The organism is Streptomyces sp. yr375 (genome assembly GCF_900110755.1).
GTDB lineage: Bacteria > Actinomycetota > Actinomycetes > Streptomycetales > Streptomycetaceae > Streptomyces.
Genome location: NZ_FOFF01000050.1, coordinates 1 through 57,671, shown reverse-complemented (window position 1 = coordinate 57,671; position 57,671 = coordinate 1). Strand labels below are relative to the sequence as shown.

At 71.1% G+C, this 57,671-nt stretch carries 34 protein-coding genes and 1 pseudogene (1 of these 35 running past the window's edge); 16 read left to right on the top strand and 19 right to left on the bottom strand.

All coding sequences use genetic code 11. The annotated features are described in order from the left end of the window. On the bottom strand, positions 1–230 hold the 5' portion of the coding sequence (locus tag BMZ82_RS32965; protein ID WP_093781073.1) for a hydroxyacid dehydrogenase. Its footprint begins 784 nt before the window's first position; 230 of the gene's 1,014 nt are visible here — the first part of the coding sequence; its start codon is at positions 228–230; the stop codon falls past the left edge of the window. Positions 231–404: 174 nt separating this feature from the next. Here BMZ82_RS32965 and BMZ82_RS32960 point away from each other — a divergent pair, with 174 nt between their 5' ends. Next, complete coding sequence (locus BMZ82_RS32960) at positions 405–2,108, top strand: carboxylesterase/lipase family protein (RefSeq protein ID WP_256252251.1); 1,704 nt, start codon at positions 405–407, stop codon at positions 2,106–2,108. Between the two features lie 55 nt (positions 2,109–2,163). Here the strand turns inward: BMZ82_RS32960 and mmuM are convergent, their stop codons facing one another. Beyond that, the gene (gene mmuM / locus BMZ82_RS32955) at positions 2,164–3,120 is read right to left on the bottom strand and encodes a homocysteine S-methyltransferase (protein ID WP_093781071.1); all 957 of its coding nucleotides are present in this window, start codon (positions 3,118–3,120) and stop codon (positions 2,164–2,166) included. Between the two features lie 59 nt (positions 3,121–3,179). Further along, the gene (locus tag BMZ82_RS32950; protein WP_093781070.1) at positions 3,180–5,291 is read right to left on the bottom strand and encodes an autotransporter; all 2,112 of its coding nucleotides are present in this window, start codon (positions 5,289–5,291) and stop codon (positions 3,180–3,182) included. Positions 5,292–5,564: 273 nt separating this feature from the next. Here BMZ82_RS32950 and BMZ82_RS32945 point away from each other — a divergent pair, with 273 nt between their 5' ends. After that, positions 5,565–6,977 (top strand): RICIN domain-containing protein, encoded by a 1,413-nt coding sequence (locus BMZ82_RS32945; RefSeq protein ID WP_093781069.1) that lies wholly within the window; start codon positions 5,565–5,567, stop codon positions 6,975–6,977. A 30-nt stretch (positions 6,978–7,007) separates the two neighbouring features. Here the strand turns inward: BMZ82_RS32945 and BMZ82_RS32940 are convergent, their stop codons facing one another. Continuing rightward, positions 7,008–8,687, bottom strand: a complete 1,680-nt coding sequence (locus BMZ82_RS32940) for a rhamnogalacturonan lyase B N-terminal domain-containing protein (protein WP_093781068.1) — start codon at positions 8,685–8,687, stop codon at positions 7,008–7,010. Between the two features lie 193 nt (positions 8,688–8,880). On the opposite strand from BMZ82_RS32940, the gene BMZ82_RS32935 reads away from it, so the two are divergent. Then, positions 8,881–10,002: a rhamnogalacturonan acetylesterase gene (locus tag BMZ82_RS32935; protein ID WP_093781067.1), complete on the top strand. Its 1,122-nt coding sequence runs from the start codon at positions 8,881–8,883 to the stop codon at positions 10,000–10,002. A gap of 114 nt (positions 10,003–10,116) precedes the next feature. Beyond that, positions 10,117–11,988, top strand: a complete 1,872-nt coding sequence (locus BMZ82_RS32930) for a DUF2264 domain-containing protein (protein WP_093781066.1) — start codon at positions 10,117–10,119, stop codon at positions 11,986–11,988. On the opposite strand, the gene BMZ82_RS32925 is transcribed toward BMZ82_RS32930, so the two are convergent. Beyond that, positions 11,933–13,318, bottom strand: coding sequence for a hypothetical protein (locus BMZ82_RS32925; RefSeq protein WP_093781065.1), 1,386 nt, complete (start codon positions 13,316–13,318; stop codon positions 11,933–11,935). The two genes, BMZ82_RS32930 and BMZ82_RS32925, sit on opposite strands and share 56 nt — an antisense overlap. Positions 13,319–13,461: 143 nt before the next feature. Between BMZ82_RS32925 and BMZ82_RS41045 the strand changes: the two genes are divergently transcribed. Beyond that, the gene (locus tag BMZ82_RS41045) at positions 13,462–13,830 is read left to right on the top strand and encodes a VOC family protein (protein WP_093781064.1); all 369 of its coding nucleotides are present in this window, start codon (positions 13,462–13,464) and stop codon (positions 13,828–13,830) included. A 270-nt stretch (positions 13,831–14,100) separates the two neighbouring features. On the opposite strand, the gene BMZ82_RS32915 is transcribed toward BMZ82_RS41045, so the two are convergent. Next, positions 14,101–14,580 carry an SRPBCC family protein gene (locus tag BMZ82_RS32915; protein ID WP_093781063.1) on the bottom strand — a complete coding sequence of 160 codons (480 nt, stop codon included), beginning with the start codon at positions 14,578–14,580 and terminating at the stop codon, positions 14,101–14,103. A 91-nt stretch (positions 14,581–14,671) separates the two neighbouring features. Here BMZ82_RS32915 and BMZ82_RS32910 point away from each other — a divergent pair, with 91 nt between their 5' ends. Then, entirely contained in the window at positions 14,672–15,379 is a 708-nt protein-coding gene (locus BMZ82_RS32910) for a TetR family transcriptional regulator (protein WP_093781062.1), read from the top strand. Between the two features lie 193 nt (positions 15,380–15,572). Here the strand turns inward: BMZ82_RS32910 and BMZ82_RS32905 are convergent, their stop codons facing one another. Next, complete coding sequence (locus BMZ82_RS32905; protein ID WP_093781061.1) at positions 15,573–15,941, bottom strand: VOC family protein; 369 nt, start codon at positions 15,939–15,941, stop codon at positions 15,573–15,575. Between the two features lie 62 nt (positions 15,942–16,003). On the opposite strand from BMZ82_RS32905, the gene BMZ82_RS32900 reads away from it, so the two are divergent. Then, entirely contained in the window at positions 16,004–16,462 is a 459-nt protein-coding gene (locus BMZ82_RS32900) for a MarR family winged helix-turn-helix transcriptional regulator (RefSeq protein ID WP_093781060.1), read from the top strand. Between the two features lie 280 nt (positions 16,463–16,742). Here BMZ82_RS32900 and BMZ82_RS32895 read toward each other — a convergent pair. Together BMZ82_RS32895 and BMZ82_RS32890 are read right to left on the bottom strand one after the other, a co-directional pair. Then, positions 16,743–17,342, bottom strand: a pseudogene (locus tag BMZ82_RS32895) (Gfo/Idh/MocA family oxidoreductase); the annotation flags it as partial. Positions 17,343–17,468: 126 nt separating this feature from the next. Then, on the bottom strand, positions 17,469–18,074 hold the full coding sequence (locus BMZ82_RS32890; RefSeq protein WP_093781059.1) for a TetR/AcrR family transcriptional regulator: 606 nt from the start codon (positions 18,072–18,074) through the stop codon (positions 17,469–17,471). Positions 18,075–18,238: 164 nt separating this feature from the next. Between BMZ82_RS32890 and BMZ82_RS32885 the strand changes: the two genes are divergently transcribed. Beyond that, positions 18,239–19,210, top strand: coding sequence for an aldo/keto reductase (locus BMZ82_RS32885; protein WP_093781058.1), 972 nt, complete (start codon positions 18,239–18,241; stop codon positions 19,208–19,210). Positions 19,211–19,382: 172 nt separating this feature from the next. On the opposite strand, the gene BMZ82_RS32880 is transcribed toward BMZ82_RS32885, so the two are convergent. After that, positions 19,383–19,976 (bottom strand): TetR/AcrR family transcriptional regulator, encoded by a 594-nt coding sequence (locus tag BMZ82_RS32880; protein WP_093781057.1) that lies wholly within the window; start codon positions 19,974–19,976, stop codon positions 19,383–19,385. A 417-nt stretch (positions 19,977–20,393) separates the two neighbouring features. Between BMZ82_RS32880 and BMZ82_RS32875 the strand changes: the two genes are divergently transcribed. Both BMZ82_RS32875 and BMZ82_RS32870 read left to right on the top strand, forming a co-directional pair. After that, positions 20,394–21,503, top strand: coding sequence for a hypothetical protein (locus BMZ82_RS32875; RefSeq protein WP_093781056.1), 1,110 nt, complete (start codon positions 20,394–20,396; stop codon positions 21,501–21,503). A 110-nt stretch (positions 21,504–21,613) separates the two neighbouring features. Next, the gene (locus tag BMZ82_RS32870; RefSeq protein ID WP_093781055.1) at positions 21,614–22,279 is read left to right on the top strand and encodes a CatB-related O-acetyltransferase; all 666 of its coding nucleotides are present in this window, start codon (positions 21,614–21,616) and stop codon (positions 22,277–22,279) included. A gap of 18 nt (positions 22,280–22,297) precedes the next feature. On the opposite strand, the gene BMZ82_RS32865 is transcribed toward BMZ82_RS32870, so the two are convergent. Together BMZ82_RS32865 and BMZ82_RS32860 are read right to left on the bottom strand one after the other, a co-directional pair. Continuing rightward, positions 22,298–23,626 (bottom strand): jacalin-like lectin, encoded by a 1,329-nt coding sequence (locus BMZ82_RS32865; protein WP_093781054.1) that lies wholly within the window; start codon positions 23,624–23,626, stop codon positions 22,298–22,300. Between the two features lie 162 nt (positions 23,627–23,788). Continuing rightward, positions 23,789–24,874 carry a glycoside hydrolase family 10 protein gene (locus BMZ82_RS32860; protein ID WP_093781053.1) on the bottom strand — a complete coding sequence of 362 codons (1,086 nt, stop codon included), beginning with the start codon at positions 24,872–24,874 and terminating at the stop codon, positions 23,789–23,791. A 129-nt stretch (positions 24,875–25,003) separates the two neighbouring features. Between BMZ82_RS32860 and BMZ82_RS32855 the strand changes: the two genes are divergently transcribed. Then, positions 25,004–26,326: an MFS transporter gene (locus BMZ82_RS32855; protein ID WP_093781052.1), complete on the top strand. Its 1,323-nt coding sequence runs from the start codon at positions 25,004–25,006 to the stop codon at positions 26,324–26,326. Positions 26,327–26,392: 66 nt separating this feature from the next. On the opposite strand, the gene BMZ82_RS32850 is transcribed toward BMZ82_RS32855, so the two are convergent. From BMZ82_RS32850 to BMZ82_RS32825, 6 genes are all read right to left on the bottom strand, one after another. Further along, positions 26,393–29,290: a glycoside hydrolase family 2 TIM barrel-domain containing protein gene (locus BMZ82_RS32850; protein ID WP_093781051.1), complete on the bottom strand. Its 2,898-nt coding sequence runs from the start codon at positions 29,288–29,290 to the stop codon at positions 26,393–26,395. Between the two features lie 28 nt (positions 29,291–29,318). Next, positions 29,319–30,188 carry a carbohydrate ABC transporter permease gene (locus tag BMZ82_RS32845; RefSeq protein ID WP_177244780.1) on the bottom strand — a complete coding sequence of 290 codons (870 nt, stop codon included), beginning with the start codon at positions 30,186–30,188 and terminating at the stop codon, positions 29,319–29,321. A 5-nt stretch (positions 30,189–30,193) separates the two neighbouring features. Continuing rightward, complete coding sequence (locus BMZ82_RS32840) at positions 30,194–31,159, bottom strand: carbohydrate ABC transporter permease (RefSeq protein ID WP_093781049.1); 966 nt, start codon at positions 31,157–31,159, stop codon at positions 30,194–30,196. Positions 31,160–31,179: 20 nt separating this feature from the next. Beyond that, positions 31,180–32,442: an ABC transporter substrate-binding protein gene (locus tag BMZ82_RS32835; RefSeq protein WP_093781048.1), complete on the bottom strand. Its 1,263-nt coding sequence runs from the start codon at positions 32,440–32,442 to the stop codon at positions 31,180–31,182. A gap of 278 nt (positions 32,443–32,720) precedes the next feature. Beyond that, positions 32,721–33,986, bottom strand: a complete 1,266-nt coding sequence (locus BMZ82_RS32830; protein ID WP_093781047.1) for an ROK family transcriptional regulator — start codon at positions 33,984–33,986, stop codon at positions 32,721–32,723. Between the two features lie 204 nt (positions 33,987–34,190). After that, positions 34,191–35,444, bottom strand: a complete 1,254-nt coding sequence (locus BMZ82_RS32825) for an FAD-binding protein (RefSeq protein ID WP_093781046.1) — start codon at positions 35,442–35,444, stop codon at positions 34,191–34,193. 136 nt (positions 35,445–35,580) lie between these two features. On the opposite strand from BMZ82_RS32825, the gene BMZ82_RS32820 reads away from it, so the two are divergent. From BMZ82_RS32820 to BMZ82_RS32810, 3 genes are all read left to right on the top strand, one after another. Next, positions 35,581–36,900 (top strand): radical SAM protein, encoded by a 1,320-nt coding sequence (locus BMZ82_RS32820; protein ID WP_093781045.1) that lies wholly within the window; start codon positions 35,581–35,583, stop codon positions 36,898–36,900. Positions 36,901–37,137: 237 nt separating this feature from the next. Then, entirely contained in the window at positions 37,138–38,622 is a 1,485-nt protein-coding gene (locus BMZ82_RS32815; protein WP_093781044.1) for a cellulose-binding domain-containing protein, read from the top strand. Between the two features lie 1,043 nt (positions 38,623–39,665). Beyond that, the gene (locus BMZ82_RS32810; protein ID WP_177244778.1) at positions 39,666–42,455 is read left to right on the top strand and encodes a helix-turn-helix transcriptional regulator; all 2,790 of its coding nucleotides are present in this window, start codon (positions 39,666–39,668) and stop codon (positions 42,453–42,455) included. 80 nt (positions 42,456–42,535) lie between these two features. Here the strand turns inward: BMZ82_RS32810 and BMZ82_RS32805 are convergent, their stop codons facing one another. Beyond that, positions 42,536–45,589 carry a non-ribosomal peptide synthetase gene (locus tag BMZ82_RS32805; protein WP_143098951.1) on the bottom strand — a complete coding sequence of 1,018 codons (3,054 nt, stop codon included), beginning with the start codon at positions 45,587–45,589 and terminating at the stop codon, positions 42,536–42,538. Positions 45,590–46,029: 440 nt separating this feature from the next. Here BMZ82_RS32805 and BMZ82_RS32800 point away from each other — a divergent pair, with 440 nt between their 5' ends. Next, positions 46,030–55,752: a type I polyketide synthase gene (locus BMZ82_RS32800; RefSeq protein WP_093781041.1), complete on the top strand. Its 9,723-nt coding sequence runs from the start codon at positions 46,030–46,032 to the stop codon at positions 55,750–55,752. 45 nt (positions 55,753–55,797) lie between these two features. Beyond that, the coding region (locus BMZ82_RS32795; protein WP_371271340.1) for a type I polyketide synthase at positions 55,798–57,671 on the top strand (1,874 nt) is incomplete at its 3' end.

The following is a 57,671-nucleotide window of genomic DNA, read 5'->3' as shown; positions in this document are numbered from 1 at the left end:
GCCGAGGCGAGGGCGTCCGCGTCGAGGCGGGGGCAGCCCCACCCGGTGATCAGGACCTCGGCGTCGGCCAGCGCCGTCGCGGCGGCGGGATCGGCGAGGTCCCGGACGACGAGCGCGGGGTCGATCTCGGCCGTTCGCCGCAGCCGAGCCATGAGCGGCGCGGGGAACAGCAGCGGAAGGTGCACCGGATCCATGGCGAACACGGCCCTGGGCAGCGGGGCGCTTGGCATGACTCTCCTGAGGTGCGTGGGAACGTTCTCGGTAAGCGCGTTCTACCGTAGGGCCATGCCTGTGCGCATGTACGCCGAACAGCCCTGCCGCAGGCTTGCGCACCGGAATACCGAGCGCTGTTGTGGTGCTCTGGTGTTACCGGCGTGTGAGCACGGCGAAGGGCTGGTGAGCAGATGGCCGCAGCAGACCGGACGGACCCCATGGGCGAGCCTCAGGCGGACCCGGATCCGGCGGACCCTGATCCCTACCCTGGTCCCCCCTCCCCTGCCCGCGAGGCCGGTCCGGGTCCCGTAGTGGCAACCCCCTACGGGGCCGTGCGCGGGAGGTACGAGGGCGGCGGGATCGCGGTCTTCCGGGGGATTCCCTACGGGGCACCCCCGTTCGGGCCGCGCAGATTCCGGCCCCCGGTGCCGCCCGCGCCCTGGGACGGGGTGCGGGACGCGGGTGCCTTCGGTCCGACGCCGCCGAAACCGCCGTACTCCGACGCCTTCGCGCAGTACCTCGCCGACCCCGTCGTGCCGGGCGACGACTGCCTCAACCTCAACGTGTGGACGCCCGAGCCCGGTCCCGGGGCCCGGCTGCCCGTGCTCGTGTGGCTGCATGGAGGGGCTCTCACCAGGGGTTCGTCGGCCGTGCCGGTGTACGACGGGCGGAACTTCGCGCGGGACGGGATCGTGTTCGTGTCGATCAACTACCGGCTGGGCGTGGAGGGCTACGGACTGTTCCCGGACGCCCCCGCCAACCCCGGACTGCGCGACCAGCTCGCCGCGCTGGAGTGGGTGCATCGCTCCATCGGGGAATTCGGCGGCGACCCCGACAGGGTCACCCTGGCCGGGCAGTCCGCCGGAGCGATTAGCGTCGGCGCGCTGATCGCCGCCCCGCAGGCGCAGGGACTGTTCCGGCGGGCCGTCCTGCAGAGCGGGCCGCCGGAGGTCTTCGAGCGGGACAAGGTCCGGCGCATGGTGCGCCGGATGGCGACCCGGCTGAAGATCCCGGCCACCGCCGAGGCCTTCGCCGCCGTCGACCGCGCCCTGCTGCTGCGCACCCAGGCCGAGGTCGGCAGGCTCAGCAGCCCCGTCCTGGGCGGGCCCGCCTTCGGCATCGTCGTCGACGGCGACCTCGTCCCGCGCGACCCCCTTGACGCCCTCGTCGACGGGACCGTGGGCTCCGGCATCGACCTGCTCCTCGGCTGGACCCGCGACGAGTACCGGCTGTGGCTGGTCCCGGGCGGCCTGCTGGAGCACGTCGACCGGCTGGGCCCCGTCGCCTTCGCCGGCGCCATGGCCCGCTGCCACTGCGGCCCCGAGGTGCCGCGCGGCTACCGCGCCCTGCGTCCCGAGGCCGGCACCGCCGAGATCGTCGGCCAGATGGTCACCGACAACCTGCTGCGCCTGCCCCTGCAACGGCTGGCCGACGCCCGCGCCGGTGCCTCGCCCGGGTCGTCGTACGTGTACGAGTTCGCCTGGCCGTCGCTGCGACCCGGCCTCGGCGCGTGCCACGCCCTCGAACTCGGCTTCGTCTTCGACACCGGCGAGACGCCCGAGTCCGCGAAACTCGCGGGGGACGGCGTGCCGCGCGAACTCGCCGACGCGATGCACGGCGCGTGGACACGCTTCGCGGCGACGGGCGATCCCGGCTGGGAGGCCTGGGACGCGGCGCATCCGGTACGGATCTTCGGCGACGGTATGTCGTATACCGCATACGGTCCACACGGCCGGGAGCTGGCCCTGTGGACGGCGGATCCCGCCACCCTGCCGGGCGGACCCGGCGACGGGACGACGGCCCCGGACCCCCTGCTCGGCAGACCCGTGCGCGGCGCCGAGCTGAGGTCGGCGGTACGCCGGCTGCGCCGCGCCGGGGGAGTACGGGGCCGCTGACCGCCGGAAGAGGCCGACGGGGAGATCCCCATCCAGTGGCCCCTACACGGAAGGCCTACGCGGAGGTCAGGGTATGGGCGATCGACGTGATCGCCTCCGGGCCGACCCGGCAGCAGCCGCCGATCAGCCGGGCCCCCGACTCCCGCCAGCGCAGGACCTGTTCGGGGGCGAAGGCGGAGCGGCCGTGCCAGGCGCGGGCCTGCGCGTCCCAGGCCTCGCCGCTGTTGGGGTAGACGACGACCGGCTTGCCCGTCACCCGCGCCGCGGTCGCCACGGCGGCGTCGACGTCCTCGGGGGCGCAGCAGTTCACGCCGACCGCGATCACCTCGTCCGCGTCGGCGGCCAGGGCGAACGCCTCCTCCAGCGGCTGCCCGGCGCGCGTACGGTCACCGGCGATCGAGTACGACAGCCAGACCGGCACCCCGAGCCCGCGCACCGCGCGCAGCAGGGCCTCGGCCTCGTCGGCGTCGGGAACCGTCTCCAGCGCCAACACGTCGGGCGCGGCCTCGGCCAGGACCTCCAGCCGGGGACGGTGGAAACGTTCCAGCTCGTCGACGCCGAGACCGTACCGGCCCCGGTACTCGGAGCCGTCCGCGAGCATCGCCCCGTAAGGGCCGACCGACGCGGCCACCCACAACGGGTGCGCAACCCCCTTGCGCCGGGCCTGGTGGGCGGCCTCCCGGGCCAGCTCCACGCTCTGGGTGAGCAGCCGGACGGCCTCCTCGTGGTCGATGCCGCGCTTCGCGAAGCCCTCGAACGTGGCCTGGTAGCTGGCGGTGATCGCCACGTTCGCGCCCGCCTCGTAGTAGGCGAGGTGCGCCTCGGTGATCGCCTCGGGCCGTTCGGCGAGCAGCCGCGCCGACCACAGCTCGTCGCTCAGATCATGCCCGGCGGACTCCAACTGGTTGGACATACCGCCGTCGAGGACGACGGTTCCGGCGGCGAGAGCGGCGGCGAGGGAGGTCTCTGCGAGGGAGGTCTCCGCGAGGGGGGCAGGAGTGTCGCTGGTCATGCCCCGACGCTAGCCGACGAGGCGGCGGACAGCTCGGCGGGTCCGGTGCGTGAACATCGCTATCGTCCGCGCGCCGAGTGCCGGCCGCCGCCCCGACGGCGTCCGACGGTTCGGGGGCGCTTGGTCGCCGGGAACACCAGCGCGCCGAGCAGCCCGGCCGCCAGGACGTACGGCCACCAGCCGAACGCGCCGCTCTGGGCCGCGCCCGCGCTGCGCGTGTCGGCCGTCACGGCTTCCGGCGTGGACCGCCCGGGCGCGCTCGCCGAGGGGCTCGCGACCGCCTTGACGAGGACGACGTCGTTGCCGTCGCCGCCCTTGTAGCTGATCCGGTAGACGGTGTCGGCGAGCTTCACGACGGCCCCCTCGCGCAGCCCGTCGAAGGTGCCGGTGGTGGCAGCGGTGCCGGTGTGGTCCAGGACGGTGATCGCCGGGTGGGCTGAGGTCTTCGCCACGGCGGACAGGTCGAGGCCGCCGTTCAGGGACACCTTGCCGCCCACCTTCAAGGGCGTGTCCTTCAGCACCAGTTGGCTCTTGTCGCTCTGGGCGTAGGCGCCGGTCACCGTCAGGCCGCCCGTGACCACGCCCTCGTTCGTCACGGCGCCCCGCACGGTGCCCTTGCCGCTGAGGCTGCTCGTGACCCGTAGGGGCGAGCCGCCGGTGTCCAGCCGCGCCGCCGCCGAAGTCAGCTTGATCGCACGGCTGTTGGCGAGGGTCGCCCCGCCCTTGAGTGCGAGGGTGCCGCGCTGGACGGTCGTCGTCCCGGTGTACGTCACGGCGGAGCCCGTAAGGGTCGTCGTCGCCGTACCGGACTGCACGAGTGAGCCGCTGCCGCCGAGCCGGGACAGGGAGATCGCCGTCTTCGCGTTGTGCGCGACGAGCGTGCCGTCGTTCACGATCCGGCGCCGGTCGGTGCCGGTGAGCAGGGTGCCGTCGCCCTGCGCCGACCCCAGTCGCAGGACCGCGCCCTTCTCGACGGTCGTCGAGCCGTCGTAGTACTGCGCGGCGGCGAAGGTGACATCGTTTCCCTTGGTGCCGGCGATCACGACGTCCCCGGCGCCGGGAGCGGCGAGCGTGTCGTGGTACCTGCCGCCGCCGATCGGCGCGCCCAGCGTGACGGGGCCGTTGTAGTCGAACGTCAGCAGGGACCGCCGTCCGCTGGCCTCGTGCAGGTTGATGTAGACGGTGTCCTTCGTCCCCGGCATGAAGATCCGGTGCGTGGTGCCGTCGCCCCACCGCACGTTCGCGCCCTCGATGTTGGTGCCGCGCTTGTTCAACTGGTGTGCGATCGGCCGCCAGTTGATGTCCGAGTCGCTCAGCGAGGGGTGGGAGTCGCCGCCTTGGTCGCTGTAGCTGTACTGGCCCGTGAGGACGACCGTGCTGCCGGGCCGGGTGTGGACGTTGACGTCGCTGCCGTACTCTCGCTGGTAGAAGTCCTGTCGCAGGGTGATCGTCTGGTACAGCGGGGTGTCGATGATCCAGGAACCCTGGTTGAGGATCGCCCGGGCGGCGGGCAGTGACACGGCGTACTCGGGGCGGCCGACCGCCATCGCGGTGCCGTTGTCGATGACCCCGGAGAAGGGGTGCGTGCCCGCCAGGTCGAGGGTGCCCCACATCGCGCGCGGCTGCGTGACCAGGCCCGACCCGCTGATCGTGCCGATGTTGAAGATCCGGGTCAGCGACAGCCGGAGGGTGCCGTCGACGCGGACGTTGAGCTGGTTGAGCCGGTACCCGGGGGTGTCGTAGGGGAAGTGCCCGATGAGGCCCGTACCCCCGCCGGTGCCGTACTGCAGGGTCGCCCCGCGCTCGACCGTGATCGCGGGCGGGTCGGGGTTGCTGACCGTCGTGTAGGGGTGGTTTCCGCCCTGGGTGCGCACCACCTGCCGTCGGCGTGCCTCGGGCAGCGTGAAGTCGCTGTCCTTGCTCAGGACGAGCGTGCCGCCGCCGCGCACGGTCAGAGTGCCCTGGCCGCCGAACACGCCGTCGTACGTCGTCGTCCCGGACCGCACGGTGACGACCGCGTCGCCGGTGAGCGTCACGTCCCGGTTCGCGAGGACGTCGGCGGTGACGTCCCGGGCGTCGGCCGCCGCGGCCGGGGGAGCGGTGGCCAGGAGGGCGGCGACGGCCGCGAGGGCGCCGGCGATCGCGCCTGAGGTGTGGAGGGGGCTGCGCACACACCGGAGACGCGGCGGCGCGGGAGCGATAACAGAAATTTGCCCGCCCCTAGGGGCCGAAATGTGCTCGCCCCGAGGGTCGGCGGGCCTCGCCGCGACCGGAAAACCACCGTCCGGCCGGAAACCTCCGGAAAGGGCTTTCCATCAAGTCTCGTCCGACCCGTTGACCTGCCCGTAACACACCCTTACCTTTTCGGCGTTCGGCATTCCACTTGTTGTTCGCCATCCCGAACGCCCGACTGTTCGCGGACACCGTGAAAGAGAGTGCGTGAGATGAGACGTGCGTACGCGAGCCTGCTCGCCCTCTGTCTGGCGCTGATCGGCGCCTTCGTCAGCGCGGGGGCCGCCCAGGCTGCGCCGCAGACGATCGCCAACGGCACGCAGTTCACCGACACTTCGGGCAGCCCCGTGCACGCGCACGGCGGCGGGGTCCTCAAAGTCGGCTCCTACTACTACTGGTTCGGCGAGAACCGCAACGCCGACAACACCTTCCGGTACGTGGACGCCTACCGTTCCACGGACTTGAAGAACTGGGAGTTCCGCAACCACGTCCTGACCCAGTCGAGCGCCGCCGAGCTGGCCACCGCCAACATCGAGCGTCCGAAGGTCATGTACAACGCGTCCACCGGCAAGTTCGTGATGTGGATGCACAAGGAGAACGGCGCCGACTACAGCGAGGCGCGGGCCGCCGTCGCCGTGTCCGACACCGTCGACGGGACCTACACCTGGCAGGGCAGTTTCCGTCCGCTCGACCAGTACATGTCCCGGGACATCACGGTCTTCGTGGACAGCGACGGCGCCGGATACATGGTCTCGGCCGCACGCGAGAACTACGACCTCCAGATCTACCGCCTCACCGCCGACTACACCGGCATCGCGAGCCTGGTCGCCGACCCGTGGCACGGCGGCCACCGCGAGGCCCCGGCGCTGTTCAAGCGGGGCGGCGTCTACTTCATGCTCACCTCGGCCGCGACCGGCTGGAACCCCAACCAGCAGCAGTACGCGACGGCGACCTCCCTCGCCGGTCCCTGGACGGCGATGACGAACGTCGGCGACTCGACGACGTACGGCTCGCAGACCGCGTACGTCCTTCCCGTCCAGGGCACTTCGGGCACCTCCTACCTGTACCTCGGCGACCGCTGGGGCAACTCCTTCGGCGGGACCGTCAACGACTCCCGTTACGTCTGGCTGCCGTTGACCTTCCCCACCTCCACCTCGCTGTCGATGTCCTGGGCCCCCGAGGTCACCGTCGACACGGCCGCCGGAACCGTCACCGGCACCAGCGCCACGTACAACACGCTGATCGCCCGGCACAGCGGCAGGTGCGCGGACGTCACGAGCCAGTCGCTGTGGGCGGGGGCCCAGATCAAGCAGTACGACTGCAACGGCGGCGACAATCAGCGGTACTGGCTCAAGTCCGTCGGCAGCGGCTACTACCAGATGGTCGTCAGGAACAGCTCCCTGTGCGTGCAGGAGAACGCGAGCACGGTCAGCCAGGAGAACTGCGGCGCGACGACCACCGCCCAGCAGTGGTCGCTGACGACGTCGGGCGGCTACACCGTCGTCAAGTCCCGGGCGAGCGGCGAGTGTCTGGACGTGAACGGCGCGTCCACCGCCAACTCGGCCGCCGTCATCACGTACACATGCAACGGAGGAACCAACCAGCAGTGGACGCTCGGGACATGATGAGACGTCAGGTATGGATCTGACTCCATGTCAGGCGAGCAGGTCGATCGCGTCGATCGAGGTGCCCGCGCTGAGATAGGAGGCCGACCCCGAACCGCTCACCACGTTGATCTTCAGCACGTTGTACTGGCCGGTGTCCGTGAGCCACGCGCTCGCCGGGACGCTGTAGGTGAACGTGTGGTTGTTGCCCCGGTAGGACCCGTTGGTCAGGGACCGGGTGCCCGGCTGAGTGGGCGGGGAGGGGATGGCCGAGGTCCAGGCGTCGTTCACGACGACCTGCGGCCGGCCGTTGGCGTAGGCCGTCGTCACGCCGATGCGCAGCGTGTGCGCGGCGGCTGCCTGGGCCGCGGTCAGCTTGAAGTAGACGAGCAGACCGCTGTTGACGTCCTTCCAGAGGTAGCAGGGGAAGGCCGAGGTCTCGCTGCCGCTGCCGATCACGACGTTGCCGGTCCAGGCGGCGGCCCGGACGTCCGACGGGTGCGCGTACGTCATGAGATCGGCGTTCTTGAAGCCGCTCGGCGTGCCGGTCCAGTCGTTGATCCGCCAGATCGCGCTCGCGTTGTCCGGGTCGTTCGAGGACGGGATCGCGATCGAGTTGAGCGTGGTCGTCCCGCCCGCGGACACGGTCACCTGCGTACTGTAGACAGCGAGTTCGCTCTTGTGGACCGTCAACGTGTAGGTCCCCGGCAAGACCCCCGCGATCGAGAAGTAGCCGTCCGAGGAGCGGGCCGAACCCCAGTACTGGGCGGCCGAGTTGGCGAGTCCGACCGTGTACGGGTACGCCGTGTTCCGCCCGGTGATGCCGACGCCCGCGACTCGGCCGCGCCCGCTCGCCCCGACGTATCCGGCGATGCCGAGCGAGTCCGCCCAGGGCGTGGTGAGCGTGCCCGGGAACAGCGACGAGGAGGGGGCGCCGCCGTCCGTGAAGGCGATGACGTACGGGCCCTGGAGGCCGAAGCGCTGCTCCTCGGTCTGGTTCTGGCCGTAGTAGAGGATCTCGTAGAGGCCGCCGCCGTCGGCGCTCTGGTGGCGCAGCAGGGAGCGGTAGAAGGGGCCGCCGGAGGCCTTCTCGTGGTTGCTGCGCACGATCCACAGGCCGACGCCGCCCGCCGTCCAGCCGAGGTAGTCGTAGTCCATCACCCGCCGCTTGGAGAAGTGCTTGGAGCGGGTCTGGCCGTCGGACTTGGCGAAGACGTCGGACGCCTCGATGGTGCTGGTCGTGTACGTGTAGGAGTCGGGCTCGTCGTTGAGGAACAGGCCCTTCTTGACGCGCACGATGTACCGGGTGGCGCTGACCGAGGTGTCGGCCTTGTTGGTCCACAGGTAGACGTTGTTCTCGCCGCTGCGGGCCGCGTAGTAGTGCTTGAGCGTGCCGTGCGTGACCGAGATCAGGATCGTCGAACCGGACTGCGCGATCGTCACGGTGGAGCTGCCGAGGCCCGACTCGATGTGCGAGTTCATGCCGCCGTAGCCCTGGTATTCGGTGCCCCGGTAGACCAGCGAGGTCAGGTCGCCGGTGGTCTTGCTGACCTTGAAGACCAGGCTGGCGCCGGTGTCGACGACGTAGTTCGAACCGTCGTCGGTGTAACCGAAGGCCGCCGCGGCGGCGGGGACGGCGGTGCCTACGGCAGTTGCCGTGGCCGCTGCGGCTGCTGTGCCGAGGACGAAGGTGCGGCGTCGGACCGGCCTGTGGCTCGCGGATCCGGACATGGGGGGTGCCTCCTTCGGGAGGTGTGGGGGTGTGCGGGTGCCTGAGAGAGTGACAGTTGAATCGATTTCGCGAAAGGGCTTTCGCCCGCAGGAGGTTGGGGATCCTGTGAAATCTGTGCAAGGTCTAGAAAGCGCTTGCCGGAGGCGGTACGGTCCAGCCGCCAGCCTTGTCGCCGTGTCGGAGGAGTCGCGAGTGAGACGTTTCGACATCGCCGTGCCGGCGGCGCTGACGCTGAGCGGTGTGCTGATCGCTGTGCTGGCCGCTGTGCCGGCCGCCGGTTTGGCGGCCGTACCCGCGGCCCAAGCCGCTGACGGTGTCCGTGCCGCTGACGGTGTCCGTGCTCATGGGGGTCGGGCGGCGCTCGGTATCGACAACTGCACTGCCACCGCATGCCACTTCGACGTCCCTCCGGGCACGTACGACGTGACGGTCGTCCTCGGCGGCGGCGACAGCGGGTCGAGCACGAGTGTCAGCGGCGAGACCTGGCGCGCCCTGCTCCCCGAGACCGCCGCCCCGGCCGGCGAACGCGTCGTCCGCGGCTTCACGGTCGACGTCCGCACACCCGAGGGCGAACCGACCGGTGCCGACGGAACTTCCGGACTGGACCTGGCACTTGGCGGCTCGGCACCGGCCCTGGCCGACATCAGGCTCACCCCCGCCCGGCACGCCCGGCAGCTCTTCCTCGTCGGCGACTCCACGGTCTGCGACCAGAGCGCCGACCCGTACACCGGCTGGGGCCAGCGACTGCCGCAGTACCTGCGCAAGGGCGTCTCGGTCGCCAACTACGCGGACTCCGGGGAGAGTACGGTCACGTATCTGGGGAACCCGCGGCTGTGGGCCACGGTCCGGCCGCTGATCCGCCCCGGCGACCTCGTCCTGGTCCAACTCGCCCACAACGACAAGACGACCGACGAGACGACGTACCGGGCGAATCTCGAGACGCTGGTCGCGGGCGTGCGGGAGCAGGGCGGCCGACCGGTCCTCGTGACGCCCATCGTGCGCCGCTGGTTCAACGCCGACGGCACACTGAACAATGCAACGGCGTTGCTGGTCAACGGACTTGGCGTCGACCACCCGGCGGTGATCCGCTCGGTCGCCACCGCGCAGGACGTACCGCTCATCGACCTCACCGCCGAGACCAAGGCGCTGGTGGAGTCGCTGGGCGTGGAGGGCTCCAAGGCGCTGTATCTGTACGACGAGAAGCGCGACAACACGCACACTTCGGTGTACGGAGCCACGGTCTACGCGGGCCTGGTCCGCGACGCGCTCGTCGCCCGGCATCTGGTGCCCGGAGGCACCGTGCGGGCGGGATGAACGCCTGGGGCGACCCGACCGGAACCGGGACGCCCCCAGGTTCTGGCCCTGGTTCCGGCTTCGCCGGGCCCGGACCCAGGCTTGGAATCGGCCGCGTAAGGAAAGAAACAGCAGATGCACCTGCCCCCACCCGACTCCGACCGCAGCCCTCGCACCGGCTACACCCGCGCCCACTGGGAGGCGGCCGCCGACGCCCTCCTCGCCGCGGTGGAGCCGTACGCCACCGAGGACCGCGCGCTCTACCACTTCCCCGGTGACCACTTCCCCGGCGGCCGGGAGAGCTGGTCGGGCCGGCTGTCGGACGGCCTGGAGGGCTATGCCCGCACGCTGCTGCTGGCCGCGTTCCGCCGCGACGAGACGGCGCTCGAACGGTACGCGGACGGTCTCGCGGCCGGGGTCTGCGGTGTCTGGCCCCGCATCGGGGACCGTAGTCAGCCGCTCGTCGAGGCCGCGTCGATCGCCCTCGCGCTGAGACTGACGCGCCCACTGCTCTGGGACCGCCTCGACGACGGCGTCCGACAGCGCGCGGCCACCTGGCTCGGCGACGCGCTGACCGCCGAACCCTGGCCCTGCAACTGGGAGTTGTTCCCGGTCACGGTAGGCGGCTTCCTGGAGTCGGTCGGCCACGAACCGGAGGCCTCGCGGAAGGCGATCGACCGTGGCCTGGAGCGTATCGAGCGGTGGTACGTCGGCGACGGCTGGTACACCGACGGCCCCGGCCGCGCCTTCGACTACTACAACGGCTGGGCGATGCACCTCTACCCGGTCCTGCATGCCTGGCTGGCCGACGACCCGGACCTGCTCGCGCTCTACGGCGGCCGGCTCGACGCCCATCTCGCCGACTACGCCCGCCTGTTCGGCGCCGACGGCGCCCCCCTGCACCAGGGCCGTTCCCTCACCTACCGCTTCGCCACCACCGCCCCCCTGTGGCTGGGCGCGCTGACCGGCCACACCCCGCTGGACCCCGGCGAGACCCGCCGCCTGGCCTCGGGCGCGCTGAAGTACTTCCTGGAACGGGACGCGGTCGACGAGCGAGGCCTGCTGACCCTGGGCTGGCACGGCCCCGACGAGTCGGTCCTGCAAGGCTATTCGGGACCCGCCTCCCCCTACTGGGCGAGCAAGGGTTTCCTCGGCCTGCTCCTGCCGCCCGAACACGAGGTGTGGACGGCGCGGGAGTTGGCCGGACCGGCCGAGCGGGGCGACGCGGTCATCGCGCTCGCCGCCCCCAACTGGCTTCTCCAGTCGACGAGTTCGGACGGCCTGGTACGCCTGCACAACCACGGCAGCGAGGACGTCCGTTACGACCCGTACTACACGCGGTTCGCGTACTCGACGGTGACGCGTCCGACCGGCTCGCCCCCGGACAACGCGGTCACGGTCGGCGGCGACGCGCACCGCGAGGGCATCGTCCCGCTCGGGGTGGGGGAGGGCTGGGCGGCCTCACGGCACGTGCTGAGTTCTGGACGAGCCGAGGTCGTCAGCCTGGTGGTGGCCGAGGGGGCGGTGGAGGTACGGGCCCACCTCGTGTCCGGCGCGGAGCCGGGGACGGAGGTACGGGTCACGGGTTGGGTGCCGGGCGAGGGCGAGGGCGGGGGCGGGGGTGAGCGGGCGGAGTTGGTGCCTGTGCACGGGCTGACGGGAACGTTCCCGTCGCCTGGCGGCGTTGGTGGCACCGGTGTTACAGGGGGTGGTCCCGCGACTCTCTTCGTCGCGCTGGCTCGTCTCACCGCCGAGCCGGACCCTCTGCCCCTCCGGGAACTGGTGTCGGTGGAGGTGCAGAGGGTGCCGGCTGGCGGCAACGCTCAGGGTGCGTCGTACGACCTGAACGTCCGCTGGCTGGAGACGGGTTCGGAGAGCCGTTTCCGCTTCACGGGCGTCACGGGTGTCATGGGCGTCATGGGCGTCATGGGCGTCACGGGCGTCACGGGTGTCACGGCTTCAGACGGGCGATCCGCAGCGTCTTCGTGGTCGGTGAAGCTCCGGTGAGCGGTGTCGCGTAGGTCGGTGCCACGGGAGCGTATGCCCAGGTCAGTGTGCCGTCCTTGAGGACCGCGATGTCTCCGGTGACACGCGTGGTCACCACCTTGTCCGCGCTCTGGACCTTGCCGGTCCAGTCGACGAGACGGAAGTGGGTGCCCGTGAAGGTGCCGGTGCAGGTGCCGCTGGTGCACTTCGTGGTCTTCAGGGAATCCCAGGACACGAGGAGCCGGTCCTTGCCGTACGGGGCGACGTGGACGTTCACGTTCTCGGTGCCGACCGCGCTGGTGAGGTAAACGGCCTTGCCGGGACCGGAGTTGCGGTCCTTCATGAACGCGAGCGCGACCTGATGTGTGCTCGTCCTCGGTGTCACCGTCCAGCCGCGACCGCTGGAGTCGGCCGGGTTCTTCTTGGCCGAGGCAGCGCCGCGAGAGGCGAAGGCGGTGACGTAACGGCCGGTGGACGACTTCACCAGGTCGCCGGTGCGGCCGGGGAACGTGCCGCCGCAGTACCCGGCCCAGCACTGCTCGCGCTGCACCACGGGCGCGGTGTCCGGAGCGCCGATCCCGGTCGAGACGAACAGCCCCGAGCGCCAGTCGTCGAAACAGAGGGAGGTGAAGGCGCCGGAGGTCTCGGCGTGCAGCGCGATGCCCTCGTTGTGGCTGCAACCCCAGCTCCACCCCCCACTCGACTTCGCCCCTTTACCGCTGACATACGCCATCTTGTCGCCGTAGTGACCGTCGGCGAAGCCGCCGGCGCCGTGCACGACGAAGTAGGCGCCGTACTTCGTGCCGTTCCACGTGAGTTGCCCGTCGAGCAGCGGGGCGGTGTCCTGGGAGGCGGTGCCGGTGAGGTTCGTACGGAAGGTCTGCTTGCCGCCCGTGTAGCGGACGATCGCGGCGGCCGTCTCCTTCCACTTGTTCGTGTCGGCGACCCGCGTGAGCAGCGCGAAGCCGTCGTCGTGCGCGACCAGTCCGCCCACCTCCTTGGCGCCCTTGACGACCGTGTCGGCCCCCGAGCGCGCCCCGGCGGCGGTGAGCGGCGTGACATGGACACCGTCCGCCGCGGGCCAGGCGACGCGAAGCGTGCCGTTCGGCGCGGCCGCGGTCGCCGTCCGCGTCCACTCCCGGGTGCCGTTGTAACCGGCGGACAGGTAGGGGAACCCGGTGGCGAGGGTGACCGCGGTGCTGGTGGGGGCGAGATTCGGGGCGGTCGTCGCCGCCCCGGCGGACGCCCACCACGCGCCGGCGAGCAGCCCGGCGACCGCGAGAGCGCCGATCACGGGCTTGCGCGCGGTGCGGATACGGCGGTGGTGCGTGGTGCGTGGTGCAGAAGTCATGACCTGGGGTTGCCGCGGGGGAGGAAAAGGTTGCCGCGCCCCGATGGTGATGGTGATGGGGATGAGGACGGGGATGGGTGTGGCTGGTGGGGTGGAAGGAATCTCCGTTGCCGTGTGCGAGAGGTGTCCACAAGAATCCGTGCATGACTTCTGCCATCCGTCATGTGACGATCGACAGTTCCGACGCCTACGCCCTCGGTGCCTTCTGGTCCGAGGTCCTCGGCCTGCCTCTCCACGAGGACGACAAGCCGGGCGACCCGGAGGCCCTGATCGAGGGCGCGGGCCTGCTCTTCGTCACCGTCCCGGAGCCCAAGACCCAGAAGAACCGCGTCCACCTCGACCTCCAGCCCCAGGACCGCACCCGCGAGGAGGAGGTCGACCGCCTCCTCACCCTCGGCGCCACCCTGGTCGCCGACCACCGCAAGCCCGACGGCACGGGGTGGGCCCTCCTCGCGGACCCGGAGGGTAACGAGTTCTGCGTGGAGCGCAGCGCGGGGGAGCGGGCCGGATAACAACTCCCCCTCCGGGAAGCCTTCTGGGCTTGCGCGCGACGGACACCCCGGTCGGCACACGACAGATCGCGCCGACCGGGGCGGATGGGGTAGGGGGTACGGAGGGGTTCGGGGGTACCGGGGTATCGATGCATCGGCCTCGGCCTCAGTGCTCGCGCGGCCGGTATGGGGCGCGTAGCTCGTCCTCGGGGGTCGGGCCTGCACCGAGCTCCACGGCGTGACACCCTCGGGCGGCCTGGTCATGCGCGCACAGGTTGCTCAACGAGAGAGTCAGGTCTTGGGCTTGACGGTACGTCCGGGGCGGAGCTTGCCGTCCTCGTCGAGATCGTTCAGCACCGCGGACAGGCCGACGCGCAGCATCTTCCGCCGGACGTGCCCCAGGATCTGGGTCATCAGGAGCCCGCTTGCCCCCGTGAAGCCCGTGTGGTCGTAGGTGAAGCGCGTTCCCCTGCCATGCGGTTCGATGGAGTAGGCGACCTCGGTTGTCTCGCCGCCGCCATGGTCGGTCCACGAGTAGCGCAGCAGCCGGGGCTTGTTCACCTCCAGTACGACGCAGTCGACGATGCCGCTCCAGCCGGGCTTGGGCTTCGCGATGAACTGGAACCGGGCACCGACGGTGGTGGTGAACCCTTCCGGGCGTGCCCCGGCCCCGGTCGCGGTCCATAGCGGTATGAGCCCGGGGTCGGTGACGGCGTGCCAGACCTTGGCAGGGGAGTGCGGGTAGTCACGAACGATGTGGATGGCGCTCATGGGTGCTCCCGAGGCGGTCGAGTGCAGGATTTACAGCTACTGAAAATTTACAGTAGCAGTAATATTCCGCCCGCTGCACTACTCTGTCGTCATGAGCACGGTGGACTGGACGGCATGGCACCCGCAGCCCGCGGAGCCCGAGGCCGAGGGGCTGCGGGAGCGCAAGAAGCGCCTGTTGCGGCAACGCCTGTCCGACACCGCGACCGAGATGTTCCTGGAGCGCGGCTTCGACGCCGTCCGCGTGTCGGAGATCGCCCAGGCGTGCGGAGTCTCGGAGAAGACGGTCTTCAACTACTTCCCCACCAAGGAATCGCTCATCCTGGACCGGGGCGAGACCACGCTGGCCAACCTGCGCGCTGTCCTGGCCGACACGGACCACTCTCCGGTCGAGGTGGCGCTGCGAATCCTCTTCGATGAGTTGCGAGCCATGACCTCCTGGATCGCCGCGCAGGAGGACCCCTGCCAGGCCGCTGCCACGATCAGGCGCTTCGGTGCACTGACCAGGTCCACACCCTCGCTGCGGGCCTACCACCAGGACATGACCGACCGGCTCGTCACCGTCGCGGCCGAGGTGCTGGCCCAGCGCACGCACAGAGAACCGGACGACCCGGAGCCGCGGATCGCGGCAACTGCCCTGCTCGGACTGTGGTCCATCCAGTTCCAAAGCCTCGGGAAGCATCTGGACGGCGCCCGCACGCCGGCACAGATCCATGAGGCGGTGACCGCCGACGTCGGCCGCGCGGCCAAACTCATCGACACTGGCCTGGCCTCACTCGAAGACGCCGCTCCGACGCGCTGACATGCTCAGACTCGGATCGCGTGCGATCCGCGAGGGCGAGCGATCCGCACCGCGTGCACCGGGCAAAACAGCGGCACGTCGCCCGGTGGGCTGGTGCGATCCTTCGGCGAGGCTGCCGGCTCGGGCTCCGGCAGGCGTGTGCGTGGGCGCTCGCGTTCAGGGGACCGGTGATCATCCGGTGGTGTCGGGCGTATCAGGCGCGGTCGTGGAGAGTGACCTGGTAGCCGTCGGGGTCGGCGAAGGTGAAGGTCCGGCCGAAGGGGCCGTCGATCGGCGCGGAGACGATGGTGTGGCCGTCGGCGACGAGAGCATCGTGGATGGCCTGGACGTCGGTGGCGTGGAGCCAGATCGCGGCACCGATGCCGGGCTGGGCGACGGATGCGAGATCGGTGCCGGGAACGATGTCGCGGAGTGCGAACGCGATCGGCTTCGTCTCGAAGACGACGGCGTGCGGAGGTCCGGCCGGTGAGCGGACGAGGCCGAGGTACTGCTCGTAGAACGCCTGCGAAGCGTCGAGGTCGCGCGCCTGGAGTGAGATGAAGTCGGGGCCGGTGGCGGGCATGATGATGCTCCTTGTCTCGTGTCAGATTCCTGACATGGCTCAATGTATGTCAGAATCCTGACATGAGTCAAAACGGTTTTGGCGTAGACCTGGACAAATCGCTGGGCTACCTGCTGAAAGAGGCTTCGAGCGCCCTGCGCGTAGCCATGGAGGAAGTACTGCGGCCACTCGGGATGAGCGTGACGCACTACTCCTGCCTCGAGCTGCTGGCTCAACGGCCGGGCTTGTCGAACTCCGAGCTCGCGCGGGGCGCGTTCGTGACCCGGCAGTCGATGAACGTGCTGCTCCAGAACCTGGAACGAGAGGGCTACGTGACCAGGCCTGCGGAGGCGCCCGTCGGGAAGGTTCTTCCCGCGCGGCTCACGCCTCGCGGTCGGCAGAGCCTGGCCAAGGCGACCGTGGCGGTCCGGTCCGTCGAGGTCAGAATGCTGGCCGGGATGACCGAGACCGAGCAGTCAGGTGCGTTCCGGATCCTGCAGAGCATGATTCATTCCCTGCGCGATGGCGGCGACGGTGCATAGCTCGTTCCTCGGCGCACGTCTCGTCGCGCCCTGACAGAAGCGCGGCCAGGAGCGCGGCCGAGCGTGAAAATCGGTTGCAGGCGACCTCGAAAACCGACAGCTCTCTGAATTCACATACTCTGAATTCACATATTCAGGAGATAGGGGACACAGGAAACCCCGGGTTCTGCCGCGCCGAACGCCACGCTCGCTCGTGTCCGCTCTCGATCGGTCGGCGTGCGGCCGAGTACGCCGGCACACATGGCAAGGGCCGATGTGGCGAAGTCGACTGGCTGCGCGCCTAAGGACGGAGGGCTTTTCGTCGGCCTGTGGCGGCGGACCGTGCGATCGCGTCAAGGAGTCGGTGACGCTTGACGGCATGGGTGAAGTCCGGGGCGACAGCCGTTCCGTGGACGAGGTCGTCCCGAATCGCGGCGTAGGCGTGCACCAGCGTGTGGATCGCTGTTCCGGCCAGGCCGGGATAGTCGTCGTAGCCGCTGGGCAACGTGATCTTCGTAGGCCGACCGCCGCCGCGTGTGCCACGCACTGTGACCGGACCGATGTGCGGGAACTCGGCGGCGGTCACCTCAAGTCTCCCCTCCGTGCCGTCGATGGTCAGAGAGAACCCCGCACCCGATGCCGCGCCTCCACGGTGGTGGACGGACAGGATCGCCCCGCCCGCCACGGTGCCCGAGATCGCGATCTGGTCCTCGGCGGTCATCGCAACGACCCGCCCGGTGCGGCCGAGGGGAACCTGGCGGCGCCGGGTAGCGGTCGTGGCGACCACGTCCTGAAGCTCGCCGACGACCATCGACACCAGGTCGATCGCGTGTCCGAACGCGATGGTCAGCATCGTGGCCCCGAGCTCGCGGTGGAGGCCGCGGTCGGTGTTTCGCGACGGCTCTCGATGCTGCTCGACACTTCTGTTCCGGACTTCCGTTCCGGACGGTACCGAAGTTTTGCCGCACCGTCACGGCCCTCATGCGCGGAGAAAAGGCTCACCAGGGCGAGTGAAGGGGTGCAGCCGCTATGCGGGCCAGCCGAGCAACGCCGTGTCGACGATCTCATCGAGCTCAGCAGGGCCGAGGCCGTTGGCGGCCTGCACCGCGATGCCGAAACCCATCGCCATGATGAACCGGGCAAGACGCCGAGGGTCGGCGTCGCGCGGAAGATCACCCTCGTCGACGGCGCGCCGGAAGCGCTCCTCGAGGCGGACCCCCGCGCCGTTGCGCCAGTCGACAAGCAGGTCGTGGACGGCCCGGCTCTCGTCGCTCGACGCCAGCGCACCCTGCACGGTCAGGCACCCGGAGGGGCCGTCGGGAGGGGTCGTGGTGCAGACCGCTCCACGGAGGAACGCCAAGGCCACGGCCCGTGCGGTGGGCTCCTCCAGGGCGCGCGCGGCATAGGCGGCCGGCCCCGCGCCGTAGCGCTGGAGGGCCTTGCGGAACAACTGCTCCTTGTTGCCGAAGGCCGCGTACATGCTCGTCTTGGTGATCCCCATGGCGCCGGTCAGTTCAGTGAGGCTCGCACCTTCGTACCCTCGCGCCCAGAACACCCGCATCGCGCGTTCCAGTGCCTGGTCGACGTCGAATCCTCGAGGCCGACCCATGACGGCCCTACCGGAGTTACTCATGCCACAAGCGTACCTCTCGGTACAGATCTATGCTGACCAGCGGTTTCATCCTGCCCAGCGTGACGAACGCAGTTCAGTACCGATCGGTCTTGATGTGCTACGGTTCTGTACCGACCGGTACTTGATGGACCGGTACTTGATTGACGGGAAGGGAAGTCCGCGCCATGAAAACCGTTTTGCTCGGCAGCCTCAAGGTCTCGCGCATCGGTCTCGGAGCCATGGGAATGTCGGCGTTCTACACCGGCGCCGGCCAGTTCGACGACGAGTCGATCCGCACGATCCACCGCGCTCTGGACCTCGGGGTCACCCATATCGACACCGCTGAGGTGTACGGCCCCTTCATCAACGAGACGCTGATCGGCCGGGCCGTGCAGGGGCGCCGAGACGAGGTCGTGCTCGCGACCAAGTTCGGACTGGTCTCCCATACCGGCGGCACGGCTCCGGACAGCACTCCGGCCAACATCCGCCTGGCCGTGGAGGGATCACTGAAGCGCCTGGGTACCGACTACATAGACCTCTACTACCAGCACCGGGTGGACCCCGGCACGCCCATCGAAGAGACCGTCGGCGCACTGGCCGAACTGGTGGCCGAAGGCAAGATCCGCCACATCGGCCTGTCGGAGGCCGGCCCCGCCACGATCCGCCGCGCTCACGCCGTGCACCCGGTCACCGCGGTCCAGTCCGAATACTCCCTGTGGACCCGCGACCCGGAGGCCGAGATCCTGCCCGTCCTGCGCGAACTGGGTATCGGCTTCGTGCCGTACTCCCCGCTTGGCCGCGGCTTCCTGACCGGCGACATCCGCTCCCTGAACGATCTCGACACCGACGACTGGCGCCGCACCAACCACCGCTTCGCCGACGGCAACCTGGAACGCAACCTGCGAATCGTCGACGAGGTCCGGGCCGTAGCCGCCGAGATCGACACCACGCCCGCGCAGGTCTCCTTGGCCTGGCTGCTCGCCCAGGGGGACGACATCGCGCCCATCCCCGGCACCAAGCGAGTCGCCCGGCTGGAGGAGAATGCCGCCGCCGACCGTATCGAGCTCACTGCCGGCCACATCGCCCGCCTGAACGACCTGCCCCGGGCCTCCGGCGAGCGCTACGACGCGGACAACATGGCCGCTATCGACCGCTGATCGAAGACAGCTCAGCCTCGGCCCGACACTAATCCGCAATCCGCGCCGGCGCAGGTAGGCGCGGTTCCTGTGGGAGGCGTACGACTTGTCCTGCTCGGCGGCCAGGGGCGAAGTTTGGTGGTGAACTCGCCGTGCGAACCGCCCAGTTCGTGATGGCGGGACGTGGTGTCGGCTACTCCGGGTCGTTCTCTCGCGGCCAGTGGGTGAGTGCCATGTGCAGGGCGTCGATCGCCTTGTCCCAGGATCGTTGTACGTCCCGGGGGGCGCCGAAGCCGCCGCCTGCCTCCAGGATGCAGTAGCCGTGGAAGGTGCTGCGCAGCAGGCGGACGGCGTCGGTGAGGTCGGGTTCGGTGAGGTTGTAGGCGCGGAGTAGGCCGTAGGTGATTTCGGCGGTGCGGCGTGGGGTGGGGGATTCGGCGGCCAGGGACTGGTCTAGGTCCTGGTCGATGCGGATCTGGGTGGCGGCGTACCGTCCCGGGTGTTGTAGGGCGTACTCCCGGTAGGCGCTCGCGAAGGCGACCAGCGCGTCCTTGCCGGCCAGGCCGACTACGGCCGCTGCGATCCGGTCGATCATCTCGCCGCCGACGAGCAGCGCGAGCCTGGTGCGCAGCTCTCGGAGGTTTTTGACGTGCGAGTACAGGCTCGCGTCCTTGACTCCGAAGCGCCTGGCCAGTGCCGAGATGCTGACGTTGTCGAAGCCGACCTCGTCGGCCAGTTCGGCGGCGGCTTCGACGAGGCGGTCGGTGGTGAGGCCGACTCGTGGCATGGGAACCGCCTTGTGTGCGCTCGGGGGTGGTGGAGGTACTGGGCCGGATCTTAGGGCTTTCGCAGGTGGGAGGGCGGGTGCGTGCTCTGGTAACGTGCCGCGACGCAACGCCGGGGGGTGGTGCGGGGTGAGGTTTCGCCAGTGAGGAAGGACGCCGAAGAGGTGTCTTCGGCCGCGAGCTCTGTTTCCGTTGAGAGTTCCGCTTCCGCTTCCGTGTCTGCGGGATCGAAGACCCTCGCCGTGCGGGAGACCGCCAAGTCCCGTACGGTCGTTAGGCGTTCGGGTGGGGCTGGCGGGTCGTCAGGAGGCGTTCCGCAGAATCCCAACCGAGGGTCGGATCCGCCGCCCGCGGGTCTGGGATGACCCCGCGAGACGCCTCGCAGAACAACGTCGCAGCACAGGAAGGCGCGCAGAGCAGTGGTTGACAGATCGCCGATATCCGATGACGAATGGCGGGCGTTCGTCGAGGAGAGCGAGCGCGGGGCTGCCGCGTCCGCGCCGAAGGAGCCCTCGGCTCGGGCCCGTATGGTCACCGAGCGGTTGCGGGGCCAGGGTGAGCCGGAGGGGTGGCGGACCGGGCCCGCCTCGCGGGAGTTGGACGGACGCGCCGGGCGGCGGCGAAAACTGTGGTCCGTACTCGGAGTCGCCTTGGCGCTCGGTGTCGTCGTCGTGTCGATCAAGCCCTCGTTGCTGCCCGGCGACCCGTTCTCCATGGGGGAGCCGGAGGTCGCCGCCGGGTCGCCGCTGCCCGCCGAGACCGCCGCTCCGACCGGTGCGCCGGCTCCCGCGCCCGAGCAGGTTCCCACCATCGACAGGCCGTTCGCCGGTTCTCCGGCGCTGAGTTGGGCCGATGGCGAGGCGGGTATCGTCCTGCCGGCCGCGACGGCCGTCGGGTCGGCATCCAAGCAACGGGTCACGCAGGCACTGGAGTTGACCAGAAAGCTGCTGGTCGGTGCGAACCTCGACCCGAAGACGCTGCGCGGCGAACGTCCCGCCGCGGCGCTCTCGCTGCTCGACCCCAAGCAACCGGACCTTCTCAACTACCTGAACACGTCCCTCCGTTCCCCGGACGAGAAGAACGACCCGCTGACGCTGTTCAGCCGTTTCGACCCCGACGAAGTCCGGATCGTGGGTGACGTGGTCAAGACGCGGGGGCGGATGACCTTCAAGAAGGGCGAGTTCGCCGGTGTCGCCGTGCACGCCGACTACACCTTCGTCTATCCCGTCCGCCTCGCCGAAGGCTCGAACGAGGTCACCCGCACCATCGTGCGGCGCGTGATCGACGTCGAACTCCCCGACCCCGCGCACTACGACGTCACGGCCGGACGACTGGTCCTCCACAACCGCGACCAGCAGCTCGGCAACTCCGCCTGTGACGTCTACGACGGTTTCCTGCACCCGGAGTTCAGGGCGACCGCGTCCGCCGGACCCGACCCGACCGGTCCGACCAAGGATCCGTACGACCGCAGCAAGGGCGTCGGTGAGGGCGACGCGTCCGACAGTTGCGGAACCGTCTCCCGCGTCTGATCGCACCTATCGGCACAGCTCAGGGCACGGGGATGAAATCACGGGCCTCGCGTGGCTCGGGCTGCGATCATGGGCGGATTCCCGACCCGAGCCCCAAGGACGCGCCCGCCATGCCCGTGCCCGCCGATCCCACCGTGCTTCACCCGATGCCCGAGCAGCCTCGGGTGGTGCTGCTCAAGCCGTTGGTGACGTCCCCGTTGATCGAGGTCGGGGAGTACACGTACTACGACGATCCCGACGACGCGACCGCCTTCGAGGCGCGCAACGTGCTCTACCACTACGGGCCGGAGAAGCTGGTCATCGGCCGTTTCTGTGCGGTGGGGACCGGCGTGCGGTTCATCATGAACGGCGCCAACCACCGTATGGACGGCCCCTCCACCTTCCCGTTCCCCACCATGGGCAAGTCCTGGGCCGAGCACTTCGACCTGCTCACCGGCCTGCCCGACCGGGGGGACACCGTCGTCGGCAACGACGTCTGGTTCGGTTACGGCGCGACGGTGCTGCCGGGCGTCCGGATCGGGCACGGGGCGATCATCGGCGCCGGGGCCGTGGTCACCGCCGACGTGCCCGACTACGGGATCGTCGGCGGCAACCCGGCCCGCCTCATCCGGGTCCGCTACAGCGCGCCGGACGTCGCCCGGCTGCTCGCCGTGGCCTGGTGGGACTGGCCCGCCGAGCACCTCACCGAGCACATCCGGACGATCATGTCCGGCAGCGTCGAAGAGCTGGAGGCCGCGGCCCCGGACGCTCCCAATTCCACGCCGGGGCCCGGCTAGTCGGGGCAGGAGCGAGGCTCAGCCGATCGGCGCGTACAGGACGCCCAGCTTGTCCATCTCGTCGCCCGCGCGGCCCGTGAAGCCGACGATCTGCCAGCCGGACGGCGCGGTGAAGGTGGCCGTGTCGGTCGTCGCGGTGCCGGAGGCCAGCGTGCGGCCCTTGTCCGTCGTGAACGCCGCCGAGAAGATCCTGGTAAGGCCGTCCTTCTGACCCTGCGTCACCTTCACCGAGGTGAGGTGCTCACCCGTCGCCAGCGTCAGCGACGTCGCCGTACCGCCCGTGCCGCCGTGGGTGAGCGTCGTGCCGCCGTCGTGGGTCAGCGTGACCGCGTCCAGGCGGGCGCCGCCGCGCAGGGTCAGCGTGCGCGGGGCCGGGGTGGCCGGCAGGTCGTCCGCGTCGTTGAAGGCCGTGCCGTGCGGGCCACCGATGAAGTCACTCGCCCGCAAAGCCGAGTTGAGGGTGTAGGAGAAGTCGACCGTGTGCGGGAAGTGGTCCGAGAGGTTGCCGCCCGCGGAGTCCAGGAACGACGCCCACTCGTTGTTGTAGCGGGTCGCGTTCAGGGACAGGAGCTTGCTGCCGCGGTAGAGGACCTTGTCCACGACCTCGCAGTCGTTCGTCGGCGCGGTCGTCGGGCACAGCAGCGCGTCCGCGCCCTGGGTGGGCCGGGTACCGCCCTTCACCAGCTTGACCCACGCGTCCGTGAGGCCGTTCTCGTCGGCGAGGACGCGGATGTTGTCCCCGGCGCGGGTGTAGCGCGTGTTGGTGTCACCCATCACGAGCACCGCGTTGCCTGACGAGTTCGCCTTGATGAAGTCCGACAACTGAAGGACGTTGGCGCGTCGGGCGGCCAGCGCGTCGGCCGAGTCGTCGGCATTGGTGTGGACGTTGTACAGGTCCAGGAAGACGCCCTCGGCCAACCGGACCCGGGCCAGCGTGAAACCCTTCGGCGTAAGGCAGTTGGTGCCCGTGCAGGCGTTCCACCGCACCCGCTCGAAGTCCTCGAAGGCGTAGTCCGAGAGGGTGTTGAGGCCGTCGCCGATGGCCGCGCCGCCGCTCGTGGCGGTGCGGTACGGGTGGTTGTCGCCCGCGTAGAGCGCGGCGTGGTAGTTGAAGTCCTCCTCCACGTTGACGATGTCGTAGGCCCCCAACCGCGGTGAGATCAGCGGGGTGTTGGTGGCCGGATGGCCGGAGCTCAGTCCCTCGGGCAGGCCCGCGACGTTGTACGTCAGGATGTTGAAACTGCCGGACGCGGCGGCGGAGGCCGCCTGGGCGGGGGCCGCGGCGGCCGTGGTGAGGCCGGTCAGGGCCAGGACGCCGGCGGCGAGGGTGCCGATGAGTCGTCTCATGTGGGGGTGTCTCCGGTCGGGGAGGAGCAGGGGGAGAGTTGAACAAAGCTCAGATTGAGGCCGACCGGAGGGACGCACAAGGTCTGTTGAGGAAACAGTGGGTGCTGGAGGGAGAACGCGGGGGGAAAAGGCGGAGGGAAGACGCTTACCGCCCATCCGGTGTCAGGCTGTCGGATCCAGACCGTTCGACAGCCCGGTGTAGGCCGGCTTCGCCGCAAAGCTCTCGTTGTACGGCAGCGCCGCCCCGTACCCGTTGAAGGTGCCCGGCACCCATGAGTACTTGTCGCTGACTCCCCACACCGTGACGCCGGCGCAGCGCGGCACGCCGAGGCAGTTCTCGGTCGCCGTCTTGTAGTCGGCGGACTGCTGGGCGAGTTCGGCCGAGGAGGCGGGCAGCGGGATGCGGACGTCCAGCTCGGTGATGGACACCTCCAGACCGAGGTCGGAGAACCGCTTCAGGTTCGCCTTCATCGACGCCGGGAGCTTGCCGACCTCGAAGTGCGCCTGAAAGCCGATCCCGTTCAACGGCATGCCCTGGGAGAGGAGTTGCTGGGCCAGCGCGTACAGGGCGTCGCTCTTGGCGTTGTCCGCCTCGGTGTTGTAGTCGTTGATGTACAGCTTCGCGGCGGGGTCGGCGGCGTGCGCCCAGCGCAGCGCGTTGGCGATGTAGCCGGTGCCGAGCTTGTCCTGCCACAGCGAACTACGCATCGAACCGTTCTCGTTGAACGCCTCGTTGACCACGTCCCACGCGTACACCTTGCCCTTGTAGCGCCCCACCTCGGTGTCGATGTGACCCTTGAGGATCGTGTTCAGCTCGGCCGCGGAGAAGTTGCCGTTCTTCAGCCAGGACGGCAACTGCGCGTACCAGGCCAGGGTGTGACCGCGTACGCCCTGGCCGTGGGCGGCCGCATGGGCCACCAGCCGGTCGGCCGCCGCCCAGTTGAAGCTGCCCCGGCTCGGTTCGACGGCGTCCCACTTCATCGCGTTCTCCGCCGTCACCGAGTTGAACTCCCGGTCCAGGACGGCGGTGTACGACGCGTCGGAGGTCAGCGGGGTGTCGCCGACCGCCGCGCCGATCCTCACCCCGCGTGCGTCGGCGTGGCCGCGCAGGGTGGTGGCGGCCGAGGCCTCCGGCGTCAGATACGGCAGCGCGAGGGCCGCCGTGGCGACGAGCGCGCCCGCGACGGCGAGCGGGACGGGATGCGCAACGCGGCGGCGGTGACGGTGAGTTCCCGGTGTGTGGGGCACGGCTGCTCCTCAAGGGGGTGGGGAGTGGCGCAGGACGCGGGTGCTTCGCCGGTGGGTCGCCGCCGCCGGACGTAAGGTTGCCGGGGACTTCGGGAACTGCGCCGAACACGGGAGACGGGCGGGGGCCGTATGGCGTACAAGGCACGGAACAGACGACTGCGACGACCACCGGACGTCACGCCCGGCACCGGCCAACCCCTGTGGAAGCAACGGGACTTCAGTGTCTTCTGGGCCGCGCAGACCCTGTCCTTCCTCGGTGACTCCTTCGCCCTGATCGCCCTGCCGCTGCTCGTCCTCCAGGTCACCGGCTCGCTCGCCGCCATGGGCCTGCTGACGGCGGTCGGCGGGGCCGCCTCGGTCGTGGCGGCGGTGTTCGCCGGGGCGGTCGTGGACCGGGTCGACCGCCGCCGCCTCCTCATCGCCTGCGACCTCGTGCGCATGGCGCTGTACGGGCTGATCCCGCTGGTGTGGCTGGTCGGGCCGCAGGTCTGGCTGCTGTACACCGTCCTGCCGCTGTGCGAGGCCGTCGGCATGCTCTTCGCGGTCGGCTACGTCACCGTGGTCCGCGGCCTCGTCGGCACCGGGCAGCTCACCGAGGCCAACGGACGGCTCAACGCGACCGCCGCCGCGGCGGGCGTGCTCGGCCCGGTGTGCGCGGGCGCGCTCACCGCCTGGACCGGCCCGGCCGCGGCGGTCGGCGTCGACGCGGCCAGCTTCGGTGTGTCGGCGGCCTGCCTCTGCGTCGTACGGATCCGGCGGCGACCGCCGGACGACCTACGACCGTCGGACGCCCTGGCGAAGGAGCCGGACGGTCAACGGCCGGACGGTCAACAGCCGGGCGAGCGGGCCGGGTTGTGGCAGGACCTGCGGGTCGGGGTGGCGTTCCTGTACGGCCATCCCGTGCTGCGCGCGCTGACCGCGCTGCTGTTCGTCTTCAGCTTCCTCACGCTCGGCCTGAACGACCTCGTCATCTACCACCTCAAGCACGACCTCGGCCATGACGACGGCACCGTGGGGTCCGTCATGGCGGCCGGGGCGCTCGGCACCGTCGTCGGTTCGCTGGCCGTGGCCCGGGTGCGCCGTCGGCTCGGTTTCGGGCCGACGTGGACGGCGGCGGTCGCGGTGTGCGGGCTCGCCGTCATGGGGCTGGGACGGGCGCACGACCCCCGCGTCGTGGGCGCGCTGTGCGCCGTGTTCCTGGCCGGGGTCGCCGTCGCGGGGACCTGTTCCCTGTCCCTGCGCCAGGAGGTGACCCCGGAACCGCTGCTGGGCCGGGTCACCTCCGCGTTCTGGACGGTGCAGTACGCGGCGGCCCCGGTCGGCGCGGCCGTCCTGACCTGGTCGGCGGAACGGCACGGCACCACGCCGGTCGCGCTGCTGGCCGGCGGGGCCTGCGTACTGATCGCGGGGGCGGCCCTGGCGACACCGGTAGGGCGCGCCGGGCGGGGATGACACCGCCCCGGCCCCGACTGGCCGGCCGACAGGGGAGCCTGCCGGCCGGCCATGCGAGGCGTCGGATCAGCCGGTCGTCGTGAAGACGAACGAGAACGTGGTGGCCGTCGCGTCGAGGAAGTACTGCGGGAGGGGGCCCGGGCCGCAGGACTGCGAACCGAGGCCGTGCTGACCGTGGTCGAGGTGGACCCACACCGTGTCCCCGGCCACCAGGTCGGTGCGATGCCGGGCGGCGTCCAACTGCTCGCTGGTCCAGCGGCGGGCGCTGAACCAGAACGCCGGATCGCCCTCGACGCGCAGTCCGCCGAGCTCCGCCCAGCGGACGTCGGCGCGGGCGCCGTTCTCCTGCGGACGGACGTACGGCGTCTGCATGCCGTCGACCGTCGACTGCCAGCGGCCGACCGTCGACGCCGTCGCGCTGTCCGGATACGCCTCCCCGGGGCCCCCGCCGAACCAGGTCACCGTGTCGGTCGCGGCTCCGGGCAGTCCCAGGCGGACGCCGAGACGGGGCAGCGGGACCGTCCAGTCGCCCTCCGGTGTGACGGACACGGTGAGCTGTATGCGGTCGCCGTCCGACGTCCACCTGTAAACCGTCGACAGGCCGACCTCCGCGGCGGCCGGCGCCACCCGGGTGCGCACCGTCAGCGCCCGGTCGCCGAGCTCCACCGCGTCCAGACGGTGCTGCATACGGTGCAGGCCCAGCTTGCGCCAGAGCACGCCGTGGCGGACGTCCGACTGCCAGGCCGCGCCGTCGTCGTTGTCGGTGGTCGCCCGCCACACGTCCAGTTGGGGGCCGGTCACCGCCACCGGGCCGAGGGCGCGCAGCGTGCCCGTGCGGGCGTCGAAGGAGGCCGGGCCCAGGGTGATCAGCCGTCCGTCGGACACCGGCCCCGTGGCCGCGACGACGGCCGGCCGGGTCCGTGCCGCGACCGGCGCCTGGCCCCAGGCCACCACATGGCCGGCGGGCGCCCACGGCGTGTCCTCGGCGAGCACGGCCCGCACCGTCCAGCCCGTCTCCGCACCGGCCGGCGGGTCCGCGGGCGGCTGCGGCAGCTTCACGTCCGCGAACTCGCCCGCCGCGAGCGCGGGCACCGCGAGGCCGCCCGTGGCGACCGTCTCGCCGTCGGCCTCGAACGTCCAGGTGAACGCCAGCGCCGACAGGTCCGCGAAGTCCTGCTTGTTGGTGACGCGGACCGTGCCGTCGCCAAAGCCCTCGACGGCGACCGGCTCGATCACCTTCTTGTACTCGACCAGGCCGGGGGACGGCGTCCGGTCGGGGAAGAGCAGTCCGTCGCAGACGAAGTTCCCGTCGTGCAGTTCCTCGCCGAAGTCGCCGCCGTAGGCGTAGCCCAGCTCCGGGTGCTCGATGCCGTGGTCGATCCACTCCCAGACGAACGCGCCCTGGAGCCGCTCGTGGGCCTCGAACAGCCGCTGGTAGTCGGCCAGTCCGCCGGGGCCGTTGCCCATGGCGTGGGCGTACTCGCAGAGGATGAAGGGCAGTCGGCGGCGCGTGTGGGTGCCGCCGTCCAGGTCCCGGCCGATCCGCTCGACCTCCTCGTGGGAGGCGTACATGCGTGAATAGACGTCTGTGTCACGGCAGTTGATGTCACCCTCGTAGTGCACGAGGCGGGACGTGTCGCGGCCGTGGATCCACTCGGCCATCGCGGTGAGGCCGCGTCCGGTGCCGGCCTCGTTGCCGAGGGACCAGATGACGACCGACGGGTGGTTCTTGTCCCGTTCGACCATGCGGGCGGCGCGGTCGAGGAGGGCGGGGGTCCAGCGGTCGTCGTCGACGGGGTTGTCCCGCCAGTCCTGCTCGACGAAGCCGTGGGTCTCCAGGTCGCATTCGTCGATCACCCACAGCCCGTACTCGTCGCACAGGTCGAGGAAGGCCGGGTGGGGCGGGTAGTGCGAGGTGCGGACGGCGTTGAGGTTGTGCCGCTTCATCAGCAGCACGTCCTCGCGCATCGTCTCCAGGTCGAGCGCGCGGCCGGTCTCGGGGTGCCACTCGTGCCGGTTGACGCCCTTGAAGAGGATCGGCCGCCCGTTGACCTTGATCAGGCCGTCCGCCAGCTCGACGGTACGGAAACCGATGCGCAGCGGCACCCGCTCGCCCTCGGTGACGAGGAACCCGTCGTACAGCTTCGGCGTCTCCGCCGTCCACGGCTGAACTGCCGTCGTCACGGCCGTTCCGGTGACGACATCGATGTCGAGGGCGGGTACGGACACCCGTCCGTCGACGTCGGAGTCGACGCACAGGGTGCCCTGGCCCGTGACGTGGTCGTAGGAGGCGTGCACGAAGAAGTCGAGGACGCTGCCCGCCGGGCGGTGCAGCAGGGTGACGTCACGGAAGATGCCCGGCAGCCACCACTGGTCCTGGTCCTCCAGGTAGGAGCCCGCCGACCACTGGTGGACGCGCACCGCCAGGACGTTGCCCGAAGGCTTCAGCAGCCGGCCGACCGCGAACTCGTGCGCCAGCCGCGAGCCCTTGAACTCGCCGATCTCCGTGCCGTTCAGCCACACCCGGGCGCAGGACTCGACGCCGTCGAAGCGCAGTACGGCGTCCCCGGCGGCGGGCCAGTCCGCCGGCAGGTCGAAGACCCGCAGGTGGTCGCCGGTCGGGTTGTCGGTGGGGACCCGGGGCGGGTCGACCGGGAACGGGTAGAGGTGGTTGGTGTAGATCGGCGACCCGAACGCGCCGTCGCCCTGGAGGACCCAGTGGCCGGGGACCGTGACCGTGGCCCAGTCCCCGGCGTCGTACCCGTCCGCGGCGAACGAGTCGTCCTCGGCGTCCGCCGTCGCCGACAGACGGAAACTCCACCGTCCGTTCAGCGACAGGGACTTCGCGTCCGAAGAGGCGTACCAGGCGCGGGGCGCGAGCGCTCCGGTGCCCGGTGACACGTCCTCGACGTAGTCGACGTCAGTGGTGCTGTCGCCGGCGTTGCCGGTGGTGCGGAGGGACATCTGTCTCCAGGTCGTGATGAGGGAAGGGTCAGCCCTTGATGCCGGTCTGTGCGATCCCCTGCACCAGCCAGCGCTGGAGGAAGAGGAACACGAACAACAGGGGCAGGATGGAAATCGCGGTGGCCATGAAGATCTGGTGGAACACGACGGTCTGCGCGGTGGTGTAGTTGGAGAGCGCCACCTGCACGGTCCACGCGTCGGGGTCCTGGCCGATGACCAGCGGCCACAGGAAGGAGTTCCAGCCGCTGATGAAGGTGATCGTCGCGATCGCCGCGAAGAAGTTCAGCGAGTTGGGCACGACGACGCGCCAGTACGCGCCCCAGTAACCGAGCCCGTCCACGCGCGCCGCCTCCTCCAGCTCCTTGGGGAACCCCAGGAAGTACTGCCGGAAGAGGAAGCAGGTGAAACCACTGAACAGGCCCGGAATGATGAGACCTCGGTAACTGTCCACCCAGCCCAGCGACGAGACCAGCACGAAACTGGGCACGAAGGTGACGGCGGTCGGCACCATCAGGGTGCCCAGCACGGCGTAGAAGATCTTGTTGGCGTGCTTGTACGGGATCCGGGCCAGCGCGTACCCCGCGAGCGAGCACACCAGCAGGACGCCGGTGGTGTGCAGGACGGCGACGACCGCGGAGTTCCACATCGACCGGGCGAACGGCACCGACGTGTCGTTCCAGACGTCGCCGATGTTGCTCCACTGGAGGGTCGTGGGGAAGAGATTCCAGTGCTCCCCGGTGATCTCGGCGTCGGTGGACAGGGCGTTGCGGACGATCAGGTAGAACGGGATCAGGAAGAGGAACGCGGCCACACCGGTGGCGACGTAGAGGCCGACACTCCCCATCACCCCGTGGCTACGGCGGCGGCGTCCGGTCCTCTTGCCCAACTCGGGCGTCATGGTGCTCACTTGGACTCCTCACCCCTTCCGAAGCCCATGAACCTGCCCTGCAACAGGGTGATGGCGCAGATCAGTACGGTCAGGATGACGGCGCCCGCGCTGCCGGCGCCGTAGTCCTGGTTCTCGCCGAGGGCGGTGTAGTACAGCTCGACGAGCGGCGGTCGGCCCCACGTCGTCTTGGACAGCAGGTTGTAGAACTCGTCGAACGCCTGGTAGGCGGCGACGAGCAGCAGGAGCACCACCGCGGTGGAGGTGGCCCGCAGTTGGGGCAGCGTGATGTACCGGAAGGTCTGCCAGCCCGGCTTGGCGCCGTCAAGCGCGGCGGCCTCGTACAGCTCGCCCGGGATGTTCTGGAGCGCGGCCAGGAACAGGATCATGTAGAAGCCGGACTGGAGCCACAGCCGGGCCGTCACGATGACCAGCCAGTACCAGGGCGGGTCGGGGTTGACCAGCCAGGCGACGTTCTCGATCCCGAACCAGTCGAGGACCGTGTTCGCGAGGCCGAAGCGGACCCCGTTGAAGATGGACATCTTCCAGATCAGCGCCGCGGCGACATAGGAGCACGCGGTCGGCAGGAAGAACACCGAGCGGAAGAACGCCCGCATGAACCGCAGCCGGTTCACCAGCAGGGCGAGGCCCAGCGACATGGCCCAGGTGGTGGGCACGATGAACGCGGCGAACACGGTGAAGGTGCCGAGCGAGCCGACGAAGTCGGAGTTCGTCAGCATGTACGTGTAGTTGTCGAAGCCGATGAACTTGTCCGGCGTGACGGTGAAGCGCGCGTCGAAGAAGCTGAGCCAGAGGCTCCAGCCGATCGGCACATAGACGAAGATCAGCAGCCCGACGAGGAACGGGCCGCAGAAGAGCCAGAAGTTGAAGGTGGCGCTGCCCCGCAGCCCCCGCCGCGGTGTGGCCGTGGAGGTCTTTGCCGGGGCGGGGCTCGTGAGGGCGGGTTCGGTGGTCGTCGACATGTCGTGGTCCGTCCGCCGGTCTATCCGAAGAGCTTCTTGAGCTCGCGGTTGACCGCGATGTCGGCCTTGTCGAGGGACGCCTCCGGGTCACCGTCCTTGCGGACGGAGTTGGCGAACACGTCCTCCAGCGCGGTGATCATCGCCTGGGTCCAGCCGATGTTGTCGAAGTGCCCGAACTCGTTGAAGAGTTTGACGCCCTCGGCCGGCAGACTCGACTTGAGCTTGGCGGCGGACTGGGCGATCGAGGTGCGCGGCGGGATGTGGAAGCCGTACGAAGTGGCCCACTCCTCCTGGTACTTCTTCTGCTCGATCCACAGCCACTTGACGTATTCCTTGGCCGCGTCGACGTTCTTGCCTTTGGCGTTGACGAACATCGACCAACCGCCGTTGGTGACCGACTGCTTGCCGGAGTCGATGGTCTTGGGGAACGGGAAGACACCGATGTCGTCGCCCAGCACCTTCTGGAACTGCGGCATCGCCCACATCCCGCAGAACTGGATCGCGCACAGGCCCTGGTTGAGCGCCGAGGGGTCCCAGTAGTCGGTCGGCGCGCCGAGGAGCAGGTCGCCGCTGGTGAACAGCTTGCGCATCTTCTTGATGCCCTCGATGACACCGGGCGTGTGGTACGCGATCTGGTTCTTGTCGTCGAGCGTGTTCGCGCCCGCCGACCAGATCATCGGGTTGATGACCGCGTGCAGGTCGTTGCCGAGGTACAGGCCCTTGACCTTGCCGGTGGTGAGCTTGGCGGCGGCCTCGATCAGCTCGTCGAGGGTCTCCGGCACCTTCACACCGGCCTTCTCCAGCAGCGACGGCCGGTAGAAGAAGAACTGCGGGTCGTCGATCATCCGGACGCCGTAGATCTTGCCGTCGACCGTGTGCGAGGCGATGTCGGCCGGGTTGAAGTCCGCCTTCACCGGCTCGACTATGTCGGTCAGGTCCGCCACCTGACCGCTCTTGACCATCTGGATCTGCGGGTGGAACTCGAACAGATCGGGCGCGTTGTCGGTGAGCAGCGTCGCGAAGAGCTTGTTCTCGAAGTCGGCGGCGGTGATCCACTGGGTGGTCACGTTCGCGCCCTTGTACGCCTTCGCGTACCGCTTGATGGCCGGCTCGGTGCCCTCCTCGCCGTAGGCGTGGAAGTACTGGGTGAGGTTCGTGCCGGAACTGCCGCCCGCTCTGCCGGTGTTGCTGCCGCAGGCGGCGAGGGTCCCGGCCGCGGTCATGCCCGCCGCGGCCCGGAAGAGGGAACGGCGGGAGAAGGGGCTGTTGCTCATTGCCGACATGGGTGACGTCCTTGTCTCGAAGTGCGGCTACGGCTCGGTGGATCTGCGTCAGGTGGCTCAATTCCTGTCGCGGAGCGGGACGTTAACCTTCGGCTAAGGCTTCGGCAAGGGGTTGGACGAAGCCTGTTCGAAGCGTTGTGATCGGTTCGGCATGGCGAACGGGCGGTGCGCAAGGGGGGGGCGTGGGCACGCCGCGACGAGCGGAGGGGTGAGGCGGGGGAGAGGTGAGGGCCGCCGGTGTCAGGGCCGGCGGCCCTCGGTCAGGGGGGGTGACACGCTCACGAGGGCGGCGCCGTACGGCTCCTCGTGCGGGCGGGGGCGCGGGCGGGGACGGCGCGTTTCGCGGTGCGCTGCCCGACGGACTCCAGCGCCCCTTCGAGCGCGAACGTGGCCGCGCCCAGGCAGGCCGGGTCGGTCGGGATGGGGGACAGGACGATCCGGTTGGCGGCCAGCGGCCGTTTCAGCGCGTGCCGGGCGACGGCCGCGCGCACCTCGTCGAGGAGCGGCTCGCCGAGCCGGGCGGCGACCCAACTGCTCAGCACGACCACCTCGGGATTGAGCACGTTGACCAGGTTGGCGATCCCGGCACCGAGGTAACGGGCCGTGTCCCGCACGACCTTGACGGCGACCGGGTCGCCGGCGGCCACCCCGGCGGCCAGGGCGTCGATCGTCGCGGTCTGGTCCTCGGGGTGCAACAGCGGGCTGCGCGGGCTGAGTTCACGCAGGTTCTGCATGATGCCGGGCGCGCCGACGTACGTCTCCACGCAGCCGTGGTTGCCGCACCGGCACAGCCGGCCGTCGAGCACGAGCGTCGTGTGCCCCCACTCCCCGGCGCTGTTGCTGACCCCCCGGTGCAGTGCGCCGTCCAGCACCAGTCCGGCGCCGACGCCGGTGCCGAGGTTGACCACCACGGCGTCCCCGTGCCCGCGCGCCGCCCCGAACCACAGCTCGGCGACCGCGCCGGCGCGCAGTGGATTGTCCAAGTACAGGGGATACGCGATGTGTTCGGAGAGCAGGTCGAGCAACGGCACGTCGTGCCAGTCCCAGTTGGGCGCGTACTCGGAGACGCCGGTGGCGCGGTCCACCTGCCCCGGCACGCTCACCCCGACGCCGAGCACCCGGGCGGCCTCGACCCCGGCCTGCGTGACCACCGAACCGGCGGCCGCGGCGACATGCCCGACCACCTGCTCCGGGCGGCTCTCGCCGGGCCGCATGTGCTCCTCGGCGCGGGCCAGCACGTTCAGCCCGAGGTCGAACAGCTCGACATGGACGTAGGTCTCCGCGATGTCCACGCCGATCAACGCGCCCCCCGACGCGTTGACGGCCACGAGGCCCCGGGGGCGACCGCCCGCCGAGTCCTCGAACCCGACCTCCGTGATCATGCGGAGGTCGAGCAGTTCGCCGACGAGGGTGGCGACGGTGGCGAGCGAGAGACCGGTCGCGGCCGCCAGCTCCTGCCGGGAGGTGGGCGAGGCGGCGATGATCTGACGCAGCACCTCGTAGCGGTTCGCGGTGCGGATGTCACGTGATGTGCCGCGCTTCATGGAGCGTGCCCTCTCCTGCCGTCCACCATTGCGTCCGCCGTCCCTTCCGCCCCGCTGCGCGCCGGGCAGGCCGTGCCTAAGAGGCTGTGCCGGGCGGGCCGACCGTGCGACGACACCGGCGCCGCGCCAGGCTATGGGGTGCCACACAGTTCGACAAGGGGTTAGGAAAGGGGCTTTATGAAGTCCGCCGACGGCGGCTGGAAGTCACCCTTCCAGGACGTCCCGGACGAAGGCGTTGGTGAACTTCCCGGCCGGATCCAGCACCCGCGCGAGGGCCGTGAAGTCGCCGATCCGGGGGTAGCGCCCGCGCACGACAGCGGCCGGCACCTCGAACACCTTGCCCCAGTGCGGGCGCGGCCCGAAGGGCTCCAGCGCCGCCTCCACCGCCCGCACCACGGGCAGTACGGCCGCCGTGTCCTCGATCCACGTGAAGTGCACCGCCACGGTGTCCCGCCCGTACGAGGGGCTCAGCCACTGCTCGTCGGCGGCCACGGTCCGCACCTCGCAGATCTGGAGGACGGGGGCGACCGTCTCCCGGATCTCGTCGATCGCGTGCAGCGCCTCGACGGCGTGCCCGCGCGGCAGCAGGTACTCGCTCTGCAGCTCGTCGCCGCTGCTCGGGGTGAACTCCGCCCGGAAGTGCGGCAGTCGCTCGTGCCACGGCCCCGACACCCCGAGCTGCTCGGTGCAGTTGACCGCCGGCATCCCCGGCACCGGATGCAGCGCCTCGACGGCCGGCGCGGCGAACGGGAAGTCCACCACAGGCTCGTCCGTACGCCGCTTCAGCCACACCTGCCGAAAACCCGGCGCACCCCAGTCGGTGAACAGACTGACGCTGTAGGCGGCCCCGGCCACCGCCTCGAAGTCCAGCCCGTCCAGGGGCAGTTCGGTGAACACGTACTGTTCGACCTCGTACCCCGGCTCCAGGTCGAGGACGAGCGCAGTGACGACGCCCAGCGCGCCCAGCGAGGTGACGGCCCCGCCGAACCGCCGGTCGCCGCGCCCGATGACGACGGTCGAGCCGTCGGCGGTGACGATCTCCACCTCGCGTACGGCGGCGGCGAGCGGGCCGTTGCCGACGCCCGACCCGTGCGTACCGGTCGCCACCGACCCGGCGACCGAGATGTGCGGCAGGGAGGCCATGTTCGGCAGCGCGAGCCCGTGCTCGTGCACCCGGCGCGCCAGTTCCGCGTACCGGACCCCGCCGCCGACCCGTACGGTCCGCGCGGCCGTGTCGACCTCGACCTCGCCGGCCGTGTCCTTCAGGTCGCTCAGCGACAGCAGTACCCCGCCGTCGCCCGGCTCGGCGATCTCGTTGAACGAGTGCCCGCTGCCCAGCACCCGCACCCGCCCGCTGCCGGCCACGAGCGAGCGCAGGGCGTCGAGGGAGCGCGGGCGGTGCAGCTCGCCGGCGGAGAAGGTGATGTTGCGGGCCCAGTTCGTAACGGTTTCGGTCATGCGGTGATCCTTCCCGACGAATCGGAAATCGGGAAGTCGCCGTCGGCGGCACGCGGAGCGGGCCCCCGGTACGGCGGCGGCGAGGGCGGGGGCATACCGTGAGGAAATCGTACGCCTGAGCCGGGAGGAGCGACGGATGGGCAGCCGTACCGCGCTGGTCGAGGATCTGATGGAGCGGTTTCCGCATGTGCCGCGGGAGGCCGTCTTCAAGGAGGACCTGCTGCGCGGAGGTGTGGCCTTCGACCCCTCCGCCCTCAGCGACAACGAGTCGGGGGAGGTCAAGCCGAAGTCGTACTTCATCTTCTCCTTCGACCACGGCACCCTGCCCGAGCTCGGCGAGGCCGCGCTGCGCCGGCCGCCGGAGGAGATCATCCTCACCGGCGGGCCGTACGACCTGCGGCGGACCGTCGTGTCGGTGCGGGTGAACCCGGCCTCGCCGTACCGCGTCGCGGCGGACGACGAGGGCCTGCTCGGGCTCTATCTCGACGGGGCGCGCATCGCCGACGTCGGGGTGCCGCCGATGCCGGAGTACTACCGGCACAAGCTCTCCAGCGGGAAGTCCGTCATGGAGGTCGCCCCCACCATCCAGTGGGGCTACCTGATCTACCTGACCGTCTTCCGGGTGTGCCAGTACTTCGGCGCGAAGGAGGAGTGCCAGTACTGCGACATCAACCACAACTGGCGCCAGCACAAGGCGGCCGGCCGGCCGTACACGGGCGTCAAGGACGTCGACGAGGTCCTGGAAGCCCTGGAGATCATCGACCGCTACGACACGGCGAAGGCGTCCACCGCCTACACGCTCACCGGCGGCGCGATCACCTCGAAGCTCCAGGGCCGTGACGAGGCCGACTTCTACGGCATGTACGCCAAGGCCATCGAGGAGCACTTCCCGGGCCGCTGGATCGGCAAGGTCGTCGCCCAGGCCCTGCCGCGCGACGACGTACAGCGCTTCAAGGACTACGGGGTGCAGATCTACCACCCCAACTACGAGGTGTGGGACGAGTACCTCTTCAAGATGTACTGCCCCGGCAAGGAGCGCTACGTCGGCCGCGACGAGTGGCACAAGCGGATCCTCGACTCGGCGGAGGTCTTCGGCGCGCGTAACGTCATCCCCAACTTCGTGGCGGGCGTCGAGATGGCCGAGCCGTTCGGCTTCACCACCGTCGACGAGGCCATCGCCTCCACCACCGAGGGCCTGCGCTTCTTCATGTCGCAGGGCATCACGCCCCGCTTCACCACCTGGTGCCCGGAGCCCACCACCCCGCTCGGCAAGGCCAACCCGCAGGGCGCGCCGCTGGAATACCACATCCGGCTGCTGGAGGCCTACCGCGCCACCATGGACGAGTTCGGCCTCGCCTCGCCGCCCGGTTACGGCCAGCCGGGACCCGGCCGCGCGGTGTTCTCCGTCAGCTCCTTCATGGACAGCCTGCCGGCCCAGGAGGAGACGACCGCGTAGTCGGCGCCGAGTTGAACAGAAGGCGGCCATTGTCCGTACTACAGGCCGGAGTTACGGGCGCGGCCGCCTTGCCTCGCCCTGTCGTATGTCCTGTCGTGTTCCCTCTTGACATGACATCTGAACAGGGCGCTTGTCAGTTGTGTTGGAAACGTGAAAAGCTCTGCCCCTGCCGCGAGGTTCCCCCCAACTCCATTGCCGTCATGGTGAGTTGACCTCGCTTGTGGATGCAGGAGACCCATGCCCGACCTGCCGACCCCGAAGGACTCCGCCGAGGCCGCGCTGTTCTCCGAGTGCTGGGACGCCGTCCTGTCGTACGCCGACCTGTGCACGTCGGGCTCGACCGCGGCGAACCAACTGGCTCGTGAGGCGTTCGCGTTCGGGATACACGAGGCCCGCGCCGGCGAGGACGACACCGCACGAGGTGTCGGCCGTCGCTCGTCCCGGCTGCCCCGGATCCCCCTGCTGCTGACCGCCGTACGTACCACGGCGGCCGCCTGGGAGGCCCAGGGCCACGGCCACCGACTCGACCCCGACCTGCGCCTGTGGCTGAACTCCGAGAAAGCCGCACGCTACGTCGGGCCGCCCCTGAGCCGTCCCATCGCCCTGCGCGGCCTGCGTGACATGCAGGAACCGGACGCCGCCCTGCTGTGGCTGGCGGAGGTGGAGGCGCTGCCGCTGCGCGCCGTCATCCGCCGCCAGGGCCTGGACCCGACCGCCGCGGTGGAGGAGCTGAACCAGGTCCGCGGCCTGTTCCGGGACCGCTGCCACCGCAACCATCTCGACACCCCGATGGACGCGGAGTGCCGCAGCTACGTACGGCTCCTGGACGCCGTCACCCGCTCGCCCGCCGCCGACACCCCGCCCGACCTCTCCCGGCACCTCGCCACCTGCGTGCAGTGCGCGGAGGCCGCCGCCTGTCTGCGGCTGCACGGCGGCGGGCTGCCCGCAGCCCTCGTCCAGGGCGTGATCGGCTGGGGCGGCCTCGCCTACCTGGAACGCCGCCGCCGGGCCTCCGAGGTGCGCCTAGGTCCCGGACGTCCCGACCTGCCGGACCTCGAAGGCGCGGCCGTACGGGCCGCCGCGGGCAAGGCGCGCGTGCGGCGCAACGCGCTGCTCGTCGCCGCCGTGCTCGTCTCCGGGCTGGCGCTCGCGGTGTCGATGATGCCCGGCGGCAGCGGTGACAGCGTCGCCAAGAGCGGCCCGGCCGACGGCGGTCCGGTGGCCGGACCCGGTCCGATCCTGCCGTCCGCCGGCCCCGTCACTTCCGCCGCGCCGTCCTCGTCCGACCCGGCCCCGTCCGCCAGCGGCACGCCGTCGGCGACGGGCGACGACGACCGCGGCAAGCCCGACCCGGAACCCCAGGGCACCTCCTCGGCCCCCGCGGGTGACGGCGGGAGCGGGGACGAGCCGCCCTGCGAGGTCCGCTACGACCTCGTCAACCAGTGGCCTGAAGGATTCCAGGCGACCGTCACCGTCACCACGGCCGACGCGCTCGACGTCTGGCGGGTGGCCTGGTCCTTCCGCGACGGCCAGCGGGTCGACCAGATGTGGGACGCGAGCCTCGCCCAGAACGGCTCCCGGGTCACCGCGACCGCCGCCGACTACAACAGGTCCGTCGCGGCCCACGGCACCCTCAGCTTCGGCTTCCTCGCCTCCTGGCACGACACGAACAGCGTTCCGTACGACTTCACCCTCAACGGGCAGGAGTGCACCAGGTCTTGACGCGCGGCCGCTCTACGGGGCGGCTCGTCTGGTCTCTCGCCTGGCTTCTCCTTGCCTCTCCTGGTCCTTCCATCCCTTTCCGGTGTCGGTCTCGGCCTCAGGGCCGGTACCGGCACCGTCTTGCTGTGCCGGTGCTGATGCGCCGGTGCCGGGCGCGCGACGGGCGTCAGAGGCCCGCAGGGGCGGCCGTGACGGCTGCGACTGCCGTGACCGGTCCTGACGCTCCGTGAGGTGGCTGGGGGTGGCGGCCCGGGCCCGTGAGGCGTTCCGGCGCGTCCTCGCGCCGGCCGTGCCCACCTGTGCCTGACCGTGCCCGCGTGCGCTCGGCGAGGCGGCGGTCCTGCGGTGCGACTCGTGCGAATGGCTCGACGCGTTCACCGCGTACTTCGCGTTGACCGGGTTCGCCGCGTACTCCGCCGTAGAGTAACCGAATTGCCACAGAGGGCATGGATCACGCCGGACGGAAATCCTGGCAGCGGCTTTGCGGGATACGCCGAGTTCTTTCCGGATTGGTATTCCATCGCGTCGGACCGGCCGGAGGATGTTCGCGTACACAAAACGCACACATGTCGGCATGGAAAGTGTAGAGGCGATGAATGCCTGCCTGATGGTGCTTCAGCTTCCGCCGCAACGCCTTTGCTGCGGTGAGGCGTTCGCGGCGTCCGTGGATAGCTTCGCACATTGATGCCGGGCGGTCGTACGCGGGTGGCTTGTGAGGGGGATATGAAACTTTGACATCGCATCAATTGATGGCAACCCGGACTCCTTGCTCCTGAATCAGGGCCCGTCCACTGCGCCTTTCGATATCCAATCCGGCTTCAAGATGGCCGGTTGGTCAAGACTCCCCAATGCTCCTTGTGCAGCGACGGTGGCCGTCGTTAGCTTGATCGAGCCGGAGTCGGATGAATTGACCAGCTGTCCGCTCCTGCAGCTGTCGCGATGGCAATCAGCTGTCCGTTTGAGGTCCCGCACACCTTCACCGGTCCTTCGGCCGGAGTTCGGTGCACTCATTTCGCGGGGGAAGAGGTATCAGAGAAATGGTTTTGGCCGAACGCGAAGACGAACTCGGCTTCCTCACAAGTCTGCTGGACGAGGCCATCCAGGGCAGTGGTAAATCGGCCTTGGTCAGCGGCGTCGTGGCCACGGGCAAGAGCGTGCTGCTGGACGTCTTCGCGCAGGCGGCCATGAACCGCGGAGCGCTCGCGTTGACCGCGATCGCCTGCGTGGCGGAGCGTGACGTCCCCATGGGCGTCATGAGCCAACTGCTCCTGCACGCACCGCTGTCGCCGGCCGCCCGCCGGGAGGCGGACCGGCTGCTGGCCGTCGTACCGGAGCCGGACACCGGGCTCGACACCCTCACCGCGCACGCGATGAGCGCGATCCTGCTGGAACTGTCCGAACAGCAGCCGCTGGCGCTGATCGTGGACGACATCCACCTCACCGACGCCGCGTCGCAGTCGATCCTGTCCTACTTCGCGCGGCGCATCCGCGGAGCGCGTATCGCGACGGTGTTCTCGTACTCCGAACAGTCACCGCATCACAATCAGGAATGCGCCGCCGAGTTGCTGCGCCAGCCGCACTGCCACGGACTGGCCCTGCACCCGCTGACACCGGACGGCGTGGCCCGGCTCGCCGCCCGGCACCTGGGCCACGAGGCTCCCGGAGCACTGGCGGAGCGCTGCCACCAGCTGAGCAACGGCAACCCGCTGCTCGCGGAGGCCCTGATCGGCGACCACCTGGCCGTACGGCGCACCCCCCCCGCCCCCGGCAACGACGAACTGTTCGGCTCGGCGGACACCTACGGGCAGGCGGTGCTGGAGTATCTGCGCCGCAGTGATCCGCAGACGGCCCGGGTGGCACAGGGCGTGGCCGTGCTGCGCAGTCGAGAGGGTGTAGCACGCCTGCTGGGCATGTGTCCCACCGTCACCGACGCGCTGCTCGACGGCCTGCGGACCGCCGGACTGATCGACGGCGACGGCTTCCGCCACCCGGCGGCGGCCGGGGCGGTGCTGCTGGGCATGGACGGCACGGAACGGATCCGGCTGCACCAGGCCGCCGCCGCCCAGGCGTACCACGAAGGCCGGTCGGCGTCGGAGGTGGCGGAGCAACTGCTGATCGCCAGTGACTGCAGTGCGCCCTGGTCGGTGGGGGTGCTGACGGAGGCGGCACGGCTGGGCGTGTCCGAGGGACGCCTGTCGTACGCGGTCGCCTGTCTGAAACTGGCGCGGCTGGGCTGCGCGGACGATCCGGTGGCCGCCGCCCGGCTGCAGGCGGCGCTGCTGCGGGCCGAGTGGCGGATCAACCCGAGCATCTGCTCGCCGTACCTCGCGGAACTGGTCGAGGCGAGCCACGCGGGCCACCTGTCGGGCGACGACACGGTCGGGGTGATCAAGGCGCTGCTGTGGAACGGCCGGTTCGCGGTCGCCCGCGACCTGCTGCCCCGGCTGGACGGGGCGGCCCGGGCCGCGGACCGGCCCTCGCCGTCCGCCCTGTGCGAGCTGCGGCTGACGATCCGGGACGCCTATCCGGCGCTGGTAGACCTGGTCCCCGGCATCGACGACGGGGCAGCCGATCGCATCCTGCAGCCGCTGACCTCCCCCCGCCGTCTCGACACCCTGCGCACGCTGAACTCCGTGATCTCCCAGGAAGGCGGCCAGGGCGGCCGGCCCGCACTGGAGCGGGCCGAGCGGATCCTGCAGAACGCGCCGCTCCAGGAGACGGGCACCAGCACCATGGTGGCCGGGCTGATGACGCTGCTGTGCGGGGAGCGGGTGGTGCAGGCGGCTCAGCTGTGCGACGCGCTGCTGGCCCAGTCCGCGGAGGGCGAGTCGAGGTGGCGGTACGCCCTGCTGCTGGCGGTGCGGGCCGAGATCAGCCTGCGGCAGGGCTCGCTGCTGGAGGCGGCCGAGCAGGGGCAGGAGGCGATGCGGGCCGTACCGACCGCCAGTTGGGGCGTTTCGCTGGCCGCCGTCCGGTCGACCCAGGTGCTCGCGCTGACCTCGATGGGCCGGCACCGAGAGGCGTTGGCGCAGCTCAACATGCCGCTGCCGCCCGGGGTCTCACAGAGCCGGTTCGGCCTGACGTACCTTCAGGCCCGCGGTCGGGTCAGTCTGGCGACCGGCCATCTGGGCTCGGCGCTGGCCGACTTCGAGAACTGCGGGGAGCTGATGGGCCGGTGGAACATGGACGTTCCCAGCCTGGTCCCGTGGCGTGTCGAGGCGGCGGCCGTGCTGCTGGAGATGGGCGAGCACGGCCGGGCCCGCAAGCTCGCCGAGGAGCAGTTGACGCAGGCCGGCAGTCATGCGCCGCGGGCCGCGGGCAGCGCGCTGCGGGTTCTGGCAATGATGTCCGACCTGCGGCGCCGGTCGGAGATGCTGCGGCAGTCCGCCGACCTGCTGCAGGGCAGCGGGGACCGGTACGAACTGCTGCGCACCCTCGTGCAGTTGACCGAGACCCACCACACGCTCGGCGAGCTGCGCCGGGCTCGGATGGTGGGCCGCCGGGCGTGGAACATCGCCCGCGAGTGCCATGCCGAGCCGCTCGTGGACGCGCTGGCGCTGGATCCGGTGCCGTCCGAATCCGCCGAGCCGACCGAATCGGCCGAGCTCGTGGAGTTGCAGGCCGCGCCGACGGAGGCGGAGCTGCTGCTCAGCGACGCGGAACGGCGGGTGGCGGAGATGGCGGCGCTCGGCTACACGAACCGGGAGATCTCCAACCGGCTGTACATCTCGGTCAGTACGGTGGAGCAGCATCTGACCAAGACGTACCGCAAGCTGAACGTGACAAGACGCTCGGACCTGCCGTCCCTGGTGATGGCCCCGACCGGGAGCTGAGCGTCACGCAACGGACTCAGAGGCCGGGGGCAACGCCGCGCGGCGTTGCCCCCTTCTGCGGATCGGTCCTGTCCGTCCTGTCAGTCCTGGGCGGTCTCGCGTACGAGGGCTGCGACGTGCTCCAGTGTGGGCTTCCGCAGAATCTCCGGCAGGCGGGCCATGAACGTCTTCTCGCGGCCGGGCTCGACCACGTCCCGGCAGACCTGTGCGAGCACGGCGTAGAGGGTGAGCGAGTCGCCGCCCAGGTGGTGGAAGCTCTGGGCGGGAGTCAGCCGGGAGCGGTCCACCCGCAGGGCGAGCGCCCAGATGTCGGCGATCGCCGACTCCACGACGTCCAGTACGGGCGCGTCGGATCCGGCCTGCCCGGCTGCGCCGCCGCTGTCGGTGTGCGGGTCCGGCAGCGCGCGTACGTCGATCTTGCCGGCGACGGTCAGCGGCAGTTCGGGCAGCACGGTCAGGGTGGCCGGCACCAGGTACTCCGGCAGCCGCCGCACCAGGAACTCCCGCAGCTCGTCCCGGCCGACGGGAGTCCGGGTCACCACGTACCCGGCGAGCGACTTGCCGTGCCCGCCCGGCAGGGCCGTGGCGACGACCACGGCCCGTGCCACGGCGGGGTGTTCCTCCAGCGCGCGGGCCGCCTCGGCGGGCTCGACGCGGTGGCCGGAGATCTTCACCTGGTCGTCGATCCGGCCGATGAACTCCAGTACGCCGCTCGCCGACACCCGGGCCAGGTCGCCCGTACGGTACATCCGGCTGCCGTCGGCCAGCCGGACGAACCGCTCGCGGTCCAGGTCCGGGCGGCCCAGGTAGCCACGGGCCAACTGGCTGCCACCCAGGTACATCTCACCCACCTCGCCGGGCGCGACGAACCGCCGGTCCTGGTCCAGCAGGACGACGGTGCTGTTGTCCGTCGGCAGCCCGATCGGCACCGCCGCGGCGGCCCCGTCCCGCTCCGGATCGTAGGTGTGCACCGTCAGGCCGATGGTGGCCTCGGTCGGCCCGTACAGATTGATGATCCTGCAGTCCGGCCCGAACATCTCCTGGGCGCGGGCCGCCACCGGCACCCGCAACTGCTCGCCGACGACCACCACGGTACGGAAACCGGCCGGCGACAGCTCCAGACGGCCGATCAGGTCCAGGTGCGCCGGGGTCAGCGACAGCGAGTTCGCCCCGGACTCCTCCAACAGCTGCCGCAGCGAAAGGTGGTTGGGCTTGTCGCGCATGAGCACCACCGTGCCGCCGGCCAGCAGCGGCAGGTATACCGAGGTGCCGGTGACGTCGAAGGAGGGCGAGGTGATCAGCGGCAGACGGCTGTCGGCGTCGATCTCGAACTCGCGGGTGGCCCAGCCCACGTAGTTCAGCAGGGCGCCGTGCTCGATCTGCACCCCCTTGGGCCTGCCGGTCGAGCCGGAGGTGTAGATGACGTACGCCAGATCGTCCGGTCGCACCTCGGCGTCCCGGTACGCGGGCGCCTCGCCGTCCGCGGACTCCAACAGCTCCTCCAGGACGAGCGTTTCGCAGCCCGGCGGACACCACTGCCGTTCCTGGTAGGGCCGTTGGACCAGGCACAGCTTGGCGGTCGCGTCGGTGAGCAGGCCCGACAGCCGGGCGTCCGGGTGTTCGGCGTCCATCGGCAGATAGGCGGCGCCCGCCCGCAGCACCCCCCACAGCCCCGCCATCATCTCCGCGGACCGGTCGGCCAGCAGGCCGACCACACTGCCGCGGCCGATCCCGCGGCGGCTCAGCTCCGCCGCGACCGCATCGGCCCGGCGGCTGAGCTCGGCGTACGTCAGGTCGCCGGCGGAGCCGCTGAGGGCGACCCGGTCCGGGGTGCGCTCGGCCTGCTCGCGAAAGAGCCGTACCACCGAGGGGCCGATCGGCACCGGACGCTGTGTCATGTTGCCGGACCACTCGCGGTGGGCCCGGGGCGACAGGGCCTCCTCGACACGGTCGAGCAGGGCCTCGGCGCGCTCGGCCGCCCCCGGGTTGTCCCACCAGCCGACGGTGATCTCGGTGCGGCCGTCGGCGGTCACCGCGTCGACCTCGGGCGGCGCCACCGGTCCGGGCGAGGCCAGCATGTAGACCGAGGTCGCGGTGAAGCCGGGCGGGGAGAACTCCGCGAGGTCGAGGGCGCCCAGGTCGGAGAGGATGGCGGTGGAGCCGTACAGCCCCTTGTCGGTGGTCTTGGCATCCGCACCGCGCTCGAGCAGACCCACCAGCCAGCGCGGCAGCTTGCGCAGGGCCGGGTCGGTGCGGCTGGCGAGTTCCTGGCGCTCGCTCAGCGCGGTCAGCAGCCGGGCACCGACGTCCTCCCAGTGGTCGCCGTCCCGTACCTCCAGGGAGGCGCTCATCGTCACCGACGATGTGGAGCGGATCCCGGGTACGTGCCGGCGGCCGTCGACCGGCACCATGAAGTACCCCTTGAGCGCCGGGTCCTCCTCGACCGGCCCGCGGCCGTCGGCGGACAGGGCGAGGGCCAGCTTGGCCGTGATGCCCGGGTGGCTGCCGTCGACCGTGCGTCTTCGCCACATCGGCTCGCGCCGCCCCTTGCCCAGCCGGCCCAGCGGCGAGGGCCACTGGAGCACCGGTGCGGCGGCGACCGGCGGCAGGCCGTCGGGCAGCTCGCCGGCCAGCTTCTCCATGAGGCCGTCCTCGCTCAGCCGGTCGTCGGCGCCGACCACCGGCACACCGGCCAGCGCGTGGAAGACCTCGGTCGCCCAGAGCAGCAGGCCCCGGCCGTCCATGGCGGCGTGAAAGCCCCGGAACACCACGGTGTTCGGCTCGCCGGTCAGCAGCAGCACCTCACAGGTCGCGCCGCCCGCCCCGGGCCGCAACGGCCGCCGCAGCAGCGGCGAGTCGAACCGGACACGGTCGTACGCCGCCCCGTCGCCGACGATCACCGCAGGGGCCCGGCCGCTGTCCCGCCACATCCCCTTGCGAAAGACCAGCCGGGTGCCGGGACAGGCCCGGGACGCCTCGGCGACCGCGTCGGACAGGTCACTGTGCGACAGCAGGCCGACGCCCTCGACGGCCAACTGGATGACGGGATACTGCTTGCGGGGAGAAGCCAGGAACCACCAGTCCACCGCCGCCACCGGGCGCTGGTACAGGTCTGGGCTGTGCTCGGACGACATGCGCGTCTCCAGGGAATGGGAGGCACCGTCCACGCACCGGACCGGATCGAGCAACACGAATCCGGCGCTCACGGGGTGGCATCGGTGCCTCGGACGTCTTCGTGCTCCGGTGTCCTCAGGGGTGCGAAGTGGCCAGAGTGTACGCAGGCCGCCACCGACCGGGTAAACCCCGTGCGGGCCGCTGTCTCCCAGCCCCGCACCCCTACCGGCCCCAGCCGCGCGGCACCACCCGCGACCTGCTGTTAGGGGCCACGGACCACCCGTGGGGCATGCGGGGCCCGGTAGGGGTGTCGCCCCCGGATCGGAGGAACCTACGGTGGGCCGGGCCGAAAGGCCAACCACACCGGAACGGACGCCGGACCACGGCGGCGTGCGACGCGAGGTCGCCGGCGCAGCACGGCTGGCGCGGACGGCGGACCGGCTGGGGACCGGAAGGACACATGAACACTCAATCCAGCGCCGGCCCCTCGGACTTCGCGCACGCGGGCCTTGCACACACGGGCTCCGCGCATGCGGACTTCGGCCACGCGGGCTCCCCGCACAGTGAATCCCTGGCCGTCATCGGAATGTCGTGCCGGCTGCCGGGCGCGGCGGGTCCCGAGGAGTTCTGGGCGCTGCTGCGCGACGGTGCCGACGCCGTCACCGCGCCCCCCGCCGACCGCCCGCTGCCCGACGCCTGCCCGCCCTTCGGCGGCTACCTCGACCAGGTCGACTCCTTCGACGAGGGCTTCTTCCGGATCTCCCCGCGCGAGGCGGCGGCCATGGACCCGCAGCAGCGGCTCGTCCTCGAACTGGGCTGGGAGGCCCTGGAGGACGCCGGACTGCCCGCCGACACCGTCCGGCACACCGCCACCGGTGTCTTCCTCGGCGCGATCGCCGACGACTACGCGGCGCTGCACCGGGGCCGCACCCCCGACCAGTACGCCTTCACCGGGCTGGCCCGTGGCGTCCTCGCCGGCCGCGTCTCCTACGCGCTGGGGCTGCGCGGCCCCAGCCTCACCGTCGACACCGGGCAGTCCTCGTCCCTGGTGGCCGTGCACCTGGCCGGCCAGAGCCTGCGCCGCGGTGAGAGCCGGATCGCGCTCGCCGGAGGCGTTCACCTCAACCTCGCCCCGGACAGCGCCCTGCGCGCCGCCCGGGCCGACGTCCTGTCGCCGGACGGCCGCTGCCACACCTTCGACGCCCGCGCCAACGGATTCGTCCGCGGCGAGGGCGGCGGGCTCGTCGTCCTCAAGCGCCTCTCCGACGCGCTCGCCGACGGCGACCGGATCCACGGTGTGATCCTCGGCAGCGCCGTCAACAACGACGGCGGCGGCGAGACCCTGACCGCTCCCGACCCCGAGGCCCAGACCGCCGTCATCCGCGCCGCCTGCCAGGACGCCCGGGTCCGCCCCGACGCCGTCCGCTACGTCGAACTGCACGGCACCGGCACCCCCAAGGGCGACCCCGTCGAGGCCACCGCCCTCGGCGCGGCCCTCTGCGACGGCCGGTCGGCCGACGACCCGCTGAGGGTCGGCTCGGTCAAGACCAACATCGGGCATCTCGAAGGCGCGGCCGGAATCGCCGGACTGCTCAAGACCCTGCTCAGCCTGAAACACCGGCAGTTGCCCGCCAGCCTGCACTTCCGCACCCCCAACCCCGCCATCGCCCTCGACCGGCTGGGCCTGCGGGTGCAGCAGGAACTCGGGCCCTGGCCGCAGGGGCAGCAACTCCTCGCGGGCGTCAGCTCGTTCGGGATCGGCGGCACCAACTGCCATGTCGTCCTCGGCGAAGCCACGGCAGCAGCGCACACGCCGGACACAGCCCCCGGCGCTCCGCTGCTCGGCGGGGCCGGACTGTGGCCCGTCACCGCGCGCACCGAGCCCGCGCTGCGCGGCCAGGCCGCCCGGCTCGCCGCCGCACTGCGCGCCGCCCCCGACCTCGACCCGGCCGACGTCGCCTTCTCACTGGCCACCACCCGGCAGGCCCTCGACCACCGGGCAGCCGTCACCGGCACCGGGCGCGAGGAACTCCTGCGCGGCCTGGACGCCCTGGCCGGCGGGCAGCCGGCCCCGGGACTCCAGCGCGGGCGGGCACTCGACGCCCGGCCGATCATGGTGTTCCCGGGACAGGGCCAGCAATGGGTGGGCATGGGGCGCGAACTGCTGCGTACGACACCGGTGTTCGCCCAGTGGATCGCGCGCTGCGAGACCGCGCTCGCCCCGTACGTCGACTGGTCGCTCACCGACGTCCTGACGCACGGCGTGGACGGCGACGACAGCCACGACGGCGACGAGGGCGGCGGCGACGGCGAGCTGAACCGGCTGGACGTCCTCCAGCCGGTGCTGTGGGCCGTGATGGTCTCGCTGGCGGAGCTGTGGCGGGCCGCCGGGGTGCGGCCGGCAGCCGTCATCGGCCACTCGCAGGGCGAGATCGCGGCCGCCGTCGTCGCCGGCGCCCTGACCCTGGAGGACGGCGCCCGGACGGCGGCGCTGCGCGCCAGGGCACTGCGCGCGGTGGCCGGAACCGGCGGCGGCATGCTGTCGCTCGTCTGCGACCAGCCCACCGCCGAGGACATCGCCGCCCCCCACGGCGGCCGGGTCGCGCTCGCCGTGCTCAACGGCCCCGACGCCATGGTGCTGTCCGGCCCCGCCGAACTCCTGGAACAGTGCGCGGCCGACTGCGCCCGGCGCGCCATCCGCCACCGCCAAGTCGCCGTCGACTACGCCTCGCACTCCCCGCTGGTGGAGCCCTTGGAGCCCGCCCTGCGGGACCTGCTCGCGCCGGTGACCCCGCTCGCGCCCACGGTGCCGATGCTGTCCACCACCACCACGGAATGGGTCCGCCCGGGCGAACTGGACGGGCGGTACTGGTACGAGAACCTGCGGCGTCCCGTGCGGTTGCACGCCGCCGTGCAGAGGCTCGCCAGGGCCGGACACCGGCTGTTCATCGAGGTCGGCCCGCACCCCGTGCTCACCGCCGGCATCCAGGCCACGCTGGAAGCCGAGAACGGCGGCGTCGTCCTGGGCACGCTGCGCCGGGGCGACGGCGGTCCCGCGCGGTTCCTCGACTCCCTGGCGGAAGCCTTCGTCCAGGGCGCGGAGGTCGGATGGGACGTGCTGTACGCCGGCACCGACGCCGCCCGGGTGGACCTGCCGACGTACGCCTTCCAGCGCCGCCGGCACTGGCCCGACGCGGCGGCCGACACGGCGGCAGAGATGGTGGCGGCCCCGGTGGCTTCCACAGGTGCCGATGCGGTGGCGGAGGAGGGGCTTGGCGGGCTCGGCGCGATGAGCCCGGCCGAGGCCGAGCGGTTCCTGACGCGTACCGTGCGGACGCATGCCGCGGCGCTGCTCGGACACGCCTCGCCGGACGACGTCGATCCCGAACTGTCCTTCCGCGACCTCGGGTTCGACTCCCAGCTCAGCGTCCGGCTGCGCGGCGACCTCAACGCGGCCACCGGCGCGGGCCTGGGCACCAGCGCGGTCTTCGACCATCCGACGCCCAGGGCCCTCGCCCACCGGCTGCGGGAACTGCTCACCGGCGGCCAACCCGGGGCCCATGGGCATGCCATGCCCGACGCCACGCCGGACTCGCCGGACGTGCGGGACGCGCGGGACGCGATCGCGATCGTCGGGATGAGCTGCCGGTACGCGGGAGGCGTCGGCTCGCCAGAGGAACTGTGGGACCTGGTGCTCGCCGAGCGGGACGCGGTCGGCGACTTCCCCGACGACCGTGGCTGGGACCTCGCCGCCCTGCTCGCGCCCGGCCCCGACGGCACACCCGCCTCGGCCACCGGCCAGGGCGGCTTCCTCACCGGGGCGGCGGACTTCGACGCCGAGTTCTTCGGCATCTCGCCGCGTGAGGCGGTGGCGATGGATCCGCAGCAGCGGCTGCTGCTGGAGACGTCGTGGGAGGCGTTCGAACGGGCCGGGATCGACCCGCACTCGCTGCGCGGCAGCCGTACGGGCGTGTTCGTCGGCGCGATGGCGCAGGACTACGGACCGCGCATGGACGAGCCCGGCAGCGGAGCCGACGGATACGTCCTCACCGGTACCTCCGTCAGCCTCGCCTCCGGACGCGTCGCCTACACCCTGGGCCTCGAAGGCCCCGCCGTGACGGTGGACACGGCCTGCTCGTCGTCGCTGGTGGCCCTGCACCTCGCCGTCCAGTCGCTGCGCTCCGGCGAGTGCGACATGGCGCTGGCGGGCGGCGCGACCGTGCTCTCCAGCCCCGGCCTGTTCGTGGAGTTCAGCCGCCAGGGCGGACTGTCGTCGGACGGCCGCTGCAAGGCGTTCGCGGCGGGCGCGGACGGCACGGGCTGGGGCGAGGGCGTCGGCCTGCTGCTGGTGGAGCGGCTGAGCGACGCCCGGCGCAACGGCCACGAAGTACTGGCGGTGGTGCGGGGTTCCGCCGTCAACCAGGACGGCGCGTCCAACGGCCTGACCGCCCCCAACGGCCCTTCGCAACAGCGCGTCATCTCCGAGGCCCTGTCCAACGCGGGCCTGACGGCCTCCGACGTGGACGCGGTCGAGGCACACGGTACGGGCACCGCGTTGGGCGACCCGATCGAGGCTGAGGCGCTGTTGGCGACGTATGGGCAGCGCGGCGACGGACACCCGCTGCTCCTGGGGTCGGTGAAGTCCAACATCGGGCATACGCAGGCGGCTGCGGGCGTGGCCGGTGTGATCAAGATGGTCATGGGGCTGCGCCATGGGGTGCTCCCGGCGTCGCTGCATGTGGATGAGCCGTCGTCGTTCGTGGACTGGTCGTCGGGTGCGGTGGAGGTGGTGCGGGAGACGGTGGCGTGGCCGGACGCGGGTCGGGTCCGGCGGGCCGCTGTGTCGTCGTTCGGGATCAGTGGGACCAACGCGCACGTGATTCTGGAGCAGGCGGAGGCTTTTGAGCCGGTTGGGGCTGAGGAGTCGCCGGTGCCGGTGCCGGTGCCGGTGGTGGCGCTTGGTGGGGTGGTGCCGTGGGTGGTGTCCGGGCGGGGTGCCGGGGCGTTGGCGGCTCAGGCGGAGCGGCTGGTCGGGTACGCGGGTCGTGGTGTCGGTGCGGTGGAACTCCCGTGCGTGGCTTACGCGTTGGCTGGCGGTCGAGCGGTGTTCGCTGATCGTGCGGTGGTCTTGGGCCGGGGTCTGGATGAACTGACGTCTGGGGTTGGGGCGTTGGCGTCCGGTCTGGAGGCATCGGGCGTTGTCGCGGGGTCGGTCGTGGGCTCGGGTGTGGTGTTCGTGTTCCCGGGTCAGGGGGCGCAGTGGGTGGGTATGGGGCGGGAGTTGCTCGTCTCGTCTCCGGTGTTCGCCGCGTCGATCGCGGAGTGCGAGGCGGCGCTGTCGCCGTGGGTGGACTGGTCGTTGACCGGTGTACTCGCCGGTGATGGGGATGAGTTGGCGCGGGTTGATGTGGTGCAGCCGGTGTTGTGGGCTGTGATGGTGTCGTTGGCTGCGGTGTGGCGGTCGGTGGGTGTCACGCCCGTCGCTGTGGTGGGTCACTCGCAGGGTGAGATCGCGGCGGCGTGCGTCGCGGGTGCCTTGTCGTTGGAGGATGCGGCTCGGGTGGTGGCGGTGCGGTCGCGGGCGATCACGCGGCTGGCGGGTACCGGCGGGATGGTGTCCGTGTTCGCGTCCGTCGACGAGGTGGAGCCGTTGCTGTCGGACGGTGTCGGGATCGCGGCCGTCAACGGGCCGGGGTCCGTCGTGGTGTCGGGGTCCGTGGACGAGCTGGATGTGTTCATGGCCGGGTGTGAGGTGGCGGGGGTTCAGGCGAAGCGGGTCGCCGTCGACTACGCCTCGCACTCGGTGATGGTCGAGGCGTTGGAGGCGGAGCTGCTGGCGGAGCTCGACGCGGTGGTGTCGCGGCGGCCGACGGTTCCGATGCTGTCGACGTACACCGGTGACTGGGTCAAGTCCGGTGAGCTGAACGGTGGTTACTGGTACGGGAACCTGCGTCACCGGGTGCGTCTCGCGGACGCGGTGGGTGAGTTGGTCGCCGCCGGGCACCGGCTGTTCGTGGAGGTCAGTCCGCATCCCGTGTTGCTCGGTGCCCTACAGGACACCCTGGACGACAGTCCGGCCACCGCCGTCGCGCTGGGCACCCTACGCCGCGACCAGGGCGGGGTCGAGCGGCTGTTGACCTCGGTGGCGCAGGCGTTCGTGCATGGTGCCGACGTCGACTGGACGACCGTACTGCCCGCCGCCGGGGCGGGACGCGGCGGCGACCTGCCGACGTACGCCTTCCAGCGGCGGCGCTACTGGCTGCGGCCGGGCGGTGGCGTCGGGCATCCGTTCATGGGCGAGGCGACCGAACTCGCCGACGGCGGTGCCGTGTTCACGCGGCGGATCGCGCCGACGGCGCAGTCGTGGCTCGCCGATCACGCGGTGCTGGGCACGGTCGTCGTACCCGGGACCGCGCTGCTGGAGGCGGCGGTGCACGCCGGGCAGCGGCTGGGCTGCGAGCGGGTGGAGGAACTGACCCTGGAGGCACCGCTGACGGTGCCGAGGGACGGTGCCGTACGCCTTCAGGTGCGGGTCGGCCCGCGCGACGACACCGGCCGGCGCGAGCTGGAGATCCACGCCTGCCCCGCCGACACGGACACCCCGGCGCTCTGGACCCGGCACGCCGGTGCCGTACTGGCCGAAGGCCGGGACCCGAGCGCGCCCGTCGAGGTACGGCCGCTCGACGTATGGCCGCCCGAGGGGGCCGAGCCGCTGGAACTCGCCGCGTTGTACGAGGACTTGGCGCGGCGCGGCTACGACTACGGGCCGGTGTTCCAGGGGCTGCGCGCCGTCTGGCGGGACGGCGACGAGGTGTACGCCGCCGTCGCCCTGCCGGAGCAGGAACGCGAGCAGGCCGCGCGTTACGCCCTGCATCCCGCGCTGCTGGACGCGGCGCTGCACGCCGTCCTCCTCGGCGAACGGACCGGGCTGACCAAGGGCGACGGGCTGCTGCTGCCGTTTAGCTGGTCCGACGTCACCGTCTCGGCGAACGGCGCCGACGAACTGCGAGTACGGCTGCGGCCGACCGGCGTCGACACCGTGTCGCTGCTGGCCGTCGACGCCGACGGCGAGCCGGTCGTGGACGTACGGGCGCTGGCGCTGCGCCCGGTGGCCGCCGATGCGCTGGCCGCAGGCGCGGACACCTTCGCCGGGCCCGGATCCGGCTCCGGATCCGCCTCCGCCGAGCAGGCGCTGTACGTCACCGACTGGGTGCCCGTCGAAGCGGCCGGGGCCGGGGCGTGCGCGCTGCTCGGGCCGGATCTGTTCGGGCTGGCCGAGCTGCTCGGGCGCGGCGGCAGTGAGGTCACCGGGTACCCGGAGCCGGCCGCCCTGGCCGAGGCGGTGGCGGCCGGTGAAGTCGGGCCGGGGCATGCCGTGGTCGTCTGCGCGCCGTTGCCGGAGCCGGGCACCGTATCGGAGCGGCTGTACGGCGAGGTGCGGCGTGTGCTCGAACTGGCGCAGGCATGGCTGGCCGACGAGCGGTTCGCCGAGCTGCGGTTGACGGTCGTGACGCGTGGCGCCGTGGCCCGGGACAGCGGGGACGGCCTCGCCGATCCGGTGGCGGCGGCGGTCTGGGGCCTGGTGCGGTCGGCGCAGTCGGAGCATCCGGACCGGCTGCGCCTGCTGGACCTGGACCAGGACCTGGACCCGGGCGCTCCGGGCGCGGACTCCTCCCGCACCGGCCTCGCCCTCGTGGCCGCACCGCAGGCCTGCCTGCGCGACGGCGTGGCGCTCGCGCCGCGCCTGACACCGGTCTACGCCACCGCCCCCTCGGACCTCGACTTGGACCTTGGCGACGGGAGGCCGTGGCGTGTGACGCCCGGTTCCGGCGGCACCCTGGAGAGCCTCGGCACCGAACCCGCCCGGGACGTGCTGGAGCCGCTGGGCCCCGGCCAGGTGCGGGTGGCCGTACGCGCGGCCGGGGTCAACTTCCGTGATGTGCTCATCGCGTTGGGCATGTACCCCGACCCCGGGGTGCCGCTGGGCATGGAGTGCGCCGGTGTGGTGACCGCGCTCGGCACCGGCGAGTGCGGCGAACTCGCCGTCGGCGACCGGGTGTTCGGCGTCGTGACGGGCGGTCTGGCGCCGCTGGTGGTCACGGACGCACGGCTGCTGGCGCGCATCCCCGCGCACTGGTCGTTCGCGCGGGCGGCGGCGGTCCCGATCGTGTTCCTGACCGCCTGGTACGCCTGGCAGGACCTGGCGGGCCTCCGGGCGGGGGAGAAAGTGCTGGTGCACGCGGGTGCCGGTGGTGTGGGCATGGCGGCCATCCAGTTGGCCCGGCACCTGGGTGCGGAGGTGTACGCCACCGCGAGCCCCGGCAAGTGGGACGTACTGCGTCAACTCGGCCTGGACGACGACCACATCGCCTCCTCCCGTGACCTCGGCTTCGCCGAGAAGTTCCCCGGTGTGGACGTCGTACTCAACTCCCTGGCCGGGGAGTTCGTGGACGCCTCGCTGCAACTGCTGTCGACCGGTGGCCGGTTCGTGGAGATGGGCAAGACCGACATCCGTGACGCGGCTCAAGTCGACGCGACCCAACTCGACGTGTCCTACCGGGCGTTCGACCTCTTCGAGGCGGGCCCCGAGCGGCTGGGCGAGCTGCTCGCCGAGGTGTCGGCGCTGCTGGCCGCCGGAGGGCTGGAGCCGCTGCCGGTCCAGGCCTGGGACATCCGCCGGGTCCGGGACGCGTTCCGGTACATGAGCCAGGCCCGGCATGTCGGCAAGGTCGTGTTGACCGTGCCGCGCCCGCTGGATCCGAACGGCACGGTCCTGGTGACCGGCGGCACCGGCGGCCTGGGTGCGCTCGTCGCCCGGCACCTGGTCACCGGCCATGGCGTACGGAACCTGCTGTTGCTGTCCCGGCGTGGCCAACAGGCCCCCGGTGCAAAGAAGTTGGCGGCGGAGCTGACCGAACTGGGTGCCGATGTACGGGTGGTGGCCTGCGACACGGCGGACCGGGCGGCACTGGCCGAGGTGATCGCCTCCGTACCGGCCGACCACCCGCTGACCGCTGTCGTGCACACGGCCGGCGTGCTGGACGACGGGGTGATCGCCTCGCAGGACGCGACCCGGCTGCGTACCGTCATACGGCCGAAGGTCGAGGCCGCCTGGCATCTGCACGAACTGACCGCCCACCTCGACCTGGCCGCGTTCGTCCTGTTCTCCTCGGCCATGGGCGTGCTTGGCGCTCCGGGGCAGGCCAACTACGCCGCCGCCAACGCCGCCCTGGACGCCCTCGCCGCCCACCGCCAGTACCTCGGCCTGCCCGGACTGTCCCTGGCCTGGGGTTTCTGGGAGCGGCGCGGGGGAATGACCGGGCACCTCGACGACGCCGACGTGGCGCGCATGACCCGTACCACCGGGCTGGCGCCCCTCGCCGACGACGACGGCATGGCGCTCCTCGACGCGGCCCTGCGACGCCCGGAGGCGGCCCTCGCCCCGGTCCGGCTCAGCCCGGCAGCCCTGCGGGCCCGCGCCGCGGCCGGATCCGACCTCGGACTGCTCCGCGACCTGGCCATGGCCCGTACGGCCACGGTTCCTACGGCCCTGATCCCTACGGCCGTGGGACGTACGCCCGCCCGGCGCGCCGCAGGCGCTCACCCGGGCGGCCTCGGCGAGCGGCGTTCCCCGGCCGAGGAACTGGCCGCGCTCCCGGACGCCGAACGACGCCGCGTCCTGACCCGGTTGGTGAAGACCCACGTCGCGACCGTGCTCGGCCACGGCACCGCCGGGCAGCCGGCGGGGGAGCGCACCTTCAAGGAACTCGGCTTCGACTCGCTCACGGCGGTGGAACTCCGCAACCGCCTCGGCACGGCCACCGGGGTCCGGCTCGCGGCGACGATGATCTTCGACCATCCGACGCTGGACGCCCTGACCGAGCACCTGATGAGCGCGACTGATGGCGCAACAGCCGATGGTGGCGCGAGTGGTGCCGCGAGCGGCGGTGACCCGGCCGCCGCCGTCGACCCGCTGGTGGAAGTCGAACGGCTGGAAGCGCTGCTGCGCCGCATGCCGGCGGACGCCGAGCAGCGCGGTGCCATCGCCACCCGGATGTACGCCTTCCTTTCGACGTGGACCGTCAGTGCCGACGCCACGCAAGGCGGCGACGGCGACGACCTCTCGCTCGCCAGCGACGAGGAGCTGTTCGAACTCCTCGACAGCGACCTCGGCCTTTCCTGAACTGCTTTCCGCGAAACGTGCACTGCGCAAGAGGAGCTGACTCCAGTGACCACCGAAGTGACCACCGAGCAGAAGCTACGCGACTACCTGAAGCGCGCCACGGCGGATCTGCGGCTGGCACGTCGGCGGGTACGGGAGCTCGAGGAGACCGAGCACGAACCCGTCGCCGTCGTCGGCATGGCGTGCCGGTTCCCCGGTGGCATCGGCTCGCCCGAGGAGCTGTGGGAGTTCGTCACGGCGGGCGGCGACGCGATCTCCGCGTTCCCGGCCGACCGGGGCTGGGACATGGACGCCCTCTTCTCCCCCGACCCGGAACGCTCCGGTACGAGCTACCTGCGCCACGGCGGATTCCTCTACGACGCCGGGGACTTCGACGCCGAGTTCTTCGGCATCTCGCCGCGCGAGGCGATGGCGATGGACCCGCAGCAACGGCTCCTGCTGGAGACCTCGTGGGAGGCGCTCGAACGCGCCGCGATCGCTCCGGACCGGCTGCGCGGCGAGCGCGTCGGCGTCTACGTCGGAGCGCTCGCCTCCGACTACGGCCCGCCCTCGCACCGCGCCCCCGGTGCCTACGAGGGGTACCTGACCACCGGCAACACGTCGAGCGTCGCGTCCGGGCGGCTCGCCTTCACCCTGGGCCTCGAAGGCCCGGCGCTGACGGTGGACACCGCGTGCTCGTCGTCGCTGGTGGCCCTGCATCTGGCCGTGCAGGCGCTGCGGCGGGGTGAGTGCACCATGGCCCTGACCGGCGGCGTCACCGTGATGTCGCAGCCCGGCACCTTCGTCGACCTCGGCCGCCAGCAGGGTTTGGCGCCCGACGGACGGTGCAAGGCGTTCTCGTCCGGCGCCGACGGCTTCGGGCCTGCGGAGGGCGTGGGGATGCTCGTGGTCGAGCGGCTGTCGGACGCCCGGCGGCTGGGCCACCGGGTGCTGGCGGTGGTGCGCGGCTCGGTCGTCAACCAGGACGGCGCGTCCAACGGGCTGACCGCGCCGAGCGGCGCCGCACAGGAACGGCTGGTGCGGGCCGCACTCGCGGGCGCGGGCCTGGCCCCGGGCGACGTGGACGTGGTCGAGGCGCACGGTACGGGCACGAAGCTCGGCGACCCGATCGAGGCCCGCGCCCTGCTGGCGACGTACGGACAGGGCCGTGAGGCCGAACGGCCACTGCTGCTGGGGTCGGTGAAGTCGAACATCGGCCATACGCAGGCGGCTGCGGGCGTGGCCGGTGTGATCAAGATGGTCATGGCCCTGCGCCACGGAGTGCTCCCGGCGTCACTGCATGTGGATGAGCCGTCGTCTTTGGTCGACTGGTCGTCGGGTGCGGTGGAGGTGGTGCGGGAGGCGGTGGCGTGGCCGGACGCGGGTCGGGTTCGGCGGGCCGGTGTGTCGTCGTTCGGGATCAGTGGGACGAACGCGCACGTGATTCTGGAGCAGGCGGAGGTGGCGGAGGCGGCTGAGGCTGCGGAGCGGGCTGAGGCTGAGGCTGCGGAGTTGCCCGTTCCGGTGCCGGTGGTGGCGCTTGGTGGTGTGGTGCCGTGGGTGGTCTCGGGGCGCGGTGCCGCAGCACTGCGGGCCGTGGCGGACCGGCTCGCCACCGGAAGCGCGGGGACCGATGTGGCCGGTGTCGCCGGTGCCCTTGTCGGCGGCCGGTCGGCGCTGGCGGACCGTGCGGTGGTCTGGGGGCGTGACACGGCCGAACTGACTGCGGGCCTGCACGCGGTGGCCCGGGGCGAAACAGCCGCCGGCACGGTCAGCGGGGTGGCCCGGTCGGGCGGTGTGGTGTTCGTGTTCCCGGGTCAGGGGGCGCAGTGGGTGGGGATGGGTCGTGAACTCCTTGAAACATCCCCGGTGTTCGCGGCGGCGGTTGCCGAGTGCGAGGCAGCGCTGTCGCCGTGGGTGGACTGGTCCCTGACTGGTGT

Coding starts and splice junctions, on each gene's coding strand:
- BMZ82_RS32960 (WP_256252251.1), top strand. CDS start 405: ATGGCCGCAGCAGACCGGACGGACCCCATGGGCGAGCCTCAGGCGGAC.
- mmuM (WP_093781071.1), bottom strand. CDS start 3,120: ATGACCAGCGACACTCCTGCCCCCCTCGCGGAGACCTCCCTCGCAGAG.
- BMZ82_RS32945 (WP_093781069.1), top strand. CDS start 5,565: ATGAGACGTGCGTACGCGAGCCTGCTCGCCCTCTGTCTGGCGCTGATC.
- BMZ82_RS32940 (WP_093781068.1), bottom strand. CDS start 8,687: ATGTCCGGATCCGCGAGCCACAGGCCGGTCCGACGCCGCACCTTCGTC.
- BMZ82_RS32930 (WP_093781066.1), top strand. CDS start 10,117: ATGCACCTGCCCCCACCCGACTCCGACCGCAGCCCTCGCACCGGCTAC.
- BMZ82_RS32925 (WP_093781065.1), bottom strand. CDS start 13,318: ATGACTTCTGCACCACGCACCACGCACCACCGCCGTATCCGCACCGCG.
- BMZ82_RS41045 (WP_093781064.1), top strand. CDS start 13,462: ATGACTTCTGCCATCCGTCATGTGACGATCGACAGTTCCGACGCCTAC.
- BMZ82_RS32915 (WP_093781063.1), bottom strand. CDS start 14,580: ATGAGCGCCATCCACATCGTTCGTGACTACCCGCACTCCCCTGCCAAG.
- BMZ82_RS32910 (WP_093781062.1), top strand. CDS start 14,672: ATGAGCACGGTGGACTGGACGGCATGGCACCCGCAGCCCGCGGAGCCC.
- BMZ82_RS32905 (WP_093781061.1), bottom strand. CDS start 15,941: ATGCCCGCCACCGGCCCCGACTTCATCTCACTCCAGGCGCGCGACCTC.
- BMZ82_RS32900 (WP_093781060.1), top strand. CDS start 16,004: ATGAGTCAAAACGGTTTTGGCGTAGACCTGGACAAATCGCTGGGCTAC.
- BMZ82_RS32890 (WP_093781059.1), bottom strand. CDS start 18,074: ATGAGTAACTCCGGTAGGGCCGTCATGGGTCGGCCTCGAGGATTCGAC.
- BMZ82_RS32885 (WP_093781058.1), top strand. CDS start 18,239: ATGAAAACCGTTTTGCTCGGCAGCCTCAAGGTCTCGCGCATCGGTCTC.
- BMZ82_RS32880 (WP_093781057.1), bottom strand. CDS start 19,976: ATGCCACGAGTCGGCCTCACCACCGACCGCCTCGTCGAAGCCGCCGCC.
- BMZ82_RS32870 (WP_093781055.1), top strand. CDS start 21,614: ATGCCCGTGCCCGCCGATCCCACCGTGCTTCACCCGATGCCCGAGCAG.
- BMZ82_RS32865 (WP_093781054.1), bottom strand. CDS start 23,626: ATGAGACGACTCATCGGCACCCTCGCCGCCGGCGTCCTGGCCCTGACC.
- BMZ82_RS32855 (WP_093781052.1), top strand. CDS start 25,004: ATGGCGTACAAGGCACGGAACAGACGACTGCGACGACCACCGGACGTC.
- BMZ82_RS32850 (WP_093781051.1), bottom strand. CDS start 29,290: ATGTCCCTCCGCACCACCGGCAACGCCGGCGACAGCACCACTGACGTC.
- BMZ82_RS32845 (WP_177244780.1), bottom strand. CDS start 30,188: ATGACGCCCGAGTTGGGCAAGAGGACCGGACGCCGCCGCCGTAGCCAC.
- BMZ82_RS32840 (WP_093781049.1), bottom strand. CDS start 31,159: ATGTCGACGACCACCGAACCCGCCCTCACGAGCCCCGCCCCGGCAAAG.
- BMZ82_RS32835 (WP_093781048.1), bottom strand. CDS start 32,442: ATGTCGGCAATGAGCAACAGCCCCTTCTCCCGCCGTTCCCTCTTCCGG.
- BMZ82_RS32830 (WP_093781047.1), bottom strand. CDS start 33,986: ATGAAGCGCGGCACATCACGTGACATCCGCACCGCGAACCGCTACGAG.
- BMZ82_RS32825 (WP_093781046.1), bottom strand. CDS start 35,444: ATGACCGAAACCGTTACGAACTGGGCCCGCAACATCACCTTCTCCGCC.
- BMZ82_RS32820 (WP_093781045.1), top strand. CDS start 35,581: ATGGGCAGCCGTACCGCGCTGGTCGAGGATCTGATGGAGCGGTTTCCG.
- BMZ82_RS32815 (WP_093781044.1), top strand. CDS start 37,138: ATGCCCGACCTGCCGACCCCGAAGGACTCCGCCGAGGCCGCGCTGTTC.
- BMZ82_RS32805 (WP_143098951.1), bottom strand. CDS start 45,589: ATGTCGTCCGAGCACAGCCCAGACCTGTACCAGCGCCCGGTGGCGGCG.
- BMZ82_RS32800 (WP_093781041.1), top strand. CDS start 46,030: ATGAACACTCAATCCAGCGCCGGCCCCTCGGACTTCGCGCACGCGGGC.